This is a genomic window from Microbacterium croceum (assembly GCF_023091245.1).
In the GTDB taxonomy this organism is placed as follows: domain Bacteria; phylum Actinomycetota; class Actinomycetes; order Actinomycetales; family Microbacteriaceae; genus Microbacterium; species Microbacterium croceum.
Map to the genome: position 1 here is coordinate 338,600 of NZ_JAHWXN010000001.1, position 55,204 is coordinate 393,803.

Annotated in this window: 59 protein-coding genes (2 of these 59 cut by a window edge); 22 read left to right on the forward strand and 37 right to left on the reverse strand. The window is 69.1% G+C overall.

Features of this window, described 5'->3' with window-relative positions; all coding sequences use genetic code 11:
* Positions 1-920, reverse strand: partial view of a serine hydrolase domain-containing protein gene (locus KZC51_RS01540; RefSeq protein WP_247628264.1) — the 5' portion only. Its footprint begins 361 nt before the window's first position; 920 of the gene's 1,281 nt are visible here — the first part of the coding sequence; it begins with the start codon at positions 918-920; its stop codon lies off the left edge, out of view.
* A gap of 87 nt (positions 921-1,007) precedes the next feature.
* On the opposite strand from KZC51_RS01540, the gene KZC51_RS01545 reads away from it, so the two are divergent.
* Positions 1,008-1,322, forward strand: a complete 315-nt coding sequence (locus KZC51_RS01545) for a DUF2470 domain-containing protein (protein ID WP_247628265.1) — start codon at positions 1,008-1,010, stop codon at positions 1,320-1,322.
* A 74-nt stretch (positions 1,323-1,396) separates the two neighbouring features.
* A complete protein-coding gene (locus tag KZC51_RS01550; RefSeq protein ID WP_247628266.1) occupies positions 1,397-2,044 on the forward strand; it encodes a biliverdin-producing heme oxygenase in 648 nt (215 codons plus the stop codon).
* Positions 2,045-2,105: 61 nt separating this feature from the next.
* Here KZC51_RS01550 and KZC51_RS01555 read toward each other — a convergent pair whose 3' ends face one another.
* Entirely contained in the window at positions 2,106-3,500 is a 1,395-nt protein-coding gene (locus KZC51_RS01555; RefSeq protein WP_247628267.1) for an ATP-dependent DNA helicase, read from the reverse strand.
* Positions 3,501-3,615: 115 nt separating this feature from the next.
* Here KZC51_RS01555 and KZC51_RS01560 point away from each other — a divergent pair, with 115 nt between their 5' ends.
* A complete protein-coding gene (locus KZC51_RS01560) occupies positions 3,616-4,686 on the forward strand; it encodes a hypothetical protein (RefSeq protein ID WP_247628268.1) in 1,071 nt (356 codons plus the stop codon).
* Between the two features lie 15 nt (positions 4,687-4,701).
* Here KZC51_RS01560 and KZC51_RS01565 read toward each other — a convergent pair whose 3' ends face one another.
* The 18 genes from KZC51_RS01565 to KZC51_RS01650 form a co-directional block, all read right to left on the reverse strand.
* The gene (locus tag KZC51_RS01565; protein WP_247628269.1) at positions 4,702-6,702 is read right to left on the reverse strand and encodes a bifunctional copper resistance protein CopD/cytochrome c oxidase assembly protein; all 2,001 of its coding nucleotides are present in this window, start codon (positions 6,700-6,702) and stop codon (positions 4,702-4,704) included.
* A 115-nt stretch (positions 6,703-6,817) separates the two neighbouring features.
* Positions 6,818-7,105, reverse strand: a complete 288-nt coding sequence (locus KZC51_RS01570) for an HU family DNA-binding protein (RefSeq protein ID WP_017203554.1) — start codon at positions 7,103-7,105, stop codon at positions 6,818-6,820.
* Between the two features lie 238 nt (positions 7,106-7,343).
* Positions 7,344-8,168 (reverse strand): endonuclease domain-containing protein, encoded by an 825-nt coding sequence (locus KZC51_RS01575; RefSeq protein WP_247628270.1) that lies wholly within the window; start codon positions 8,166-8,168, stop codon positions 7,344-7,346.
* 287 nt (positions 8,169-8,455) lie between these two features.
* Positions 8,456-8,761, reverse strand: coding sequence for a 30S ribosomal protein S14 (rpsN, locus tag KZC51_RS01580; protein ID WP_017829734.1), 306 nt, complete (start codon positions 8,759-8,761; stop codon positions 8,456-8,458).
* Between the two features lie 3 nt (positions 8,762-8,764).
* Positions 8,765-8,935: a 50S ribosomal protein L33 gene (gene rpmG, locus KZC51_RS01585; RefSeq protein ID WP_017203558.1), complete on the reverse strand. Its 171-nt coding sequence runs from the start codon at positions 8,933-8,935 to the stop codon at positions 8,765-8,767.
* Positions 8,935-9,171 carry a 50S ribosomal protein L28 gene (gene rpmB, locus KZC51_RS01590; RefSeq protein ID WP_017203559.1) on the reverse strand — a complete coding sequence of 79 codons (237 nt, stop codon included), beginning with the start codon at positions 9,169-9,171 and terminating at the stop codon, positions 8,935-8,937. The genes rpmG and rpmB overlap by 1 nt, the downstream gene beginning before the upstream one ends.
* A gap of 139 nt (positions 9,172-9,310) precedes the next feature.
* Positions 9,311-10,060 (reverse strand): DNA-3-methyladenine glycosylase, encoded by a 750-nt coding sequence (locus tag KZC51_RS01595; protein ID WP_247628271.1) that lies wholly within the window; start codon positions 10,058-10,060, stop codon positions 9,311-9,313.
* A gap of 1 nt (position 10,061) precedes the next feature.
* Entirely contained in the window at positions 10,062-11,927 is a 1,866-nt protein-coding gene (locus KZC51_RS01600) for a hypothetical protein (protein WP_247628272.1), read from the reverse strand.
* The gene (locus KZC51_RS01605) at positions 11,917-12,708 is read right to left on the reverse strand and encodes a TIGR03943 family putative permease subunit (RefSeq protein WP_247628273.1); all 792 of its coding nucleotides are present in this window, start codon (positions 12,706-12,708) and stop codon (positions 11,917-11,919) included. Before KZC51_RS01605 ends, KZC51_RS01600 begins: the two co-directional genes overlap by 11 nt.
* On the reverse strand, positions 12,701-13,717 hold the full coding sequence (locus KZC51_RS01610) for a permease (protein WP_247628274.1): 1,017 nt from the start codon (positions 13,715-13,717) through the stop codon (positions 12,701-12,703). Before KZC51_RS01610 ends, KZC51_RS01605 begins: the two co-directional genes overlap by 8 nt.
* A 32-nt stretch (positions 13,718-13,749) precedes the next feature.
* A complete protein-coding gene (locus tag KZC51_RS01615) occupies positions 13,750-14,166 on the reverse strand; it encodes a Fur family transcriptional regulator (protein ID WP_247628275.1) in 417 nt (138 codons plus the stop codon).
* Positions 14,167-14,327: 161 nt separating this feature from the next.
* Positions 14,328-15,179: a metal ABC transporter permease gene (locus KZC51_RS01620; protein ID WP_247630566.1), complete on the reverse strand. Its 852-nt coding sequence runs from the start codon at positions 15,177-15,179 to the stop codon at positions 14,328-14,330.
* A gap of 23 nt (positions 15,180-15,202) precedes the next feature.
* Positions 15,203-16,009 (reverse strand): metal ABC transporter ATP-binding protein, encoded by an 807-nt coding sequence (locus KZC51_RS01625; protein WP_247628276.1) that lies wholly within the window; start codon positions 16,007-16,009, stop codon positions 15,203-15,205.
* Positions 16,010-16,074: 65 nt separating this feature from the next.
* Positions 16,075-17,061 carry a metal ABC transporter solute-binding protein, Zn/Mn family gene (locus tag KZC51_RS01630; RefSeq protein WP_247628277.1) on the reverse strand — a complete coding sequence of 329 codons (987 nt, stop codon included), beginning with the start codon at positions 17,059-17,061 and terminating at the stop codon, positions 16,075-16,077.
* 123 nt (positions 17,062-17,184) lie between these two features.
* On the reverse strand, positions 17,185-18,864 hold the full coding sequence (locus KZC51_RS01635; RefSeq protein WP_247628278.1) for a glycoside hydrolase family 13 protein: 1,680 nt from the start codon (positions 18,862-18,864) through the stop codon (positions 17,185-17,187).
* A gap of 45 nt (positions 18,865-18,909) precedes the next feature.
* The gene (locus KZC51_RS01640) at positions 18,910-19,788 is read right to left on the reverse strand and encodes a carbohydrate ABC transporter permease (protein WP_247628279.1); all 879 of its coding nucleotides are present in this window, start codon (positions 19,786-19,788) and stop codon (positions 18,910-18,912) included.
* Positions 19,788-20,759 (reverse strand): carbohydrate ABC transporter permease, encoded by a 972-nt coding sequence (locus KZC51_RS01645; RefSeq protein ID WP_247628280.1) that lies wholly within the window; start codon positions 20,757-20,759, stop codon positions 19,788-19,790. The genes KZC51_RS01640 and KZC51_RS01645 overlap by 1 nt, the downstream gene beginning before the upstream one ends.
* On the reverse strand, positions 20,756-22,087 hold the full coding sequence (locus KZC51_RS01650) for an ABC transporter substrate-binding protein (RefSeq protein WP_247628281.1): 1,332 nt from the start codon (positions 22,085-22,087) through the stop codon (positions 20,756-20,758). The genes KZC51_RS01645 and KZC51_RS01650 overlap by 4 nt, the downstream gene beginning before the upstream one ends.
* 100 nt (positions 22,088-22,187) lie before the next feature.
* On the opposite strand from KZC51_RS01650, the gene KZC51_RS01655 reads away from it, so the two are divergent.
* Positions 22,188-23,408, forward strand: a complete 1,221-nt coding sequence (locus tag KZC51_RS01655) for an ROK family protein (protein ID WP_247628282.1) — start codon at positions 22,188-22,190, stop codon at positions 23,406-23,408.
* A 132-nt stretch (positions 23,409-23,540) separates the two neighbouring features.
* On the opposite strand, the gene KZC51_RS01660 is transcribed toward KZC51_RS01655, so the two are convergent.
* From KZC51_RS01660 to KZC51_RS01675, 4 genes are all read right to left on the reverse strand, one after another.
* Complete coding sequence (locus KZC51_RS01660; protein ID WP_247628283.1) at positions 23,541-24,890, reverse strand: dihydrolipoamide acetyltransferase family protein; 1,350 nt, start codon at positions 24,888-24,890, stop codon at positions 23,541-23,543.
* Between the two features lie 125 nt (positions 24,891-25,015).
* Entirely contained in the window at positions 25,016-25,996 is a 981-nt protein-coding gene (locus KZC51_RS01665; protein ID WP_247628284.1) for an alpha-ketoacid dehydrogenase subunit beta, read from the reverse strand.
* A complete protein-coding gene (locus KZC51_RS01670; RefSeq protein WP_247628285.1) occupies positions 25,993-27,120 on the reverse strand; it encodes a thiamine pyrophosphate-dependent dehydrogenase E1 component subunit alpha in 1,128 nt (375 codons plus the stop codon). The genes KZC51_RS01665 and KZC51_RS01670 overlap by 4 nt, the downstream gene beginning before the upstream one ends.
* A 27-nt stretch (positions 27,121-27,147) precedes the next feature.
* Entirely contained in the window at positions 27,148-28,230 is a 1,083-nt protein-coding gene (locus KZC51_RS01675; protein ID WP_247628286.1) for a histidinol-phosphate transaminase, read from the reverse strand.
* A gap of 138 nt (positions 28,231-28,368) precedes the next feature.
* Between KZC51_RS01675 and KZC51_RS01680 the strand changes: the two genes are divergently transcribed.
* Positions 28,369-28,773, forward strand: coding sequence for a phage holin family protein (locus tag KZC51_RS01680; RefSeq protein WP_247628287.1), 405 nt, complete (start codon positions 28,369-28,371; stop codon positions 28,771-28,773).
* Here KZC51_RS01680 and KZC51_RS01685 read toward each other — a convergent pair.
* Together KZC51_RS01685 and KZC51_RS01690 are read right to left on the reverse strand one after the other, a co-directional pair.
* On the reverse strand, positions 28,733-30,088 hold the full coding sequence (locus KZC51_RS01685) for a lipase family protein (protein ID WP_247628288.1): 1,356 nt from the start codon (positions 30,086-30,088) through the stop codon (positions 28,733-28,735). The genes KZC51_RS01680 and KZC51_RS01685 overlap by 41 nt on opposite strands.
* Positions 30,085-30,348: a hypothetical protein gene (locus KZC51_RS01690; protein WP_247628289.1), complete on the reverse strand. Its 264-nt coding sequence runs from the start codon at positions 30,346-30,348 to the stop codon at positions 30,085-30,087. Before KZC51_RS01690 ends, KZC51_RS01685 begins: the two co-directional genes overlap by 4 nt.
* A 137-nt stretch (positions 30,349-30,485) precedes the next feature.
* Here KZC51_RS01690 and KZC51_RS01695 point away from each other — a divergent pair, with 137 nt between their 5' ends.
* Positions 30,486-30,998 (forward strand): low molecular weight protein-tyrosine-phosphatase, encoded by a 513-nt coding sequence (locus tag KZC51_RS01695; protein WP_308194277.1) that lies wholly within the window; start codon positions 30,486-30,488, stop codon positions 30,996-30,998.
* Between the two features lie 23 nt (positions 30,999-31,021).
* Positions 31,022-32,404 (forward strand): adenylosuccinate lyase, encoded by a 1,383-nt coding sequence (purB, locus tag KZC51_RS01700; protein ID WP_247630568.1) that lies wholly within the window; start codon positions 31,022-31,024, stop codon positions 32,402-32,404.
* A gap of 216 nt (positions 32,405-32,620) precedes the next feature.
* Here the strand turns inward: purB and KZC51_RS01705 are convergent, their stop codons facing one another.
* Together KZC51_RS01705 and KZC51_RS01710 are read right to left on the reverse strand one after the other, a co-directional pair.
* Entirely contained in the window at positions 32,621-32,983 is a 363-nt protein-coding gene (locus KZC51_RS01705; RefSeq protein WP_247628290.1) for a hypothetical protein, read from the reverse strand.
* Positions 32,980-33,660 carry an acyl-CoA synthetase gene (locus tag KZC51_RS01710; RefSeq protein ID WP_247628291.1) on the reverse strand — a complete coding sequence of 227 codons (681 nt, stop codon included), beginning with the start codon at positions 33,658-33,660 and terminating at the stop codon, positions 32,980-32,982. Before KZC51_RS01710 ends, KZC51_RS01705 begins: the two co-directional genes overlap by 4 nt.
* A gap of 325 nt (positions 33,661-33,985) precedes the next feature.
* Here KZC51_RS01710 and KZC51_RS01715 point away from each other — a divergent pair, with 325 nt between their 5' ends.
* A complete protein-coding gene (locus KZC51_RS01715; RefSeq protein ID WP_247628292.1) occupies positions 33,986-34,897 on the forward strand; it encodes a hypothetical protein in 912 nt (303 codons plus the stop codon).
* 13 nt (positions 34,898-34,910) lie between these two features.
* On the opposite strand, the gene KZC51_RS01720 is transcribed toward KZC51_RS01715, so the two are convergent.
* Positions 34,911-35,747, reverse strand: coding sequence for a sulfurtransferase (locus tag KZC51_RS01720; RefSeq protein ID WP_247628293.1), 837 nt, complete (start codon positions 35,745-35,747; stop codon positions 34,911-34,913).
* 116 nt (positions 35,748-35,863) lie between these two features.
* Here KZC51_RS01720 and KZC51_RS01725 point away from each other — a divergent pair, with 116 nt between their 5' ends.
* From KZC51_RS01725 to KZC51_RS01740, 4 genes are all read left to right on the forward strand, one after another.
* The gene (locus tag KZC51_RS01725) at positions 35,864-36,751 is read left to right on the forward strand and encodes a DMT family transporter (RefSeq protein ID WP_247628294.1); all 888 of its coding nucleotides are present in this window, start codon (positions 35,864-35,866) and stop codon (positions 36,749-36,751) included.
* A 56-nt stretch (positions 36,752-36,807) separates the two neighbouring features.
* On the forward strand, positions 36,808-37,467 hold the full coding sequence (locus KZC51_RS01730; protein WP_247628295.1) for a GTP cyclohydrolase II: 660 nt from the start codon (positions 36,808-36,810) through the stop codon (positions 37,465-37,467).
* Between the two features lie 17 nt (positions 37,468-37,484).
* On the forward strand, positions 37,485-37,958 hold the full coding sequence (locus KZC51_RS01735) for a MarR family winged helix-turn-helix transcriptional regulator (protein ID WP_247628296.1): 474 nt from the start codon (positions 37,485-37,487) through the stop codon (positions 37,956-37,958).
* An 88-nt stretch (positions 37,959-38,046) separates the two neighbouring features.
* Positions 38,047-38,412, forward strand: a complete 366-nt coding sequence (locus KZC51_RS01740) for a helix-turn-helix domain-containing protein (RefSeq protein WP_247628297.1) — start codon at positions 38,047-38,049, stop codon at positions 38,410-38,412.
* 56 nt (positions 38,413-38,468) lie between these two features.
* On the opposite strand, the gene KZC51_RS01745 is transcribed toward KZC51_RS01740, so the two are convergent.
* Together KZC51_RS01745 and KZC51_RS01750 are read right to left on the reverse strand one after the other, a co-directional pair.
* On the reverse strand, positions 38,469-39,062 hold the full coding sequence (locus KZC51_RS01745; protein WP_247628298.1) for a ClpP family protease: 594 nt from the start codon (positions 39,060-39,062) through the stop codon (positions 38,469-38,471).
* A complete protein-coding gene (locus KZC51_RS01750; RefSeq protein ID WP_247628299.1) occupies positions 39,059-39,673 on the reverse strand; it encodes a ClpP family protease in 615 nt (204 codons plus the stop codon). Before KZC51_RS01750 ends, KZC51_RS01745 begins: the two co-directional genes overlap by 4 nt.
* A 231-nt stretch (positions 39,674-39,904) precedes the next feature.
* Between KZC51_RS01750 and KZC51_RS01755 the strand changes: the two genes are divergently transcribed.
* A complete protein-coding gene (locus tag KZC51_RS01755) occupies positions 39,905-40,369 on the forward strand; it encodes an acyl-CoA thioesterase (RefSeq protein ID WP_247628300.1) in 465 nt (154 codons plus the stop codon).
* Between the two features lie 3 nt (positions 40,370-40,372).
* On the opposite strand, the gene KZC51_RS01760 is transcribed toward KZC51_RS01755, so the two are convergent.
* The gene (locus KZC51_RS01760) at positions 40,373-41,599 is read right to left on the reverse strand and encodes a trans-sulfuration enzyme family protein (RefSeq protein WP_247628301.1); all 1,227 of its coding nucleotides are present in this window, start codon (positions 41,597-41,599) and stop codon (positions 40,373-40,375) included.
* Between the two features lie 106 nt (positions 41,600-41,705).
* On the opposite strand from KZC51_RS01760, the gene KZC51_RS01765 reads away from it, so the two are divergent.
* Both KZC51_RS01765 and KZC51_RS01770 read left to right on the forward strand, forming a co-directional pair.
* The gene (locus KZC51_RS01765) at positions 41,706-42,230 is read left to right on the forward strand and encodes an Lrp/AsnC family transcriptional regulator (RefSeq protein ID WP_247628302.1); all 525 of its coding nucleotides are present in this window, start codon (positions 41,706-41,708) and stop codon (positions 42,228-42,230) included.
* Positions 42,227-43,936, forward strand: a complete 1,710-nt coding sequence (locus KZC51_RS01770) for an AMP-binding protein (RefSeq protein ID WP_247628303.1) — start codon at positions 42,227-42,229, stop codon at positions 43,934-43,936. Before KZC51_RS01765 ends, KZC51_RS01770 begins: the two co-directional genes overlap by 4 nt.
* A 118-nt stretch (positions 43,937-44,054) precedes the next feature.
* Here the strand turns inward: KZC51_RS01770 and KZC51_RS01775 are convergent, their stop codons facing one another.
* The 5 genes from KZC51_RS01775 to KZC51_RS01795 all read right to left on the reverse strand — a co-directional run bounded on the left by KZC51_RS01775 (position 44,055) and on the right by KZC51_RS01795 (position 48,669).
* Positions 44,055-44,456, reverse strand: coding sequence for a hypothetical protein (locus tag KZC51_RS01775; protein ID WP_247628304.1), 402 nt, complete (start codon positions 44,454-44,456; stop codon positions 44,055-44,057).
* Between the two features lie 128 nt (positions 44,457-44,584).
* Positions 44,585-46,081 carry an MATE family efflux transporter gene (locus KZC51_RS01780; protein WP_247628305.1) on the reverse strand — a complete coding sequence of 499 codons (1,497 nt, stop codon included), beginning with the start codon at positions 46,079-46,081 and terminating at the stop codon, positions 44,585-44,587.
* A gap of 157 nt (positions 46,082-46,238) precedes the next feature.
* Positions 46,239-46,670 carry a DUF2871 domain-containing protein gene (locus KZC51_RS01785; RefSeq protein ID WP_247628306.1) on the reverse strand — a complete coding sequence of 144 codons (432 nt, stop codon included), beginning with the start codon at positions 46,668-46,670 and terminating at the stop codon, positions 46,239-46,241.
* A 92-nt stretch (positions 46,671-46,762) separates the two neighbouring features.
* Positions 46,763-47,386 (reverse strand): response regulator, encoded by a 624-nt coding sequence (locus tag KZC51_RS01790; protein WP_247628307.1) that lies wholly within the window; start codon positions 47,384-47,386, stop codon positions 46,763-46,765.
* Complete coding sequence (locus tag KZC51_RS01795) at positions 47,383-48,669, reverse strand: sensor histidine kinase (protein ID WP_247628308.1); 1,287 nt, start codon at positions 48,667-48,669, stop codon at positions 47,383-47,385. Before KZC51_RS01795 ends, KZC51_RS01790 begins: the two co-directional genes overlap by 4 nt.
* 92 nt (positions 48,670-48,761) lie before the next feature.
* Between KZC51_RS01795 and KZC51_RS01800 the strand changes: the two genes are divergently transcribed.
* From KZC51_RS01800 to KZC51_RS01830, 7 genes are all read left to right on the forward strand, one after another.
* Entirely contained in the window at positions 48,762-49,415 is a 654-nt protein-coding gene (locus tag KZC51_RS01800; RefSeq protein WP_247628309.1) for an IMPACT family protein, read from the forward strand.
* A 197-nt stretch (positions 49,416-49,612) separates the two neighbouring features.
* Positions 49,613-50,527, forward strand: a complete 915-nt coding sequence (locus KZC51_RS01805; protein WP_247628310.1) for a J domain-containing protein — start codon at positions 49,613-49,615, stop codon at positions 50,525-50,527.
* Between the two features lie 56 nt (positions 50,528-50,583).
* Positions 50,584-51,552: a squalene cyclase gene (locus KZC51_RS01810; RefSeq protein WP_247628311.1), complete on the forward strand. Its 969-nt coding sequence runs from the start codon at positions 50,584-50,586 to the stop codon at positions 51,550-51,552.
* A 150-nt stretch (positions 51,553-51,702) separates the two neighbouring features.
* Entirely contained in the window at positions 51,703-52,734 is a 1,032-nt protein-coding gene (locus KZC51_RS01815) for a LacI family DNA-binding transcriptional regulator (RefSeq protein WP_247628312.1), read from the forward strand.
* Positions 52,731-54,002 carry a sugar ABC transporter substrate-binding protein gene (locus KZC51_RS01820; RefSeq protein WP_247628313.1) on the forward strand — a complete coding sequence of 424 codons (1,272 nt, stop codon included), beginning with the start codon at positions 52,731-52,733 and terminating at the stop codon, positions 54,000-54,002. Before KZC51_RS01815 ends, KZC51_RS01820 begins: the two co-directional genes overlap by 4 nt.
* A gap of 4 nt (positions 54,003-54,006) precedes the next feature.
* Positions 54,007-54,903 (forward strand): carbohydrate ABC transporter permease, encoded by an 897-nt coding sequence (locus KZC51_RS01825; RefSeq protein WP_247628314.1) that lies wholly within the window; start codon positions 54,007-54,009, stop codon positions 54,901-54,903.
* Positions 54,900-55,204, forward strand: the 5' portion of a protein-coding gene (locus KZC51_RS01830) for a carbohydrate ABC transporter permease (protein ID WP_247628315.1). It continues 538 nt past the right edge of the window; the window shows 305 of its 843 coding nt (coding positions 1-305); the start codon lies at positions 54,900-54,902; its stop codon lies beyond the right edge, outside the window. Before KZC51_RS01825 ends, KZC51_RS01830 begins: the two co-directional genes overlap by 4 nt.

A 55,204-nucleotide genomic window follows, 5' to 3' on the forward strand; every position in this document is an offset into this window, starting at 1 on the left:
TCCTCCTTGGTACGCAGTACCTGCTTCGCCTCCGCCTGGATGTACCGGCCGAGGTCGGTGATGGTCGAGACGGCGCCCGAATCCGTGAAGCCGCTGCTGGCGGACAGCGTGGTGATGTCTACGGGCGCTGCACAGGTGTAGCCACCCTCGACCGCGGGAAGATAGTGCCCGTTCAGCACGGCTCCGGTCGACGGCGGAGCCGCAGCGTCGCCCGGCAGCGATGTGTCGGCCAGCCCCAGGGGCTGCGTGACGTATTCCGCGATCAGCTCTGACGCCGACATCCCCGAGGCGCGCTCCAGCGCGAGGCCCAGGAGCAGGTATCCGGCGTCGGAATCGCGGTAGGTGGTGTGCGGCGCGATCCGCTCCCGCCCCAGGCCGTACCCGGCCAGTTCGAGCGGGGACCAGATCCGGCCCGGCGTGTTCATCCACGCAGACTTCACGGTCGCCTCGGACGAGCCGGCGCCGCTGGTGCCGTTGCAGAGGTCGAGGAGGGTGATGTCCTTCATGTCTGCCACGCCGGAGACGTACTCGGGGACGGGAGCGTCGAGCTCGACGGTGCCCTCATCGGCCAGCGCGTAGAGCACGTCGCAGGTCATCAGGCGCGTCACATCCGCGATCCGGAAGGACATGTCGGTGTCGACGGGAGCGCCGTCCTTCTCGGTCGTGCCGACACCGGTCACCCAGGATCCGGCCCAGGGCACCCAGACGCCGACGACCGCGCCGGTGGCACCGGATGCGACCAGAGCGTTGTCGACGGCCTCTTGCATCGCGGCGACCGTGTCGTCGGGGAGCGCCCCGTCGACCTGAGCGGGCGGCGTGTACGTGAAGGTGTCCTCCGCAGTACAACCGGTGAGGACGAGACCGAGCACGACCGCACTGGCCGCGGCGGCGCGCCACCGGCGCGACGAGAGAAGCTGCATGGAAGGAAACCCCCGAGATGATGTCTCCCGAGTCTAGAACGCGGATGCTGAAAGACCACCCCGCGCGACGCGGCATAGGGTGTGAATGTGCCCCACACCTTCGATGCCGACGTGATCGCCGCCGTGCTGCGTCACATGAACGGCGACCACACCGACGACAACCTCCTCATCGCCCGGGCGTTCTCCCCGGTCGACGGCGACGCGATCACGGCATCGGTGATGACCGGCTTCGATGGTGACGGCGGGGCGTGGGACGTCACCCGCCATGGCGTCACGACCGAGCTGAGAGTGGCGTGGCCCGGCGGCCCCATCACCGACCGCCCCGCGGTGCGCCGCGAAGTCGTCGCGATCTACGACGCCGCGTGCGAGCGCCTGGGCATCGAGCCGCGCCCGCACGACTGATCCCCAGGATACGCATCGGAGATTCATGCGCCTCCGGGTTTCGTGACGACTTAGGTAACCCTTACACTGAGGTCATGTCCGAGATCCTGTCCTTCTCCGCCGCCCTCCGGGAGCGCTCCTCCGGGTCGCACTCGCGCAGCGAGACCGCCGGCTTCATGTCCGACCTTCTCAAGGGAGAGGGCTCTCGCGAGGACTACATCGCCCTCGTCGCGCAGCACTACTTCATCTACGACGCGCTCGAAGGTGCCGGCGAGCGCCTGCGTCACGACCCGGTGGTCTCCGTGTTCCTCAGCGACAAGCTCACGCGCCTTCCCGCGCTCGAGGCCGACCTGGAGTTCCTGCTGGGTGCCGACTGGCGCGAGCAGATCGTCGCCCTGCCGACGACCCAGCGCTACGTGGAGCGCATCCGTCAGGTCGGCGCGACCTGGCCAGGCGGATTCGTCGCGCACCACTACACGCGCTACCTCGGCGACCTGTCCGGCGGTATCTTCATCGGCCGCGTGATGGCGCGTCGCTTCGGCTTCGAGACGAACGGGATCGGTTTCTACCTGTTCGACGACATCGCCGACCCCGCCGCGTTCAAGGACGTCTACCGCGAGCAGCTCGACTCCGCCCCGTGGGACGACGCCGAGCGCGAGCGCGTGATCGACGAGGTCCTGCTCGCCTACCGCTTCAACACCGAGCTGTTCGAGGACCTCGACCGGGCACGCGCCGCCGCCTGAGCTGTCGACCCCTGGGGGCCTTTCGACAGGCTCAGGGACCCGACCGCGTGGGGTCGCTGCGTCAGCTCTTCGGGATCTCCGGAGTAGATGCCGCCAGCCAGGAATCGCGCATGAACCGACGCACATCCTCGTCGACACGGATGTCCCGGGGCCGCAGCGCGCGTGACAGGTACAGCCCTTCCAGCGAGGTCAGCCGGCTCAACGCGACATAGGTCTGACCCGGCGCGAAGGCCCCCGACCCGAGGTCGATGATCGCGCGCTCGTACGTCTTGCCCTGCGACTTGTGGATCGTCACGGCCCACGCCAACCGCAACGGGAACTGCGTGAACTCGGCGACCACGTCACGACTGAGCTTCTTGGTGTTCTGGTCGTACGCGTAGCGGAATCGCTCCCAGACAGCCGGTTCGACGTCGACCTCCTCGCCGTCGATGTCCACGCGCACAGAGCTGCCGAGGATGCGCACCACCGTGCCGATCGTGCCGTTCACCCAGCGCGGGGGCTCGCCCGTCATCGCGGTGTCGTTGCGAAGGAACATCACCTGCGCCCCGACCTTGAGCTTGAGCTCCGCCTCGGCGGGCAGCGAGGCCTCGCCACGGCCGAAGTCGCCGCTCACCTCGGCGCGCGCCGTCTGCTCCTTGCCTGCGAGCGCGGCGAGGTGACGGCTGTTGATGCCGTTGACGATGTCGTTGCGCGTGGCCAGGGTGATCATCGGCACCTCGCCCGGTTCCGGCTCCGGAGGCTTTCGCGCCCCCTGGGCGTTGAGCACTCCGGCGATCTCGGCCGTGACCCGCCCGTAGCGCACGGCATTGAGCATGGCCTTGAAGCCGTCATCCGATTGGCGGTGGATCTGCACCAGCTCTCGCACGTGCAGCTTCGCCCTGGTGTCGACCTCGAAGAGCCCCTGCTGGTCGGACGAGCCCGTCCCCCCGGAGCCGCCCGCCCACACCTTCGCGTCGAAGAACCAGAACGAGCGGTAGTGGTCCTGCACATAGCGCGCTTCGTCGCCGCGCGGAGGCACGGGCGCCAGCTGATACGGGTCGCCGAACATCACGACCTGCACCCCGCCGAACGGTTCTCCCCGCCGGCCCCGCGCCTGGCGGAGCGACCGGTCGATCGCATCCATGAGATCGGCGTTGACCATCGAGATCTCGTCGATGACCAGGGTCTCGATGGCGTTCAGGATGCGGCGGGTGGCGTCGTTCTGATCGATGTCGCCATCACCGATCAGGCCGATCGGCAGACGGAACAGCGAGTGGATCGTCTGTCCTTCGACATTGAGCGCTGCGACCCCGGTGGGTGCGCAGATCGCGATCTGCTTCTTGGTGTTCCACGCGAAGTACTGCAGCAGGGTCGACTTTCCCGTGCCGGCACGTCCGGTGATGAACACGTGCTCGCTGGTGTCCTCGATGAGACGGAACAGCTCGTGCTGCTCGTCGGACAGGGCGGGATGGGACACGGATCTCTCACGGGGAAGCGGATGGATGCAGAGGCTCCCCCATGCTACGGCCAGGTTCCAGCCGGCACCTCGTGGCGCTCGGCATCGTCTCAGGACGCACTCCTAGACTGGCGCCATGAACCAGGTGGAGACGACGGCGCCTCGGCGCGCCCGTCTCGCCGTCGATCTCGCGATGCTGACGGTCGTCGGACTGCTCCTGGTCGCGGCCATCGGCGCCGGCGCCTCCACGCTGTACCAGCAGTTCTATGGCCCGTCCGCGTTCGTCACCCGCTACCTCGACCTGCTCTCCGCGGGGCGGGCGGCCGACGCGCTGCGCATCCCCGGAGTCGCCGTCGACCGGGAGACCCTCGCTCAGGCGGGCGTCGCCCCTGGAGCCTCCGAGGCGATGCTCCGCCATGCCGCGCTGGCACCGCTGACCGACGTGCATATCGATGCCGAGGAACCTGTCGACGGCGGGACCGCCGTGACCGTCAGCTACCAGGCCGGCGGCCACGAGGGCACCACCACCTTCCTCGTCGCCCAGGACGGCTGGGTCGGCGTCACCCCCAACTGGCGATTCACGACCAGTCCGCTCGCCGTTGTCGATCTCACCCTCCGTGGTGCCGACCAGTTCGCCGTCAACGGGTTCGAGGTGGACCGCCGGCAGATCTCGACGGACGGCGCCGAGGCCGGCGCTCTCGATCCGCTCTCCCTCCTCGTGTTCACACCGGGCCTCTACTCGGTGACGGTCGACACCGCGATCGCCGAGGCGACCGGCATCGGCGTGCTCGCCGACACCCCTCTCGCCATCACTCCCCTCGACGTGCAGACGACCCCGACGAAGGAGTTCGTCGAGGTCGTGCAGGAGCGTGTCGAGGAGTTCCTCACACAGTGCACGTCGCAGGAGGTCCTTCAACCCACGGCCTGCCCGTTCGGACTTCAGGTCAGCAACCGCATCGCCTCCCTGCCGAAGTGGTCGATCGCTCAGCAGCCCCGAGTGACCGTGGCTCCGGATGGCGGGCACTGGCAGATTCCCCCTGCGGACGCCGTGGCGCACGTCGAGGTCGAGATCCAGTCGCTGTTCGATGGCTCGATCGAGCCCGTCTCGGAAGACGTCCCCTTCCAGGTCAACGGATCCATCGTGATCCTGCCCAACGGCTCGGCGTCGATCCGCGTCGGCTCACCCGGCGAGCCCGAAGGGGACTGACCTCCGCGCCCGCCGTCAGGCGCGCTCGCCCTGACGACGGTCGCGTTCGGCGAGCGCCGCGAGCTTCGCGTTGTACTCCTCGAGCTCGGCGTCGCCCGTGCGATCGGCATGCCGGTCGCCGCGGCGCTGCACCTTGGTGTCGTCACGGCTCCACTGGATCGCGACGGTGATCGCGAGGATCAGCGTCGGGATCTCGCCGATCGACCAGGCGACGCCGCCGCCGATGTACTGATCGTCGATCGGCTCGGGGCCCCAGGTGCGCCCCATGGAGCCGAACCAGTCGGCGACCATCAGCCCCTCCTGCATCATGATCGCCATGCCGAAGAAGGCGTGCATCGCCATCACCGCGATCAGGGTGATCAGGCGGCCGGCGTAGGGCAGGCGGTAGGGCACGGGGTCCGCGCCGATCAGGCTCAACACGAAGAGGTAGCCCGAGATCAGGAAGTGCGCGACCATCCACTCGTGACCGAGGTGCTCGTACATCGACCAGCGCACGAGGTCGGTGAAGTAGAAGGCCCACAGCGACAGGATGAAGATCCCCGCCGCGACGAACGGATGCGTGACCACGCGGGAGAACGGGGAGTGCACCGCCCACATGATCCACTCGCGGCCACCACGGGTGTCGTCGTCGCGCTTGTGGATGGCACGCAGGGCGAGCGTGACCGGCGCCCCGCTCACGAGCAGCAGCGGGATCGCCATCGACAGCATCATGTGCCCGAGCATGTGCACGCTGAACAGGTACTCCTGATACGCGTTGATCGGGCCTCCGGTGACCCAGACCAGCATCAGCATGCCCAGCACCCAGAAGATGGTGCGATAGATCGGCCAGCGGTCGCCGCGACGATGCAGGCGGATGACGCCGGCGAGGTAGAAGAACAGCCCGAACCCGGCAGCGACCAGCCACAGGATGTCGAGGTCCCATGCCGTGAACCAGCGGTCGATGGTGAACTCCGGCGGCAGCGCGCTGCGGGTCAGCACCTCGGCGGGTGTCTGAGCGAACGCCACCTCACCGGTCGGCGGAGGGGTGCGCGCGAGCGCGGCCGCGGCGCCCGACGCCAGGCCCATGAGCGCGACCTCGCACAGCACCAGCATCCAGAACCAACGGGAGGCGCGTTCCCCTGCCAGCTTCGGGATCAGCCGCGTACGGTACCAGGCGCCCAGCAGGCCCATGCCGCCCAGCAGCACGACCTTCGCGATCAGGATGGTGCCGTACGGCGTCCACAGGGCACTCCAGTCGCCGAGCGCGACGACCGAGCGCGCGACGCCCGAGACGGCGACCACGATGAACGCGACGATCGCGAGCGTGGAGTACCGGGCCACGAGGCGCGGAAGGTCGACGTCCGGGCGACCGCGGAGCACCACGAGCAGCAGCAGTCCGCCGAGCCAGACCGCAGCGCCGATGGTGTGCAGCAGGATCGAGTTGACCGCGACGTTGTGACCGGCGAGATCGCCCGCGTGGCCCTGCGTGGCCAGGGGCAGGAACGAGGCGGCCGCGAGGATCGCGGTGAGCAGAGTCGTGGTCCAGCTGCGCCACGCGAAGGCGAGCACCGTGATGACCGCGCCGAACACGGTCGTGATGAGCCACGACTGGCCCAGCGGCAGCGTGAGCAGGAAGCGGCCGAGCTGCGCACCGAACTCCCGCTCGAGGCTGAGCTTCGGTGCGAATGCGACCATGAAGGCGAGGAAGCCGGCGAGACCCGCGGCGACGGTGAAGACCGCGGCTCCGATGGAGGCGACGTTGAGGGCGCTGTCGAACGACTTGTCACCGCTGCGCAGCGCGAACAGCGCGAGCACCAGGGAGCCGAGCATCGCGGCGCCGGCCATGTTCATGATCAGCTTCGCGATCGGTGTGCCCCAGAGCACGAACGGGCCCGGATCCTGCAGCAGCGGCGTCTTGGCCCCACCGCCGATGAGGAGGGCGATGACCACGGCCACGAGCGCAGCGGCGATCAGGATCGCCACGCCGGCGACGCGATACGCCGAACTCCGGCTGGTCGTAGCGGCGCGGGAACTCACCCCTCCAGCCTAAGCCGCGGATCCACGGCGTCCGACCTGCCCGGCGGTATCCGTCCGGACATGCACGAAGGCCGCCGCCCACACGGGCGACGGCCTTCGACGAGGTGCGGTCGAATTACTTGACGGCAGCCTTCAGCTTGGAGCCAGCGGTGACCTTGACGCGCTTGCCGGCCGGGATCTTGATCTCGGCGCCGGTCTGCGGGTTGCGACCGGTGCGGGCAGCGGTGTCGACCTGCTCGAACGAGATCCAGCCCGGGATCGAGACCTTGCTGCCCTTGGCAACAGCGTCGGAGACCGTGGCGAACAGCGAGTCGAGGACACCGGAGACGGTGGCCTGGCTCTGGCCCGTGGCGCTTGCGATGCTCGCGACGAGCTCGGTCTTGGTGATGGACTTGTCAGCCATGTCATCCTCCAGCGACGAGATCCCGTCGCATCGTTGTAGGTGTCGGAGCGGATGCTCCTGGTCGAGTGACCGCCTTGAATGTACCAACCACCACCCTCATTCCCGCGTCATTTCGCGGGTTTTGGCAATATCCAGGGCGTGTCGCGCCACTTTTGTCACTCTGTTCACAGGTTCGAGGCCCTCAGAGCGGCCGATGAGCGTCGCCGGGGGCGACCAATGTGCGCGCGAGGACACCCGGTCAGGCGAGGTGCTTGCCCTGGGCAACCGCCTCCATGATCACGGCCTGTACCTCATGCCAGCGCTCCATGACCTGCTCATAGCTGAACCGTAGGGGATGGTAGCCGCGAAGAACCAGCTGTGCGTCATGGGCGATGTCACGAGTACGTTGCGCACCGGTGTGCGTCGCACCATCGATCTGGACGACGAGCCGCTCTCCGATCAGCAGGTCGACCCGCCGGTCGAGGATCCACGCCTGCGGCAGCATCCGCAGTCCCATCCAGCGCAGGCGGGAGATGAAGATCGTCTCCCGCCCGGAGTCGGCGAACGGCCGCGCCCTCATCAGGAGTTCGCGAGCCGGTGGCGGCAGATCCACACCGCGCAGCCGCGCCGCGTCGATGAGCCCCTTGTTCATCGCCGACTCCCAGATCACCAGCGCCGACTCGAACGGCTGGCATTGTGCGATCACGGAGAGCGTGTTCACCAGCTCATCGACCGTCGCATCCGGCGGACGCGGCACGATGGGCTTGGCCCAATGGACGACGACCTGCGACGGCACCGAGATTCTCGCGGCATGCGGCGAGGCGGCGACGTGCAGCGGCGACTTCTCCGGCACCCACAGTCCCTGCCTCCTCGCCGCCGTGACGCAGCTGAGGATCACCCCGTGCGCCACTGCTCCGACCACCTCCGGGTCGGCGTCCGGCAGTGCAACCCACCCCTGGCGCACCGTGCGGAGTTCACCCCGCTCCTTCGAGCGACGAAGAGCGTACGCGCTCACTCCGGCCGCTCGAAGGGCGCTCACGCGCGTGACTCCGCCACGATGCTGCAGTTCTCCGACGGGGTCCATCGAACGATGATGGCGCGCCGGCGAGGCTCGACAGCGCCTCGGTACGGTCACTGTGCAGAGCTCCTCTCCTCGCTCCGATGTGCAGAGGAAGTGCCATCCGCCCCCCCCCCCCCCCCCCCCCCCCCCCCGCACGGCATGACGGAGAACGCGCGACATGAAGGAGCGAATCCCCGGATGCGTCCTGCATCCCCAGAGATCTCCTTCGCGCCGTGCGGCCAACCGCCACACCCCAGGCACGCAAAAAGGGCGAGGATCCGAAGATCCTCGCCCCTCTCGTCTGCTGAGACTTACCAGCTGGACTTGGTCACGCCGGGCAGCTCGCCGCGGTGTGCCATGTCACGGAAGCGGACACGCGAGATGCCGAACTTTGTGAGGACACCGCGGGGGCGGCCGTCGATGACGTCGCGCGAACGCACGCGAGCCGGCGACGCGTTGCGCGGCAGCTTCTGCAGGCCGACGCGTGCGGCCTCGCGGGCCTCGTCGGTGGCGTTCGGGTCGACCAGGGTCTTCTTCAGCTCTGCGCGACGCTCTGCGTAACGCTCGACGATGACCTTGCGCTGCTCGTTGCGAGCGATCTTGCTCTTCTTAGCCATTGATCAACGCTCCTCTCGGAATTCGACGTGCTGACGGATGACCGGGTCGTACTTCTTGAGCACGAGGCGGTCGGGGGTGTTGCGGCGGTTCTTCTTGGTCACGTACGTGTATCCCGTACCTGCCGTGGAACGCAGCTTGATGATCGGACGTACGTCCTGAGCCTTCTTGGCCATTAGAGCTTCACACCCTTCGCCTGGAGGTCCTTGACCACGTTCTCGATGCCGCGGACGTCGATCACCTTGATGCCCTTGGCGGACACGTTGAGCGTGATCTTACGACCGAGCGACGGAACGAAATAGGTCTTCTTCTGCACGTTCGGGTCGAAGCGGCGCTTCGTCCGGCGGTGCGAGTGCGAGACGTTGTGACCGAAGCCGGGAACAGCTCCTGTCACCTGGCACACTGCTGCCATGATTACTCCTTCATTACCGTGAGACCGGACGGCCTCACCCAAGATCCCTTGTCTGCGCGCGACCCTCCACCCGCCGATTCCTCGGCCGCAGAAGGGGGGAGCACACGAACTGCGCACAGGAGTGTGCGCAGACAAGGAGTCAGCTTAGCACGGATGCCGGGCCGGGCGCGTCGCCCGCCGAGAGGGACGCCGCCGCCTCCGCCGCACCCCGCCCCCACCGGAACGGCGAGACCGTGCGGTCGCCGGGAATCCAGAAGCGCCAGGGGAAGGCATCCGTCCCGGCGATGCCCGCGACACCCACCCGAGGGCCGGTCGCCACCTCCGCCACGGGGTCGCCCAGCCAGAGCTCGGCGCGCGCTCCGCGCAACTCCTCCCCCGTGACCGCATCGATGCCGTCGTGGAGCGGATGCCGCAGCCCCACCGCCTGCCCCAGACGACCAGGTCCGCGGGCGAGGTCGCGGCGCGCGGTCGGCCCGAGGGGCAGCGTGCCTCCGCGGCGCCGAGCCGCAGCATCCTCGCCGAAGACCACCTCGCCCGCCCGCAGCAGCACGCCGTCACCCTGCCCCTCGGGCCCGCACACCACGTTGACGCAGGAGTGGATGCCGTGGCTGAGGTACACGTACAGATGCCCCGGCTCTCCCCACATCGTGGCGTTGCGGCTCGTGCGCCCCATGCGCGCATGCGAGCCGGGGTCGGCGCGCTCGCCCGTTCCCTGGCCGTGGTACGCCTCGACCTCGGTGATCCGCAGCCGCACCTCGAGCGCTCCGCCGCTCTGCGCGTCGACGACCGTGCGCAGCTCGGCGCCCAACAACCGCGGGGCGACCTCGACCGCGGATCCGCGCAGCTCCGTGCGGGCCGCTCGGCGCAGTGCACCGTCCGACGCGGCCATGTCAGAACCGCGGAGCCGTCTGGCACCACGACAGGTCGAAGCCCGTCAGCGCGACGATCTCCTTGCCGGTGCGCAGGTCGAGCAGATGCGTCTCCATGTTCTGCGGGAGCGGCAGCAGCATCTCGTCGTAGGGGTTGTTCGCCAGATCCGGCGCGATCACGACCGCCGCGTACTGGCCGCTCGGCGACGCGCACGCCTGCAGGATCGAGTCGGTGGCTGCGACCTCGACGAGCGGTTCCGCCGCACCGTCGTCACCGACCCGGATGATCGCCTGACCGGTCGGGATGCCGTTCTCGTTGCGGGCGACGACGTGCCGCAGCGTGCCGCCGGGGAACGGCGTGATGGTGGTCGCCGTGCCGTAGTCGGGATCGGATGCCGCGAGCGGCACCTCCGACCCGTCGGTGAGGTTGAGCTCGACGACGGTGCCATCCAACCGCTCGACGATCGCGGTGTAGGTGCCGCGCGAGACGCCCTGGATGTTGGCCGCCAGCCCGAGGGACTGCACTCCGGCGTCGCTCGAACGGTCCACGAGCGACAGTGCGCCGTCGAAATCGAGGAACAGCACGGCGGCGCTGTCGGGCACGAACTGCCAGGCGAAGACGCTGGCCTCCTTGTCGGCGACCTCGATGACCTGCGGCTTGTCGTCGCCCTTGAGCGACTGCGTGACCAGCACACTCGCGCGGCCCTCGGTGTCGCTGAGTTGTCGGTCGGAGTAACTGTAGCCGACGAGCCCGCCGCGTTCGGAGACCTGGACTGCCCTCACATAACCGACTCCGGGCAGCTCGAGCTCACGCGGATCGGAGCCGTCGCGGTTCATCACCAACAGCTTCGATCCCTCGTCCTCTTCGACCGCGACCACGAGCTGGGTGGAGGTGGCCCGGAAGTCGTTGATCTTGTCGGCGGAGAAGACCACGCTCCCGTCACCGGTGAGGTCGGTGCGGAAGATCTTGTCCTCGCCGTCGACGTCACGGCGCAGCAGGAAGAAGCTCGACGGCGGCGTCGTGACGGTGGTGGTCAGGTCCGTCTTCGGCCCGCCTCCGGCGCCGACGACGTCGGACACCCGGATCGTGTACTCGGTGTCGTCGTCGAGCGGCACGGTGAAGCGGATGCCGATGCTGCGCCCTGAGGCGTCGACCGTGAACGGAGCCGCCGGCTCGACCGTGACCTGCGCGGGATCGATCGCGGCGAGCGACTGGTTGGCGGTGAGGATGACCCGGCTGCCGGACGACTCGATCGCCTGGGCGGCATCGGACTGCACGTTCGTCACGCGCGGCCCCTGCATCAGGCTGACGATCCCGAACCCGGTGCCGACGAGGACCAGCACGCCGAGCACGGCGGCCAGCGTGAGCACGAAGCGGCGCGACGACGACGTGCGCGTCGGCGCGGCAGTGCGGGATTCCCGCACGGAAGCGGATGTGTCGTCGGACCCGGATCCCTCAGCAGCCCCGGTCTCGTCCTCCGCCGCCGGAGTCTGCGATCCCTCCGGCTCCGCCCCTGGAGTCTCCGGCTGGACGCCGACGATCACGGGCTCGGTGGCGAGGGGGATGGCGGGAAGGGCGGTCGACTCGACATCATCGCGCGCGGCAGCCTCGAAGGCGGCCATCTTCCGTGCAGCGGCCTCCTGCTCCGCGATCTCGCGGTCGCCCGCCCGGCGCACAGCCTCTTCGCGCGCCGCCGCGTCACGAGCAGCCGCGTCATCCGCACTGTCATCCGGCCGAGCGGCATCCGGCGCGGCCTGCTCCGTGTGCGCGACCGCGCGACTGATCCGCTCGGCCTCCGCTGCCTCCGCCGCTTCGCGGGCTGCCCGCATCTCGGCGCGCGTCCGCGGGACGGCGGGCACCTCGGGGCGCTCGTCGTCAGTACTCATACGGGTCTCCCGGCTCGTCGATCGCGACGACGTCGCTCGGCTCGATGTGCAGGGCGCCGTCGGCATCCGCGCGCACGGTTCCGGTGATCTCGACCCACTGGCCGGTCTTGTACTCGCCGGGGTCGACCTCGACCGGGAGCGTGGCGGTCTGCGCGTCGATCACGCAGTGCGTGATGACCAGGCGCGTCAGATTCACGCCATCCGACCCCGAGCCGGGCGTCACGAAGCCGGTGAGCGTGACATCGGCGCCGTCGTAGGCCGCGGTGTTGGTCGCGGTGGCGAACACGCTGGCCCAGTCGCCGATGCCGAAGGTCGTGGTGTCGGCGACGCCGAGCGAGACCGTGTCGGCGCCGGCGAACAGCGCGGTCGATTCCCCCGCGCGCGACATCGCCAGCTCCACCGACAGTGATGCAGGGGGCAGCACGAGAGCCGCGGCGACGACGCCCGTGGCGACGACCCCGCCGGCCACCGCGCCGACCGTCGCGAGAGTGCGTCGTCTCGACGCGGCAGGGGCCTTGTCGCTCTCGGCGTCCGCGGCAACCCCGTGGTCATGACCGTGATCGCCCTCCGCCCCGATGGGCAGCGTGCACGACCAGATCGCGCCCGCAAGGGTCACGACGGCGGCGGCGCAGGCGAACCAGATCGACTCGGGGCTGATGTAGAGCGTGAGCCGACCGGTGACCGCGAGACCGAGGGTGACGACCGCGACGACCGAGGCCAGACCGACGCCCAGCCACCGGGTACCGAGCGCACGAGCGCGCGAGGGAGCCTGCTCAGACAAGGACGTTCACCCCGATCCCGATCACGAAGGCCGCGGTGAGCACGATGCCCACGATGCCGGCGAGGGTCCGGGCCGTGAAGGTGGTGCGCAGGAGCGCGAGCATCTTGATGTCGACCAGCGGCCCGACCAGCAGGAAGGCCACCAGCGCCCCCGAAGAGAACGTCGAGGCGAACGACAGCGCGAAGAAGGCGTCCACGTTCGAGCAGATGGCGACCGTCATCGCGAGCACCATCATGGTGACGATCGAGAGCACGGGGTTCGAGCCGATCGCCAGCAGCATGTCGCGCGGGATGAGCACCTGCACGGCTCCGGCGAGCGCGGAGCCGATCACCAGCGCCGGCATCACGGCCCGCAGCTCGACGAGGAACTGCGTCAGGCTGCGCTTCACGGGGGTGCCGTGCTCGTGCGTGACGCGGTCGCATGTCTCGACGAAGCGCTGGGTGAGCAGCGCATCGGGCGCGGGGTGACGGCTGTAGATCCAGCCGATGAGGTTCGCGATGAGGTAGCCGCCGACCAGGCGCGCGACCAGGATGCCGCCGTCCCACCCGAACGCCGCGTGCGTGGTGAGGATCACGATCGGGTTCACGATCGGCGCCGCGATCAGGAACGTGAGCGCCTCGGCCGGGGCGAGTCCGCGCATCATGAGGCCGCGGGCGAACGGCACGTTTCCGCACTCGCACACCGGGATCAGCATGCCCAGCAGCGACAGCACGGCTCGTCGCGCCCAGGCCCGCTTCGGCAGCCAGCGCTGGATCGCATCCGGCGGCAGCCACACCTGCACGACGATCGACAGGATCACGCCCAGGATCACGAACGGCAGCGCCTCGATCAGCACGCTGAGCGCGAGGGTCAGACCGTCCTGCGCGCGCGTGGGGAGCGATGCGGGGAAGAGCGTGGGGAGGAACCGGTCGATCAGGAACAGCGCCGCGATGACGACGGCCCCGAGCGCGACGCCGATCCACGGCGAACGCGGGGAGGAGGGGCGATGAGAATGACCTGCACGCGACACCCCAGGCCGGGTCCCTGAGTCTGCCCGGAGGATCACGCCGACGCAGCCCTCTCGGCGTCACGCTTGTTGGCGCAGGGCGTGCACAGTCCGAAGATGTCGACCACGTGCGCGGCATCCGTGAATCCGTGCAGGGCCGCCGTGCGGTGGGCCCACTGCTCGACGTCCTTCGCCTCGATCTCGACCGTCAGACCGCACGAGCGGCAGATCAGATGATGGTGGTGGCCCTGCGTGGTGCAGGCGCGATACAGCGCCTCACCCTCAGGACTCTGCAGCGAATCGGCGTCACCGGCGGCCGCGAGTCCGGCCAGGGCGCGGTACACCGTCGCCAGTCCGATACCGGTGTTGTCATCGCGCAGCGCGGCGTGCAGACTCTGCGCGCTCACGAAACCGCGCGCGTCGGCGAGTGCTTCGCGCACGCGTTCGCGCTGCCAGGTGTTCCGCTGAGCCATACCGAGAGTCTATGCGGCGGGCATTGCCGAGGGCTGGGAACGGATGGGGCGACGGCGGGCCGCTCCGTGCGACGGATCACGGAGTTCATGACGAATCGCGGAACGGATGCCGCAGAAAGCCCCGTGATCCGTCCGAAGCTCCGCGATCCGTCGGGTCGAGGTCACGCCGGCACGCGCCGCACCCGTGCTCGCGACCGCTGCACGAGCCAGCACACCACGTAGATCGTGAACGACAGGGTCGTGATGTAGGGGCTGACGGGGAGGGTGCCGGCGAGGGCGAGCAGGATGCCGCCGACGGCCGAGACGAACCCGAAGAGCGCGGCCAGCAGCGGCACCGCGACCGGACCGGCGGTGACCCGCATGGCCGCGGCGGCCGGGGTCACCAGCAGCGCCATCACCAGCAGTGCGCCGATGATGTGCACGCTGACCGCGACGATGAGTCCGAGCAGCACCATGAACAGCAGGCTCACCGCGCGGGTCGGCACACCGCGCGCGGCGGCGGACTCCGGATCGAGCGAGTCGAACCGCAACGGGTTCCACATCACCAGCAGCCCGACCAGCACCACGCCGCTGATGCCGATCAGCCAGCCGAGATCCGGGCTCGACACCGAGACGATCTGGCCGGTGAGCAGGCTGAAGCGGTTCGCGCTGCGTCCGTCGTAGAGCGAGAGGAACAGGATGCCGAGGCCGAGGCCGAACGGCATGAGCACGCCCACGATCGAGTTGCGGTCGCGGGCCTTCGCCCCGAGCAGTCCGATCAGGATCGCGGCGACCAGGGCACCGCCGAGCGATCCGATCACCACGCTGCCCCCGAACAGGAGCGCGGCCGCGGCACCGGCGAACGACAGCTCGCTCACGCCGTGCACCGCGAACGCGAGGTCGCGCTGCATCACGAAGACGCCGATCAGTCCGCCGACGATACCGAGCACCGCGCCGGCGACGATCGAGTTCGCGAGCAGGGCGACGAGCTCGCCGTAGTCCTGGAAGGAGAAGACGTCGCTCCAGTCGACCATCGGCGCGATGCCGGCGAGGGCGTTCATGCGGCACCCCCATGGTCGTGGTCGTCGTCATGGAAGTGGTGGGGCTCGGCATCCGGCACGCCCACGACCACCAGGCGGTCGCCGGCGCGCAGCACGAAGACCGGGGTGCCGTACAGCTCGGTGAGCACCCGCGTCTGCAGCACCTCGTCGGGAGTGCCCAGCAGGAAGCGCCCGCCCGCGATGTAGAGGATGCGGTCGACGCGACCGAGGATCGGGTTGATGTCGTGCGTCACGAACAGCACCGCGGCTCCTCGCTCGCGGCGCTGGCGGTCGATGATGTCGGTCACTCCGACCTGGTTGGCGAGGTCGAGGTTCGACAGGGGTTCATCGCACAGCAGCAGCGAGGGCTCATCGGCGAGGGCCTGTCCGACCCGCAGCCGCTGCTGCTCGCCGCCGGACAGCATCCCGACCCGGCGATCGGCATAGTGCGCGGCGCCGACGGCCTCGAGCAGCCGATCGACCTTGGCGCGGTCGCCGCGGTGCGGGATCGGGAAGCCGAAGCGGCTGCCCTGCACGCCGAGAGCCACCAGGTCGCGCGCGCGCATGCTGGTGTCGGGGGCGAGGGAGCGCTGCTGCGGGATGTACCCGATGCGCGCGTTGCCCCGGTGCACAGGCTCGCCGGCGACGCGGATCGTGCCGGACGACAGCGGCTGCAGGCCCAGGATGCTGCGCAGCAGCGTGGTCTTGCCGGAGCCGGACGGCCCGAGCACGGCGATGAACTCGCCGGGCTGCACCGTGAGGTCGAGCCCCGACCAGAGCTCGCGGTCGCCCCGGTGCAGCGACGCGTTCGCGATCTCGAGCACGGGGCTCGCCGTGGATCCTTCGCCGCGACCCTCGCTGGGTCCCTGAGCGTGTCGAAGGGCCCCGCTCACGACTGGATCGCGGCGGCGAGGCTCTGGATCGCGTCACTCATCCACTCAGAGTACGACGATCCGTCCTCGAGCAGCTCCGTGAAGGCGACGACGGGGATGCCGGCATCCTTCGCGGCGGCCTCGACGCGCTCGGTCTCGGAGCCGCCGGTCTGGGCGTTGGTGAGCAGCGCGCCGACCTTTCCGCTGTCGATCACGTTGAGCGCCTCGAGCAGCACGGCGGGGGCGACATCCGTTCCTTCTTCGACCGACTCGGCGAAGCCCTCAGGGGTGACGTCCGTGAGGCCGGCCGCGGCGGCGAGGTAACCGGGAAGGGGCTCGGTGATGAAGACGTTCATGCCCTCGGCATCCGCCTGTAGACCGGCGAGGTCGGCCTCGAAGCCCTCCAGATCGGCGGTGAGCTTCGCGGCGTTGGCTTCGAAGTCGGCCTTGCCGTCTGGGTCGATCTCGGTCAGCTCCGCAGCGATCGCCTCGACGACGTGGATCATCGTGTGCGGATCGAACCAGACATGCTCGTTGAAGCCCTCGATGTGGTTGTGACCCTCGTGGCCTTCGGCACCTTCGGCATGATCATGGTCGTGCTCGGTTTCGTCGCCCTCCGCTTCGTGGCCCTCGTTGCCGGGGAAGTCGTGCGAGTACTCGACCGCGGTCACCAGGTGAGGGTCCTTCGCGTCTTCGAGCAAGGTGTCGATGAAGGCGTCGTAGCCGCCGCCGTTCTCGATCACGAGGTCGGCCTTCTGCACGGTGAGCCGGTCGCGTGCGGTGGCCTCGTACGAGTGCGGATCCTGGCTCGCCGAGGAGATGATCGACGTCACGTCGACCCGGTCTCCGCCGATCGTCGCGGCGATGTCGCCGTAGACGTTGGTGCTCGCGACCACCGTGATCGTGCCGTCATCGCCCTCTCCCGCAGCGGGAGTGGTGGAACATCCGGCCAGCGTCAGGGCGGCGACGGATGCGAGGGCGAGGGCGATCACGGACTTCTTCATGCCCTCACTCTAAACGCTAATGAGAACCATTATCAAATCCGTGCTGTGCTCTTTGTTCGGAGGCAGGAGATGATGCGGAGGTAGGCCGATCCCACCCAGATCGGCCTACGCCCGCTCCATCACCTACGCTCGCGCGAGCCAGACCGTGGCGTCGCCCGGCAGCGCAGAACCTTCGAGTGCGCTGCTGGAGAGCACCGCGTCGGCGGCATCCGCGCCGAGATCGAACGGCTCGGTCCCGAAGTTCGTCACGATCTGCCAGCCCTTCGGCCGCGCGAACCGCAGCACGTCCGCCCGCCCGGTCTCGATCCACTCCAGCTTCTCCTCCGCCTGCAGCAGGTGGCGGAGGCGCAGCGCCTCGCGATACAGCGACAGCGTCGACGAGGGGTCGGCCGCCTCGACGTCGACCGCGGCCGAGGCGAACCAGTCCGGCTGCGGCAGGTGGGCCTCGGCGTCACCGAATCCGAACGAGACGCCCTCCGCGGTCCAGGGCAGCGGCACGCGGCATCCGTCCCGCCCGAATCCGTCGAACTCCGCCTGGCGGAAGAACCCGGGGTCCTGGCGCTGCTCGGCGGTGATCTCGGCCACCTCATGGAGCCCGAGCTCCTCGCCCTGATACAGGTAGGCGCTGCCGGGGAGGCCGAAGAGCAGCAGCGAGGCCGCCCGCGCGCGACGCAGCCCCTGTTCACGGTCGAGCTCATCCGCCGGACCACCGGCGATGACCCACTCCGTCCCCTGCTTGACCGGGCGTCCGTTCAGCGGTGCGAGCCCGTAGCGCGTCGCGTGCCGGGTGACGTCGTGGTTCGACAGCACCCACGTGGTCGACGAGCCGGTGCGCGCCGACTGCTGCAGGTTGTCGTCGATGATGCTCCGGAACTGCGCGGCGTCGAAGTCGGCCACCAGCAGGTCGAAGTTGAACGCCTGCCCGAGACCCTCCGCCGAGGCGTAGCGGGCACGGCGCTCCGGCGTCTCGACCCACGCCTCCGCCACGGCGGTGCGCGGAGGATCGTAGGAGTTGAACACCTCACGCCACTCGGCATAGATCTCGTGCACGTCGTCGCGGTCGAGCAGCGGATGCGTGCCCGAGGTGCGGTCCATCGCGTCAAGCTCTGCGCGCGAAGGCAGCGGCTCGCTGAGGTCCTTGGTGAGCATGTGGGCCACGTCGATGCGGAACCCGTCGACGCCGCGGTCCGACCAGAAGCGCAGGGTCTTCAGGAAGTCCGCGCGCACCTCGGGGTGGTCCCAGTTCAGGTCCGGCTGCTCGACGGCGAAGTTGTGGAAGTACCACTGGCCGTCGTCGACGCGCTCCCAGGCGCTGCCGCCGAAGACCGAGACCCAGTCCGTGGGCGGCTCCGCGCCATCCGGCCCCGTCCCCTCGCGGAAGATGTACCGCTCCCGTGCGGCCGAGCCGCGTCCGGCGGCGAGCGCCTCCTGGAACCACTCGTGCAGGTCCGAGGTGTGGTTCGGCACGATGTCGACCACGACGTTGATGCCCTTCGCGTGCAACGCCGTCACCATCGCATCGAAGTCGTCGAGGGTGCCCAGTCGCGGATCCACGTTGCGGTAGTCGGCCACGTCGTACCCGCCGTCGGCGAGCGCCGAGGGGTAGAACGGGCTGAGCCAGACCGCATCGATCCCGAGCTCGGCGAGATAGTCGACGCGGGAGAGGATGCCGGGGATGTCGCCCAGTCCATCGCCGTTCGCATCGGCGAAGCTGCGGGGGTAGATCTGGTACACGGCGGCCTGACGCCACCATGCCGCCGTCTTCTCGTCTTCGCGGGACTCCGTGAGAAGCGCATCGGTCATGAGGGGTGGTGCTCCTATTCTTGTTGCGGTCTTGTGCGTGTGGGGTCAGCCCTTGACGGCGCCCTGCGTGACACCCTCCATGACGAAGCGCTGCGTGAACAGATACGCCAGGATCGCCGGGGCCATCGCCATGAGGTACGAGGCGAACGACACGTTGTAGTTGTTGCTGAACTGGTTCTGGAACAGGTTCTGCCGCACCGGGAGCGTCTGCAGCGCCGGATCCGAGATGATCAGCGACGGCATCATGAAGTCGTTCCAGGCGTAGAGGAACGCGAAGATGCCGACCGTGGCGCTCATCGGCGCGAGCAGCGGGAAGATCAGCTGCCAGAACGTCTGCCAGGTCGTGGCGCCGTCGATGCGGGCGCTCTCCTCGAGCTCCAGCGGGATCGAGCGCAGGAACGCGGTGAACAGCAGCACGCTGAAGCTGAGCTGGAACATGGTGGCGAGGATGATCACGCCGAAGGGGTTGTCGAGTCCGACGCGTCCGGTGAGCTGGATCTGCGGCAGCGCCACCACCGGGAACGGGATGAACATCGCCGCTAACAGGTAGAAGAAGGAGTAGCGGAACAGCTTGCGGTCCCAGTTGCGCACGATCGCATACGAGGCGAACGCGGCGAGCACGATGGTCGCGATCACGGTGCCGGCGGTGACCAGCAGCGAGATACCCGCGCCGACCGGGAACTTGGTGAGGTTCCAGGCTTCGACGAATCCGTCCAGGCTGAACGGTGCGGGGAGCGAGAAGGCGTTGCCGTCGACGGCCTGCGCCGTGGTCTTGAACGCCATCGAGATCGTCACGTAGAGCGGGAGCAGCACCGTGACGGCGCACAGGATCAGGATGATGGTGCCCGACCAGTTCACGCGCTCCATGCGGATGCGCGGCTTCTTTCCGGAGGCGGTGACGGTGGTGATGGTCTGCGTCGACATCAGAGTGCGTTCCTTCCGCGGGTCAGCGAGAGCTGCAGCAGGGAGATGAGCACGGCGACGATGAAGAAGATCGTCGCATTGGCCATCTGGTAGGCGTAGTCGCCGCCGTTGAAGCCCGCGATGATCGTCATCGCGACGCTGCGGGTGGAGGTGCCAGGACCGCCGTTCGTGAGTCCGACGATGATGTCGTAGGCGTTGAGGAACCCCTTGAACCCGAGGATGACGTTGATCACCACGTAGCCGGCGACCAGCGGGAGCGTGATGCGCGTCAGCTGCTGCGTCTTGCTCGCCCCGTCGATGCTCGCGGCCTCGTAGACCTCCCCTGGCACCGAGAGCAGGCCGGCGATGTAGATCAGCAGCGTGCCGGGCACGGCCTGCCACGCGGTCACGATCACGATCGCGATCCACGCCAGATCCGGGTTCGCGAGCAGGCTCGTCGACAGCCACGGGATCCCGGTGGCGGCACCCGCAGCGGGGATCGAGTTCGAGAACAGGAAGTTGAAGACGTAGGCGATGATGATGCCCGAGATGACCATCGGGATCACGAAGATGGTGCGCAGCCCGGTCTTGAAGCGGATGCGGGACGTCAGCCCGACCGCGAGCAGGAACGCGACCACGTTCACGACGATCACCGTGGCGATCGAGAAGCCGAACGTGAACAGATAGCTCTGCAGGATGGCCGGATCGCTGAACATCGCGATGTAGTTCGTGAGGCCGTTGAAGTTCCACTCGCCGATGCCGATCGAGTCGGTGAAGCTGAAGAAGATGCCCACGACGCCGGGCACCGTGATCGCGAGCGTGAAGAGCACGAGCGTGGGCAGCAGGAACAGGTAGTAGATCGGCTCGACCCGGCGTGTGCGTCGACCGAGCGTGCGCTTCCCGCCCGTGACGATCGCCGTGGTGTCGGTCGTCGGGGCGCTCGGCTTCGTGATGCGGGAGGCTGCCGGGTTCGGCAGTGCGGTGTTCGTCATGGCGCGGACTCCTCTGTCTCGCCGGATGCTGATGCGGTGTCCTGGGTCGACGGGAGGGGTGCGCGGAACGCGATCCTGGCCCAGTCGGCATCCATGGTGCGCAGCGTGGAGGTGGTGGACGCGCCGAGCACCATGGCCTGCGCGTAGTTGAAGATCGGGAGGGTCTTGGGCACCAGCACCGACGGGCCCTGATAGATCTGCCCGTTGTCGTAGTACTCGATCATCCCCTCGATGCGGGGGTCGTCGGGCGCGGGGGCATCCTTCGTCGGGGTGAAGCCGAGCTGGGAGGCGTTGTACTCCTGGATCCGCTCCGGCTGGTACAGGAACTCCAGGAAGTCGCGGGCGGCCTCCTGGTGGCGCGAACCCTCGGGGATCATCGCGGCGAGGTCCATGTTGACGCGCACGCCGAGGTCGGCGGGGTCGTCGGTCATCGGCATCGGGAAGGTGCCGAGCTCGAGGTCGGGTGCGGTCTTGGCGATCTCGCTGAACGCCCACGGACCCTGCAGATACATGGCCGCCTCGCCCTTCGCGAAGGCGAGGTTGCCGTCGCCGTAGCCGCGGCTCGCGGCATCCGCATTCGTGTACTCGTCGGCGAGCAGCATCATCCGGTCCATCGGCTCGGCGAAGTCCTTCTGGAACGAGACCTCGGAGTCGGGGCCGACCTCTGTCCCCTCCTGGGCGAGCGCATCGAAGAAGTCGATCACGTCGACGGAGCCGCCGGCCGTGTAGTCGTACCAGCCCTGACCCACGGTCCAGTCGTCCTTGAACGTGCCGTAGAACGGGTCGATGCCGGCTTCCTTCAGCTGGTCGCAGACCGCGATCAGCTCGTCCCAGGTCTGCGGCACCTCGAGCCCCTGGGCGTCGAAGATCTCCTTGTTGTAGATGACGGATGCCGCCATCACCGAGTACGGCAGCGCACTCGTGCGGCCAGCGCAGGAGCCGTACTGATCCATGAGCGGCTGCAGATCATCGCGGATGGTGGCCGCCGCATCCGTCTCGGAGAGGTCGGTGAGCGCGCAGCGCTGCACGAACCGGGCGATCTCGTAGTTGTAGTTGGCGAGCATGATGTCAGGCGGGTTCCCCCGCACGAAGCTCGCCGAGACGACGTCGACACCCGAGGTGTCGATCACGACCTCCACGTCGTCCTGGGAGGCGTTGTACTCGGCGACCAGATCGGTCATGAACCCGATCGCCTCGCGCTTGCTGAAGGTGAAGCGGATGGTCTCCGCTCCGGAGCCGGCTGCGCAGCTCGTGAGGGCGGCCCCGACCAGCGTGAGCCCCAGAGCCCCGGCGACCAGTCGCACCGCGCGTACTCGATTCACAGACACCGTCGTCCTTTCGATATGTAGATCCGCGTACTAAATCTAGTGAGCGAATTTACTCTGTCGAACGGTACTCTCTCATTGGATGACAGGGAGGTCAAGTGCTGTGACAGAAGTCTCCGCAGACCTGGGCACCGGACGCGCGAGCGTCGGCGCCGTCCTCGACTTCGCCTGGACGGCCGGCGAGTTCACCGCGACCGAGGCGATGGCGAGCACCTCGCTGACCCGTTCCACCGCGATCGACGCGATCGACACCCTGCTCGGCGCCGCGATCCTGCGCGAGCTCCCGAACGCGCGCGCGGTCGGCAGCTACCGCTCCGGACGCCCCTCCCGACGCTTCGTGCTGTCGTCGGATCTCGGGGTGGTCGTCGGCATCGACGCCGGTGACACCCACCTCGCCGTGACCGTCGCCGACCCGCTCGACCGCACGCTCGTCCACCACCGCACCGACCTCGACCCCGACCAGTCGGCGGCTGCACGCCGCGCCACGATCCTCGAGCGGTTGAACGCCGCTCTGGCCGAAGCCGACGTCACGCGGGACGACGTCCTGGCGCTGTGCGTCGGCGTGGCAGCCCCCGTGAACCGCAACGGCATCTCTCCCCCGCACCCCGAGGGCTTCTGGGAGCGCACCAACCCCGGTCTCGCCGACGCCCTGCAGGGATGGGCCCCGGTCGTGCAGATCAAGAACGACGCACAGCTCGCCGCCATCGCGGAGGGCGCGGAGGGCGCCGCGATCGGATGCCGAGACTACGTCGCCCTGCTCGCGAGCGAGCGCTTCGGTGGCGGCGTGGTGGTCGACGGCCACGTGCTGCACGGCGCGCACGGCGGCGTCGGCGAGGGCGTGGTGTTCGACCACATCGTCGGCGTCGGCTCTGCGTTCGGCCTCCGCTACGCCGTGCAGGACCAGGTGCGGCTGGCCGTGGATGCCGGCGAGATCGCCTCCGACAGCGCGGTCGGGCTGCTCGCCGAGAGCGACCGCATCGACCCGCGCCTCGTGCTGACGCTGGCCACGTCCGGCGACCCGGACGCCCTGCTCGTCACGTCCCGCGTCGGCGCGACCGTTGCCCGCATCGTCGGCGTGCTCGGCAGCATGTACGACCCCGCCCGCGTGATCGTATGCGGAGCCGTGGCCGAGAGCATCGAGCCGGTACTGGCCGCCGCGCGGCGCATCCTGCCGGACGAGCTGCACCTGCCCGCTCCGGAGATCCTCGCCTCGAGCCTCGGCGCGGAGGTCGTCTCCCGCGGAGCCGTCGCCACCGCACGCCAGGCCGCCCGCGACCACGCCGTGCCCCTGCTGGCGGAGCGGCGGTTGCGGGCGACCGCATAGCCCGCTCCTCCCGGCATCCCCGCATCCCCGGCATCCGGAGGTAGGCGATCACCCGGGCGTAGGCCGATGCCTCCCCCGACGACCTACGCCGGGGTCATCGCCTACGCTGCGAAGCACCTTCGACCGCGCGTCTCAGTCGACGAGCAGCGCGGGCTCCTCGAGCACGGATGCGACGTCGGCGATGAAGCGGCTCATGCCGTCGCCGTCGATCACGCGGTGGTCGAAAGATCCGGCGACCGTGGTCACCCAGCGCGGACGCACCTCGCCGTCGACGACCCACGGCTTCTGGCTGATCGTGCCCATGGCCACGATGCCCGCCTCACCGGGATTGATGATCGGCGTGCCGGCATCCATCCCGAACACACCGATGTTGGTGATCGTGATGGTGCCGCCCTGCTGATCGGCCGGGCTGGTCTTGCCCTCGCGCGCGGTCAGCGTGAGACGGTTGAGCGCGCGGGCGAGCTCCTTCATGCCGAGGTCCTGCGCGTCCTTGATGTTCGGCACGAGCAGACCGCGGGGCGTGGCCGCCGCGATGCCGAGGTTCACGTAGTGGCGCACGGCGATCTCGGCGCCGGCATCCGTCTCGATCCAGGCGGCGTTGACCATCGGCGTGCGGCGCGCAGCCCAGATCACGGCGCGGGCCATGATCAGCAGCGGGGAGACGCGGATGTCGGCGTAGTCCGGCGAGGCCTTGAGGCGCTTCACGAGCTCCATGGTGCGGCTCGCGTCGATCTCCTTCCACACCGTCACGTGCGGCGCCGAGTACGCGCTCTGCACCATGGCCGAAGACGTGGCCTTGCGCACACCCTTGACCGGGATCGACTCGGTGCGGCTGTCGTCGCCTGCCACGGCGGCCGGGGCGGCGATCCCGCGCGCGAGACCGACCGGGGCGCTCTGCGGCGCCGGCACGGTCTCCTCACGGACGGCACCCCACTCGGGCGTCTCGATGTTGCGGAACACGCTCGCCTGCGACGCGTGCTTCATGACGTCATCCCGAGTGACCTCGCCGTCGGCGCCCGTGGGCGTGACGGTCGTGAGGTCGACACCGAGGTCGCGAGCGAGCTTGCGGATCGGCGGCTTCGCGATCACACCGACCGAGGAGCGCACCGGGCGCGCGGCCGCGCGCTTGCGGCGCGAGGTCGCCCCACCGCCTGTGCCGTAGCCGACGAGCACCGAGCCACCGCCCTCTTCCGGGGCGGGTGCCACAGCCACCGCCGAATCGGTTCCTGAGCCTGACGAAGGGGCGGTGACGAAGGTGATGATCGGGGTGCCGACCTCGACCGTGGTCCCCTCGGCGACCAGCAGCTCACCCACGACGCCGGCGTGCGGCGACGGCAGCTCCACGAGCGACTTCGCGGTCTCGATCTCGCAGATCACGTCGTTGATGGCGACGTTGTCACCGGGCGCGACCTTCCAGGTCACGACCTCGGCCTCGGTCAGACCCTCGCCGACGTCGGGGAGGCTGAAGTTCTGCGTGCTCATGAGCGGTCCTTTCGGAAGGTGCCTCGTTCATAACTCCTCAGAAATGCGGGGCGAACCCCACTCTGACGCAGATTCAGCTTTTCTGCGGCCCGGGTTTGAGGAGTTGTGAACATGGAACGGCGGTGTCAGTAGGCCAGCGAGCGATCGACGGCTTCGAGGATGCGGTCGGCATCCGGCAGATACGCGCCCTCGAGCTTCGCGGGTGGGAACGGAGTGTCGTAGCCGGAGACGCGCAGCACGGGAGCCTCGAGCGCGTAGAACGCGCGCTCCATCACGGTCGCCGCGACCTCGCTGCCGATGCTGGTGAAGCCCGGGGCCTCCTGCGCGTAGACCATGTGCCCGGTCTTGCGCACCGAGTCGAGGATCGGCGCGTAGTCGATAGGCGACAGCGAGCGCACGTCGACGACCTCGCAGCTGGTGCCTTCGGCCTCGGCGAGCGCGGCCGCCTGCAGCAGCACGGTGACCATGGCCCCGTGTCCGACGAGCGTGACGTCGGTGCCGGTGCGCACGACGCGAGAGGCATGCAGCGGCGCCGCGGACGCGTCGAGCTCGACCTCGCCCTTCTGCCAGTAGCGGCTCTTCGGCTCCATGAAGATGACCGGGTCCTTCGACGCGATCGCTTCCTGGATCATCCAGTACGCGTCGTTCGGGGTCGACGGCGACACCACGCGCAGACCCGGGGTGTGCGCGAAGTACGCCTCCGGGCTCTCCTGGTGGTGCTCGACCGCGCCGATGTGTCCGCCGTAGGGGATGCGGATCACGATCGGGAGGCTCAGCGCACCCTCGTGCCGGTTGGTGAGCTTGGCGAGCTGGGTGGTGATCTGGTCGAACGCAGGGAACACGAAGCCGTCGAACTGGATCTCGATGACCGGACGGAAACCTGTCATGGCCAGTCCGATCGCGGTGCCGACGATGCCGGACTCCGCCAGCGGGGTGTCGAGCACACGGCGGTCGCCGAAGTCGCGCTGCAGGTGCTCGGTCACGCGGAAGACCCCGCCGAGCTTGCCGATGTCCTCACCCATGAGGAGCACCTTCGGGTCATCCTCCATGGCCTTGCGCATACCGGCGTTCAGCGCGCGGCTGAACGGCATCGTCTCGAGGGTCATGCCTGGTCTCCTTCGAACGATGCCTCGTACTGCGCGCGCCATGCCTTCTGCTCGTCGATCAGCGGATGCGGTTCGCTGTAGACGTGGTCGAAGATCTTGCCTGCGGGCGGCGGGCCGAGCGCGACGGTGCGGGCACGCAGGTCCTCCGCGGCATCCGCCGCCTCGGTCTCGACGTCCGCGAAGAAGGATGCCGCGGCGCCCTTGCCCTCGAGGAACGCGCGCATGCGGACGATCGGGTCGCGCAGCGCCCAGGACTCCTCCTCGTCGCTGCCGCGGTACTTGGTGGGGTCGTCGCTGGTGGTGTGCGCGCCGAGCCGGTAGGTGACCGCCTCGATCGCCCGCGGACCCTTGCCGCTGCGGGCCTCGTCGAGTGCGACGCGCGACACGGCGTAGCTGGCGAGCACGTCGTTGCCGTCGACGCGGACGCTCGGGATGCCGTAGCCGGCGCTGCGCTGCACGAGCGGCACGCGCGACTGGGTCGCGACCGGCACGGAGATGGCCCACTGGTTGTTCTGCAGGAAGAAGACGGTCGGCGCCTGGTAGCTCGCGGCGAAGACCATCGCCTCGTGCACGTCGCCCTGGCTGGAAGCACCGTCGCCGTAGTAGACGATGACGGCCTCGTCACGGTCGAGGTCGCCGGTGCCGGACCTGCCGTCGAACGCGAGGCCCATGGCGTAGCCGGTGGCGTGCAGAGCCTGCGAGCCGAGAACCAGCGTGTACAACCGGGTGTTGCCGTTCTTGGGATCGCTGGGGTCCCACCCGCCGTGAGAGACGCCGCGCATCAGCTTGATGATGTCGACGGGGTCGACGCCGCGGATGCGCGTCACCACGTGCTCGCGGTACGACGGGAAGATCGTGTCCTGGGCACGGGCGGCACGGCCGGAGCCGACCTGAGCCGCCTCCTGCCCGCGGCTCGGCGGCCACAGGGCGAGCTGCCCCTGACGCTGCAGGTTGGTCGCCTGGGTGTCGATGGCGCGGATGACGACCATGTCCCGGTAGAACTGCTCGAGCTCTGCGTCGCTGATCGCGTCGATCAACGGCAGGTACTGTTCGGCAGCCGGACTGGGCGCGAAGCGGCCATCCGCCTCGAGGACGCGGACGAGTTCAGTCTCTGACGAGGTCACCGTTCCACGCTATCCGAGGAACCGGTCCTAGGGCTGGAGGGTCCGCACAATGGATTCCGAAACCTGTAGGACCTTCTCCACCGACTCATGCTCTCCGACGGATATGCGGATGCCGTCGCCCGAGAACGGACGAACGATCAGGTCCGCCGCGACGAAGGCCGCAGCCGCATCGTCCGTGCCCGCTCCGGTCGGCAGCCAGACGAAGTTCGCCTGGGCATCGGGCACGTCCCAGCCCTGCGCCCGGAGGCCGTCGACCAGGAGTGTGCGCCGCTCGACGATCACCGCGACGCGTTCGAGGAGTTCGGCTTCGGCATCGAGGCTCGCGATCGCGGCGTTCTCGGCGGCGGAGGTGACCGACAGCGGGATGCCGGTGGTGCGAGCAGCGTCGAGCACCTTCTCGTTGCCGATCGCGTAGCCGATGCGGAGGCCGGCCAGCCCGTAAGCCTTGGAGAAGGTTCGCAGTACGACCACGTTCGGGTGGCGCTCGAACACGCGCTCCGCCAGACCGTCGACCGCGTCCGCGGCCGTCACGAACTCGGCATATGCCTCATCGAGAATGATCAGGATGTCGGACGGCACGCGCTCGGCGAAGGCCGCGAACTCGGCGCTCGTGATGATCGGGCCGGTGGGGTTGTTGGGCGTGCAGAGGATGATCGCGCGCGTGCGGTCGGTCACGGCATCCGCCATCGCGTCGAGGTCGTGGCGTGATCCGGTTGTGAGGGGCACCGGCACCCCGGTCGCCCCCGCCACGAGCGGGAGGCTGGGGTATGCCTCGAAGGAGCGCCACGCGTAGATGACCTCGTCGCCGACCGAGGCGGTCGCGAGGATCAGCTGATGCAGGATCGACACGCTGCCCGCGGCGACATGCACCTGGTCGGGCTCGACGCCGTAGCGCGCGCCGAGACGTTCGCGCAGACGGGTGGCGGTGGCATCCGGATAGCGGTTGATCGGCGTCGTGTGCTGCAGCGCCGAGACCACAGAGGGCAGCGGATCGAACGGGTTCTCATTGCTCGACAGCTTGAATGCGTCCGGTCCCGCCTGCTTGCCCTGCCGATACGGCGCGAGGGCGGCGATGGCAGGACGGATGCGGGGCAGGATCGGCTCGGTCACAGTCTCGAGTCTAGAAGCCCGGGCGGGGCCGGTGCCCCGAGGCCCGAGGCCCGAGGCCCGAGGGAGTACCGTCCTTCCCGGTCGAGCCCGGACCAAACCGCTGACATCGCACCGCGATCGTGGAAGACTGGACGGACCATGCGCTTCATCATCCGAGTCGTCGTCAACGCGTTCGCCCTGTGGGTCGTGACGCTGATCCCCGCCCTGCAGGTGCAGATCACCGCGTTCCCACCTGCCGAGACGCTGCAGCTCGTGCTGACGCTGCTCTTGGTCGCCGCGATCTTCGCGCTCGTGAACACGATCATCGGCACCGTGGTGAAGATCGTCGCGTTCCCGCTCTACATCATCACCTTGGGTCTCATCGGTTTCGTGATCAACGGCTTCCTGCTGTGGCTCACGGCCTGGATCACGAGCGGTTTCGGCTGGGGCCTCACGGTCGGCGACTTCTGGTGGGGCGTCGTGGCGGCACTCATCATCTCGGTGATCAACGGCATCTTCGGCTTCATCCTTCGTCCGCAGAGTAAGAAGCCCCGGCGCGACTGAATCGACTCCGCACGCCGCGGAGCTCGGCGCCGGAATCAGGGTCATCGCGCTCTGCGTGATACTCGGTCGCCGTGATCTCCACTGCTCCGTCGAGCTCGGACCAGTAGTCATCGAGCGCCTCAGCCCGAGGATCGTCTGAGGCATCGACCTGCTCTGCGGTCTCGACATACGCCTCGAGCTGGTGCGGTGCCAGCAACAGGTCCTGCGGCCCCCGCGCCGGGTCGCCCTCCCGCTGCGCGATGAAGCTGTCGGGCGACCCCGTTCCTTCCGGCGAGCCTCCTGCCGCCAGCGACGAGACGACGTCGTCGGTGTGGCGCAATTGGACGATGAGCTGATGGTCGTCGAGCGTCGGCTCCACCGGACTGCCCGCGGTCAGCTGCACCCGCACGTCGTACCCGCTCTCCATCGCGAGGTGCGCCGCGATCATCCCGCCCTGCGAGTGCGCCACGACATCGACCCGGTCCCCCGGCTCCGCCCCTGCCGCCCGCAGCGCGTCGAGTGTCGCCTGATAAGACGCCGACTTCTCCCCCGCGTACAGCTGCGTGTTCGACCGCATGTCCCAGGGCTCCGCCCCTCCCATCGCCACGGACTGCGACCCCTTGACGTAGGCGATGTACCGCTTCGACCCGTCGGCCATCACGAGCCGCTCGACCTTCACCTGGGCCCCCGGGGCGGTGGGGAACCTCCGGAAGGCGTCGGCCAGGCTCTCGGGCGCACGGGTCGGAGTCGAGGTGCGCACCGCCGTGACGGTCACCGGGTCGGCGACGCCCTGCAACGTCATCCCTGGCCGCACCTTTCCGAGACCGAGCACGACGCCCGCGCGCGGCCCGCCCCAGAACAGCGGTGCCGCCAGGCCGCCGAGGTCGTACTGGTCGCCCATCCCCTCGAACCGATCGTCCTTCCACTCGGCGACGAGCCAGTCGGCGATCTTCGCGACCCGGTCGTCGGATGCGATCAGATGCTCGATCCGTCGCTGCAGAGCCGCCGCATCCGCGGTGCCGCCCGCCCCCATCGCCTGCGCCTGCGCGCGCAGCTCGACCAGCTCGAAGGCGTCGGCCATGAGCGCCGTACGGGCCGCCGCATCCGCGCACTCCTCTCCCAGCGCTGCGGCGCGACCCCCGGCCGCTGACAGCGCAACCGCATCGACCGTCGCGAGCTCCGGTTCAGCGATGACCGCCGCATGCGCCCTGGTGATCGCTGCATGCGCGTCGGCGAACCGCACTCCCACGGCCGCGAGCCGCGTGCCGACATCCCGCATCGCCTCGGTGTCGACCGCGATCGCACCGCCGTGGCGGATGTCGAGGTCATCGCTCACGATGCGCCCGCCCGCATGATCTCCCAGTCGCGCACATACAGCTCGGCCATCACTTCCTCCGCCCGGCTCTGGAACTCCGTGAGCAGCGCGTGCAAGGCGCGCACGCCCTGTGCATGCCAGTCGGCGTCGACCGCGAGCTGTTGGAGGCTGGCCGCCGCCTCCTCGACCGCTTCCCATGCGGCACGGCTCTCCCGGCCGGCGACGAGCCGGGACCAGAGGCCAGGAGAGGACCAGGATTCCGCAGTGATGAAGGAGTGCATGCGACCAGCATCCGCCTCTAGCGCACCCGGTGAACGACGGGTGCACGGCCACTGTGGAGCCTCCGCCGTCATTCTCTATCGTGCAGGAACAGTTCCCGGAACTGTGCAGGATCGGCCGGTAGAGGCAGAATAGGCAAGTGACATCCCCGGATCCCTTCCGCGTGATCTTCGTCTGCACGGGGAACATCTGCCGCTCGCCCATGGCCGAGGTGGTGTTCCGCGATCTTGCCGAAAGGCAAGGACTCGGCTCGCGCATCGTCTCGCGCAGCGCCGGCACCGGCGACTGGCACCTCGGCGAGCGCGCCGACCACCGGACGATCGACTCCCTCTCACGTCGGGGTTACGACGGCTCCCAGCACCGCGCCAAGCAGTTCACGCTGGCGTCTTTCGCCGATAACGACCTGATCGTCGCGCTCGACCGGACGCATGAGCGCATCCTGCGCGAGTGGGCGATGGACGACGACCAGGAGGGCAAGGTCACGCTCCTGCTCGCCTTCGACCCCGACGCATCGACGCACGACGTCCCCGACCCGTACTACGCCGGCACCGACATGTTCGATTCGGTGCTCGGTATGATTGAGGCGGCGACGCGGGGCCTGTTCCGCCAGCTCGAACCCGCTCTTCGCCTCCCCCGCACGCCCCGCATCTGAGGGGCCCGATCAGGAGGACTCCCCTGACTTTCCAGCCTTCGCTTCCGCCGCAGCCCCTGAGCCCCCTCGACGGTCGCTACCGCGCCGCCGTGACCGGACTCGCCGACTTCCTCTCGGAGGCCGGACTCAACCGGGCCCGGGTCGAGGTGGAGGTCGAGTGGCTGATCGCCCTCACCGACCGGTCGCTGTTCGAGACATCGCCGCTGTCGGACTCCGACAAGGAGCGCCTGCGCGCGCTCTACCGCGACTTCGGCCAGGACGAGATCGACTGGCTCGCCGAGAAGGAAGCCGTCACCCGTCACGACGTCAAGGCCATCGAGTACCTGGTGCGCGATCGCCTCTCGACGCTCGGGCTCGACGCGATCTCCGAGCTCACGCACTTCGCCTGCACCAGCGAAGACATCAACTCCGTCTCGTACGCCCTCACCGTCAAGCGTGCGGTCGAGAGCGTCTGGCTGCCCGCGCTCGACGGCGTGATCGCCAAGCTGCGCGAACTCGCGGTGGAGCACGCTGATGCCGCCATGCTCTCGCGCACCCACGGACAGCCGGCGACGCCGTCGACCATGGGCAAGGAGATCGCCGTGTTCGCGTGGCGCCTCGAGCGTGTGCGCGACCAGATCGCTGCATCCGAGTACCTGGCCAAGTTCTCGGGCGCGACCGGCACCTGGTCTGCGCACCTGTCGGCAGACCCCGACGCCGACTGGCCGACCATCGCGCGCGAGTACGTCGAGGGGCTGGGGCTGGGCTTCAACATCCTCACCACCCAGATCGAGTCGCACGACTGGCAGGTCGAGCTCTACGACCGCGTGCGCCATGCCGGCGGCATCCTGCACAACCTCGCCACCGACATCTGGACCTACATCTCGCTCGGATACTTCGCGCAGATCCCGGTCGCCGGTGCGACCGGCTCGTCGACCATGCCGCACAAGATCAACCCGATCCGGTTCGAGAACGCCGAGGCGAACCTCGAGCTCTCCGGCGCCCTGCTCGGATCGCTGTCGCAGACGCTCGTGACGAGCCGCCTGCAGCGCGATCTGACCGACTCGACCACGCAGCGCAACATCGGCGTCGCGTTCGGGCACTCCCTGCTCGCGCTCGACAACCTGCGCCGGGGCCTCACCGAGATCTCGCTCTCGCGCGATGTGCTGCTCGCGGATCTCGATGTGAACTGGGAGGTGCTCGCCGAAGCCATCCAGACCGTCATCCGTGCCGAGGTCGTCGCCGGTCGCTCCACGATCACCGACCCGTACGCACTGCTCAAGGAGCTCACGCGCGGACACCGCGTGGGTGCGGCCGAGCTCGCCGAGTTCGTGCAGGGTCTGGAGATCGGCGACGCGGCCAAGCAGCGCCTGCTCGCCCTGACTCCCGCGACCTATACCGGTATCGCCGAGCGCCTGGCCCGTTAGGGCGCAGCCCGGCAGAACAGAATCGCACCTCGCGCCGACCGCGCAGGTGCGTTTTCTGTGTAGCTGAGGCCCCGGCACCGACGTCGGCCGTTCCTCACTCAGGAGAATCGCCGGGGTTCGGACCCGCGGTCCGCGCAACCACGGAAAACCCGGGCGCGACAAGCGTCGGTGTTCCTGAGTCGTGAACGCCGGCCGCGACTGACCGCGGCGTCGAAGTCAGTCTGTGCGACCGGTTCCGGCGTCACCGGAAGACGCCGTGCCCGCGTCGCCCTCGGGCTCGGGGTCGTAGAGCACCGGCCGGTCGACGGTCTTGGTCACGTCGGCCGGGTCGACGGCCAGGATCAGCATGGCCAGGATCAGCAGTGTCGCGATGAACGCCCCGCCACCGACCACGAGTCCGAGCACGATCGGGGTCAATCCGTCGTAGGTGCCGTTCGCGATCGCAGTGTTGACGCGTGATGTGAAGGCGCCAGTCGAGACCAGCGTCACGATCATCGCGAACACACCACACGCCAGGGCGATGCCCAGCAGGTGCAGCGGACGCAGGATGTCGCGCCGGGTCGGTTTCTCGTCGGTCATCGGTCTCCTCCGAGCTCAGCCGACGTTGCGGTCGAGTGCTGTGCAGTATCTGGAGCGTCGTCAGCCGTCTCCGCGGCGGAGCTCGCCACGGCATCGGCGCGACGCGGGGTCAGGCCGGCGATGCCGAGGAAGACCGCGACGATCGCCACGTACCCTCCGAACAGGCCCACGCCGAGGATGATGCCGGACAGCACGAAGGTGCCGGCCTTGTCGATCGTGTACTCCTGCTGGAAGCCTGCCGGGATCAGCAGCAGCGCCACGGCGAGCAGGATGCCGAAGGCGCCGACCGTGATCGCATCGCGCGCCAGGGGGTCGGACGTGCGACGAGCGCGGATGCCGGCGAGCACCTCGACGGCCCCGGTGAGCAGCGCCCACGTGACCACGACGATGAAGAAGAGGTCGTCCGTGCGCCACATCGGGATGCCGGTGACCATGCCCGCGATGAGACCGAACGCAGCCTGGAGGATCGAAGACCAGCGGGACCCGGCGGGAAGCACGAGCCAGGCGGCCAGAATCTGCACCAGCGAGGTCACGAACACGAAGCCGCTGAACACGGCCAGCCCGACCGGAGCCGAATGGTCGGACGAGAAGGTGATCATCAGCGCCGCGGCGGCTGCGATCAGCGCGCGCAACAGCTGGATGTGACGCACGGTGAACGCGCGGGCAGGGGCAGACATGACGATGCAGAGTCCTCCGGGATGTTCCCCCCAGTCTACGCGGGGGCACAGGGCGCATCCGCCGGGTCCCGGGGCGGGGCGCAGAGTGCCACGCGGGTCTGTTCGTGAGGCCCGGCCGATCTCTCCCCAGACGGATCGCCGGGCCTCACGAAATACGCAGCGAGGGGGGCGTCGCCGCGTCAGGCTGCTCGTTCGCAAGGTCGGGCACCCTGCCTGCGTCGAGTCAGCCGGCGACCCCACACCTCACCCCGTCCCTTGAGGTGCACGCGTGCGGTCGTAAGCTCATTTTAGAGACGTCGTCTTCACATACCGGAGGGGGTCTGTGATGAGTATCGGAAGCGACTCGAAGGAGACCGGCGCCGATCCCTTCGCCGGCGCGCTCCGAGACGCCATCAGCGCCAAGCAGATCACGCTGTCGAGGCTGCAGGAGAGGTTGCGCGCACGAGGGAACCGGGTGTCGCTCGCGACGCTGAGCTACTGGCGCTCGGGCGCACGCCGTCCGGAGGGGGCGCAGTCGCTGGCGGCCGTGGCCGACCTCGAGAGCCTGCTCGATCTCGACCAGGGCTTCCTGACCAAGTTCCTCGGACCGACGAATCGCACGGGACCTCTCGGCCCGAGCCGGTTCCCGATCGATGAGCAGGCGATCGAACGCGCCGCACGAGACGCCTACGCGGCACTCGGCGCGCCATACCCCGACATGTCCCGAGAAGTCACCACCCACTCGGTGACGGATGTGGATGCCGATGGCAACGTGGCGTTCTGCAGCACGCGCAGCATCGTGCAGTCCACGAGCGGCACGATCACCGCGACGCCGTTCCTCGAGCTCACGCCCGGCGTGAACACCCCTGCGCCCCTCATCTCGGCGGTGTCGGGCGGAAGGATCTCGGCACGGTACTCGCACCCCAGCGGCGAGGTGCACGGCGTGCTGTTCGAGTTCGATGCTCCGGTGACCGCGCCGAAGACGACCGTGGTGGAGTGGTCGATCTCGTATCCGCCCGACTATCCGACGATGCGCGAGACGGGGCACGCCGTAGCGCGCCAGTGCCGCGAGCTGCTGGTGTGGACCCGCTTCCACCCCGACGCCCTGCCCGACTGGTGCGAGGAGCGCATCGAGACCCCGACGGGCACGACGGTCGCCGAGATGACGCTCGATGGCGGCACCTCGGTGCACCAGGTACGACGAGCCTTCGGTCCCGGCGCGATCGAGCTGGCGTGGGGATACGGCCCGCGGGGCTGAACCCGACTGCCGCTCAGCCGGGCTGGTCGCCGGTCGCGATCGGGCGACCGGGCGTGTTCGACCACTGGCTCCACGATCCGGGGAAGACCTTCGCCTCGATGCCGACCTCGTCGAGCACGAGCGCGGTGTGCGCGGCGGTGATGCCCGAGCCGCAGTACGCCGCAACCGAGGAACCGGGGGTCACCCCGACGCTCGCGAAGGTCTTCAGCACCGTGATGCGGTCGAGCACCTTGCCCTCCGGGTCCAGGTGCAGCCCTGTCGGCAGGTTCACCGCACCGGGGATGTGACCCGCCACCGGGTCGAGCGGCTCGGTGTCGCCGCGGTAGCGCTCAGGGGCGCGCACGTCGAGCAGCACACCGGATGCCGGGAACGCGGCGGCTTCGTCGATCGTCAGCGCCTGGCCGCCGATCTCGTCGAGGACGACGTCTCCGACTTCGGGGGTCACATCGTCGGTGGCGACCGGCAGTCCCGCCGCCGTCCACGAGCGGATGCCGCCCGCGAGCACACGCACGTCGACGCCGGCCTGCCGCAGGAGCCACCAGGCCCGCGCCGCCGCGAGCCCCTTCGCGTCGTCGTACGCGACCACGACATCGCCTGCACGGACGCCCCAGCGCCGCGCTGCGGTCTGCAGCGTCTCGGTCGATGGCAGCGGATGCCGCCCCTCGGAGGGCTCGCCGTGAGTCGACAGCTCAGTGTCGAGTGGCACGTACACGGCACCGGGAATGTGACCTTCGAGGTAGTCCGCGTGCCCGTCGGGACGATCCAGACGCCACCGCACGTCGAGCACGCGCACGGATGCGCCTTCGGCCAGCAGTTCGTTCAGCTCATCGACGGTCGTGAAGTTGGTCATGCTGCGAGGCTACCCAGTCGCCGCCGGCATCCGTCCTGCATGACCCTTTCTGACGCCGAGCGTCCTCTCCGGCGAGAGTATGCTCGATCCGGCGCCGTCGAGAAAGGGCCCCTTCCATGCCCTCCACTCTGCGTTGGATGCGTCTGAGGCCCCAGGAGACCGCGCTCATCGCGATCACCGCGATCTGGGGCAGCACCTTCCTGCTCGTGCACTGGGCGATGCAGCATTCCGGGCCCTGGTTCTTCGTCGGCATCCGGTTCCTCGTCGCCGGTGTCATCAGCGTCGTGATCTTCCGACGGGTGCTGCGCGGCATCCGCTGGCCTGACATCGGAGCCGGCGTCGCGATCGGAGTGATGATCTATCTCGGCTACGGCCTGCAGACCGTCGGCTTGCAGACGATCGACAGCAGCACCTCGGCCTTCATCACCGCGATGTACGTGCCGATGGTGCCGTTCGCGCAGTGGGCGGTGTTCCGCAAACGCCCGCCCGCCATGGCCTTCGTCGGCGCCGGGCTCGCGTTCGTCGGGCTGATGCTCATCGCCGGACCCGACGCCCTGACGCTGACGTTGGGCGCCGGTGAGATCGCGACCATGCTCAGCACCCTGCCGATCGCCGCGGAGATCATCCTGATCAGCGTGTTCGCCGGCAAGATCGACCTCGGACGCATCACGATCGTCCAGCTGCTCACGGCGGGAGTCCTGGGTCTGCTCACGATGCCGGTGGCCGGGGAGAGCGTGCCGGAGTTCTCGTGGATCTGGGTCGGCTGCGCGGTGGGGCTGGGGGCGGCGAGCTGCATCATCCAGCTCACGATGAACTGGGCGCAGAAGTCGGTCTCGCCCACGCGGGCCACCATCATCTATGCGGGAGAGCCTGTCTGGGCGGGGGTCATCGGACGTATCGCTGGAGAGCGCCTGCCCGCCACGGCGCTGATCGGCGGAGGGCTCGTCGTGCTCGGCATCCTTGCCAGCGAGCTGAAGCTCGTGCGTCGGCGCGCGCGGGAGTAGCCTCCGAATCTCGGCGCGTCCGGGAATACTCCGGCGGATGCCGCGTTGCACCCCACATGATTGAAACTTCAACCGTCGCTCCGGTCGCCACGGAGCGCACCCGCGTCCGCGTGCCGCTGCGTTTCGGCGATGGCTTCTCCACCACGGCCGACGTCGTGACCTTCGACGGACTGGTCGACGGACGTGAGCACCTGCTGCTCGGACTCGGGGACTGGCGCGCCGCGCTCGATCGCGCGGCCGACGGCGGCGACGCACCCCTCGTGCGCCCCCACAGCGAGTGCCTGACCGGCGACGTCTTCGGCTCAGAGCGCTGCGACTGCGGCCCCCAGCTGCGCGAAGCCGTGGAGCGGATCGCGGCAGAAGGCGGCTTCCTGCTCTACCTGCGCCAGGAGGGACGCGGCATCGGCCTGTACGCCAAGCTCGACGCGTACGCACTGCAGGATGCGGGCCTCGACACCTACGAGGCGAACGTCGCCCTCGGGCACGGCGAGGACGAGCGCGACTACACGGTCGCCGCGCAGATGCTGCGCGCGGTGGGCACCGACGCGATCCGCCTGCTGAGCAACAACCCCGACAAGGCCGTGCAGCTCGAGGCACTCGGCATCCGAGTCACCGAGCGGGTGCGCACCGAGGTGCACCTGTCCGAGTCGAACTCCCGCTACCTGCAGGCCAAGCGGGACCACACGGCACACACGCTCGACCTGTCAGCAGCGTGACACTTCTGGAGGAGACCATGACCGCGGAGCCGCGGCACCCGCGTCGCCTCGACGACGCCGAGATGGCGACCTGGCTCCCCGTCATCCGCTTCGTCCAGCTGCTGCCGCAGGTGCTCGACCGCACGCTCAAGGACGAGGTAGGCCTGAACCACGCCCGCTACGCGATCATGGTGACCCTCGCCGGGCAGAACGACGGCGCCGTGACCATGACCGAGCTCGCCCGCATCGCCGGGCTGAGCCGGTCGCGCCTGAGCCATGCGCTGGACTCGCTCGAGGAGCGCGGCTGGGTCAGCCGCACCTCGTGCCGCACCGACAAGCGCACGCTCTCGGCCACGTTGACGCCGGAGGGCAGGGAAATGCTGCGCACCGCCGCCCCCGTGCACGTGGATCAGGTGCGCGAGCTGGTGCTCGATCCGCTGAGCCCCGAGGAGCGCGACCAGCTCGGTGCGATCCTCGGCAAGCTGCTGCCCGGCGTGACCGCAGCGCTGTAGGCGCCTGACCGTTCTGCTCCGGCGCCTGACCGTTCTGCTCTGAGCAGAAACCCTCGAACCCGCCGGATGCCGCGGATTATCGTGAGGCATGGCCGACATCGTCCCGTTCCCGCGCGCACCGCGCCCCGCTCGCCCCCGCCTCAGCGACCCAGAGCCGCTCTGGCGCCACCTGCTCGGCGACCAGCTGCGCCGTCGACGACATGACCGCGACGAGACGCTCACCGAGACCGCCGAGAAGGCCGGCGTCTCACCGCAGTACCTCTCCGAGGTCGAGCGCGGACGCAAGGAGCCGTCGAGCGAGATGATCGCCGCGATCGCCGGGGCGCTCGACACCAGCCTGATCGAGCTGACCAGCGCCGTGGCAGACGAGCTGCGATCGACCGCGGTCCCGGCATCCGCTGCGGTGTCGGTGTCGGTGTCGGTGTCGCGCCAGGCGTTCGCGCTCGCGGCCTGAGCCGCGGCATCCGCTCTCGGCCTCTCACGCGGTGCCGGCGCGCGACCGGCAGGGAGTCAGTCCCCGCGCGCGCCGAGCACCGTGTCGATCAACCCGTACTCCCGCGCCGCCGAGGCGGTGAACACCCGGTCGCGGTCGGTGTCGGCCCGCAGCTCGGCCACCGTGCGTCCGCTGTGCCTGGCGAGGATCTCCTCCATGTCGCTGCGCACCCGCACCACCTCGTCGGCCGCGAGGATCAGGTCGGGGATCGCGCCGCGCGACTGACCGGCCGGCTGGTGCAGCACGATCCGCGCATGGGCGAGCGCCGCCCGCTGCCCCGGCGCACCCGCCGCGACCAGCAGTGCCGCGGGCCCGATCGCCTGTCCGACGCAGGTCGTCGCGACGGCCGGACGGATGTGCTGCAGGGTGTCGTAGATCGCCAGCGCTGCACCGGGGTCGCCGCCCTCGCTGTTGATGGAGAACTGGATGCCGGCCTCGGGACTGTCGGCATCCAGGTGCAGCAGCTGCGCGATCAGCGCGTTCGCGACCCCCGCGTCGATGCCGGTGCCCAGGTAGATCACGCGCTCGGCGAGCAGGTGCGAGTAGACGTCCATGATGCGTTCCCCGCGCGGATGCTGCGCGATCACGTTCGGGATCGTGTAGCCGCTCATGCGCCGACCCCCAGTCCGACGCGGGCTCGCCTGCGGGGCATGACCTCGTCGATCGAGGAGACGATGCCGTCGATGAACCCGTAGTCCAGCGCCTGGCCGGCTGTATACCAGCGGTCGTGCAGCGAGTCCTCGAAGATCCGCTCGACGGGCTGCCCGGTGTCGGCGGCGATGAGTCCCAGCACGGTGTCGCGCATGTGGCGGAGGTCGTCGGCCTGGGTCTCTATCTCGCCGGCGGACCCACCGATGCCCGCCGATCCCTGGTGCATCAGGATGCGCGCGTGGGGCAGCGCCCGCCGCTTGCCGTGCGTGCCAGCCGACAGCAGGAACTGTCCCGCGCTGCACGCGAGACCGAGCGCGAGGGTGGCGACGTCGTTGGGGATCAGCCGCATGATGTCGCGGATGGCCAGCATCGACGGCACGGAGCCGCCGGGCGAGTGGATCCAGAGCGCGATGTCGGTGGCGGGGTCCTCGGCCGACAGCGTGAGCAGCTGCGTCATGAGCAGCGTGCCGTTGTCGTCGTCGAGGGCACCGTCGAGCACGAGCACCCGCTCGTGGAACAGCGCGCGGCGGGCCTCGGGCCCGAACTGCGGGATGGGGTTGTCTTCGCTCATGCCCTCAGCATCCGCCGTCATCCGTCGCGGCGCACCCGATTCTGCCCTGGGCTGTTCTGCCCCCAGCAGACGGATGCCGACCTCCTGCCCACCTCGCCCAGCCTCACCCCTCCTCGTCCTCCTCGCCCCCGCGACGTGCAGGGGCCCCGCGCACCCCGCGCGCGGCCCCGCGCACCTCCGTGAAAACTCGCCGTAACACCGCGGACTCATGCCACTCCTATGCTCGGGCACATGGCGAAGCAGAAGGCACCGGCGTGGTCGGAGGACGGACTCAACTTCCGCACCCGCAAGTGGGTGCGGCCCGAGGACCTCAACGCGAACGGGTCGCTGTTCGGCGGCAGCCTGCTGAAATGGATCGACGAGGAAGCCGCGATCTACGCGATCGTGCAGCTGGGCAACTACCGCGCGGTGACCAAGCACATCTCCGAGATCAACTTCGAGGCGTCCGCGGTGCAGGGTGACCTGATCGAGATCGGCCTGCAGGCCACGCACTTCGGGAACACCTCGCTCACGATGCGGGCGGTGGCGCGCAACATGATCACGCGCAAGCGCATCCTCACGATCGAGAAGATCGTGTTCGTGAGCCTCGACGAGGATGGCGTGCCGACCCCGCACGGCTACAGCGACATCACCTACAACCGCGACCGCATGCCCACCGAGCGTCTGGCGACGGGCACCATCCGCCTCCCCGGCTGACTCTCAGGCCCGCACGACCTCCTCCGACGACGGCAGCGGCGAGGTGCCGACCACGGCGGGCAGCGCCGCGAACGCCTGCGCGAGGTCGGCGATCAGGTCGTCGACGTTCTCGAGCCCGATCGACAGGCGCAGCACATCGGCGGCCGGTCGCGCCTCCGGCGGCACGGGCCGGTGAGTCAGCGCCGCCGGATGCTGGATCAGCGAATCCACACCTCCCAGCGACACCGCGTGCGTGAACAGCGTCGTCGCCGTCGTGACGGCGGATGCCGCGGCGAACCCACCCTGCATCCGCATCGCGATCATCGCGCCGGTGCCCCGCATCTGCCGCGCGAGGAGACCGTGCGGGTCGCCGTCGAGCCCCGGATAGAACACCTCGGCGACCTCGGGCCTGTCGATCAGCCACTGCACGACTCGGCGCGCGTTCTCCTGCTGCTGGCGCATCCGCACGGGCAGCGTGGTGAGCCCGCGGTGCAGCAGGTAGGCGCCGAGCGGATGCAGCAGCCCCCCGGTCACCGCCCGTACCCGGCGCAGGGCCTCGGCGGTCTCTTCGCTGCAGGCGACCACACCCGCGATCACATCGCCGTGTCCCCCCAGATACTTGGTGGCGCTGTGCAGCGACATCGCCGCGCCCAGGTCGATCGGGTTCTGCAGCACCGGGGTCGCGAAGGTGTTGTCGACGACCACGGGCACCGCGCCGGCCTGCCGCACCACGTCGGCGATGTCGGCGAGCTCGAGCGTGGGGTTGGCCGGCGTCTCCAGCACGACAAGTCCGGTGTCGGGACGGATGCTCGCCGCGACCTCATCCGGGTAGCAGTAGGTCGTCTCGACGCCGAGCAAGCCGGACCCGAGCAGGTGATCGGTACCGCCGTAGAGCGGGCGGACGGCGACCACGTGCCGCAGCCCGGTCGCCCCGGTGTGCGCGAGGATCACCGCGGTCATCGCCGCCATGCCCGACGCGAACGCCACCGACGCCTCGGCGTGCTCGAGCTCGGCGAGCGCCTCCTCGAACCGGGCGACGGTCGGGTTCCACAGCCGTGCGTAGACCATGCTGCCGTCGGCCGGTGGTCGCCCACCGGTCGCCATCGCCTCATACGAGTCGCCTCCGCGCTCGATGTCCGGCAGCGGATTCGTGGTCGACAGGTCGATCGGCAGCGCGTGGACCCCCAGACCCTCGAGGTCGGAGCGGCCGCTGTGCACGGCGACGGTGTCAGGATGCAGCGGTGCAGTCATGCCTCCACGTTGCCGGAATCTCGGTTTCAGTGCAGAGAATCGACAGTATTCGCCAGTGAAGAGCCGCATCTCGCTATTCTGAGCAATATTCGACATCCGAGGAGGGATGACATTGGCGAAAGCGCAAGGCACGCCGCTCGACGAGATCGACCTCGAACTCCTGGCCGTCCTCACCCACGACGCGGACATCACGAACAAGGCACTCGCCCACCGCCTGAACCTCGCGGAATCGACCTGCGCGCACCGCGTGCGGTCGCTGCGCGAGCGCGGAGTCATCCGCGACACCCGCATCCGTCTCGATGAGGCCGCCGTCGGCTTCCCGCTGCAGGCGATCATCAAGGTGCGTCTCGCGAACCACACCGGGCAGAAGGTCACCGCGCTCTTCGACGCGCTCGCGAACATTCCGCGCGTGCTGCAGGTGTTCCACGTCGCCGGGGTCGACGACTTCCTCGTGCACGTGGCGGTGCAGGATGCCACGGCGCTGCGTGACATCGTGCTCGAGCACATCACCGTGCACTCGGTCGTGCGCGGCACCGAGACGCAGCTGGTGTTCGAGCTGCGCGACGGCGTCGGCCTGCTCCCCCGCTACGTGCGGGAGGATGGACTGCACGCCAGCAAGGGAGCATCATGAGCCGCAGTGCCACCGCCGCCACGCACACCGTCCGCGAGATGCGCGACTTCCTGTTCGCGCACGCGACCGACTACGCCGCCGCGCGTGCCGGATTCGCATGGCCGCAGGTCGATGAGTTCAACTTCGCGCTCGAGTGGTTCGACGTCGTCGCTGCCGAGAACCCCGACCGCCCCGCCGTGCAGATCGTGTCGGCCGACCTGAGCCTGCGCGCCTGGACCTATGGCGAGCTCTCCGCCCGCTCCGACCAGGTCGCCTCGTGGCTGACAGGCCTCGGCATCCGCCGCGGCGACCACGTGATCGTGATGCTCGGCAACACGATCGAGCTGTGGGAGGTCATGCTCGCGATCACCAAGATCGGCGCGGTGTCGATCCCGACCTCGACCCTGCTCTCGGCATCCGACCTCGCGTATCGCATCGAGCACGGGCGCGCCCGCGCCGTGGTGACGCTGGGGTCGCTGAGTGACCGGCTGACGGGCATCGACGACGCCATCCTGCGCATCGGCGTCGGCGAGGGCACCCCCTCCGACTGGGTGCGGTTCGCGGATGCGGCGAGCGCCCCGACGACGTTCGAGCCCGACGGGCCGACTCCCGCCACCGACACCGCGCTGCTCTACTTCACCTCCGGCACGACCAACCGTCCGAAGCTCGTGCAGCACACGCACGTCTCCTACCCGGTCGGCCATCTGTCGACCATGTGGTGGCTCGGCGTGCGCCCCGACGACGTGCACCTCAACATCTCATCGCCCGGATGGGCGAAGCACGCCTGGTCGAGCTTCTACTCGCCGTTCCTCGCCGAGGCGACCGTGTTCGTCTACAACTACGAGCGCTTCGACGCGAACACGCTCATGCAGGTCATGGACACCCACCACGTCTCGACGTTCTGCGCCCCGCCGACCGTGTGGCGGATGCTGATCCAGGCCGACCTCAGCCGCCTCACTCACCCGCCGCGCGAGCTCGTGGGCGCGGGAGAGCCGCTCAACCCCGAGGTCATCGACCGCGTGCGCGACGCCTGGGACGGCACGATCCGCGACGGCTTCGGCCAGACCGAGATGACCGCATGCATCGGCAACTCCCCCGGTCAGGCGGTGAAGGTCGGCTCGATGGGCCGCCCGCTGCCCGGCTACCCTGTGGTGCTGCTCGACCCGGTGACCGGTGCGGTGGTCGACAGGGAAGGCGAGATCGCGCTCGACCTGGCCGATGCGCCCCTCGGCCTGATGGCGGGGTACTACGACGATCCGGAGAAGACCGCGGAATCCCGCGTCGGCGGCTATCACCACACCGGTGACATCGCTTCTCGCGACGCGGACGGCTACCTGACCTACATCGGTCGTGCCGACGACGTGTTCAAGGCCTCGGACTACAAGATCTCGCCGTTCGAGCTCGAGTCCGTGCTGCTCGAGCACGAGCTCGTGATCGAGGCGGCCGTGATCCCGAGCCCCGACCCCACGCGACTCTCGGTACCGAAGGCGTACGTGTGCCTGCATCCCGATGCCACCGCCGACGAAGCCGAGGCCGCCCGCTTGATCTTCGCCTTCGCGCATGACCGACTGTCGTCGCACCTGTGGGTGCGCATCATCGAGTTCGTGCCCGAGCTGCCCAAGACCATCTCGGGCAAGATCCGCCGGGTCGAACTGCGCGCCCGCGAGGCTGCTCGGGTGGACTCCGGCGACGACGCCGGTCAGCACCGCGACCGCGACTACCGCTGAGCCCCCCTCTTCTCCTCTCAAGAACGGCGAGGCCGGGCAGCCGGACTCCCGCGAGCACGCCAGAGCTCCTCACAGGTACCCGCGCCTGTGAGGAGTTCTGAACGGGCGACGACCGCGCTCAGCGCGTCGAGACGATCGGAATCGCCGACGTCACCGGCGACGACTTCACCGTCGACACGACCGGGGCCCCCACGGCCACCGGAGCCGTGACCGGTCGACGCGACGGGCGTCCGCCGTCGGCGACGTTCACGATCGCGCGCGCCACGCCCCCGAGCACCAGCATCGCGGCGAGCGCCGCCACCGAAGCGATCAGCGGCAGCCACTGGTTCGCGAACGATGCGGTCAGACTCAGCAGCGCGAACGGGATCCACAGCCCCACTGCGCCACCGATGAGCCCCCCGGCCCCTCGCATGATCGCTATCCCCGCAACGATCGCGCACAGCGCCGCCAACGCGGCACCGACGACGCCGATCGGCACCAACACAGCGGCCAGTTCATTAGCCACTCTCAATGTCGTCATGATGACCCCCCGGTCTGCGGAACATCCGCTACTTCACACTATGAAAGTGTCCGCGATAAGCCATCCGTCTCCAGTGCGACACGCATCATCCTGCAGGAGGATCTTTCTCGCGCGGCCCGCGGACGGCGTCAGCGGCGGGCGCTGCGCTTCGGCCGGGTGAACCGCAGACGCCGCAGACGCGAGGAGCGGATCACCGGCACCGACTGCGTGATCACGGCGTCCACGACCATCGAGCCGTCGGTCGGCCCCACGATCGCGATCGCCGAGGTCTCGGTCGCATCGATCGGATCCACAGGCAGGCGCCCGAGCGCCCGGTGCGCGCGCACGTACGCGGGCACCAGGAGCACGATCGCCCCGACCCACGCCAAGGGGTTGCTGAGAGCGACGCCCGTGAAACCGATGGCCGCCCCGAGCACCACAGCCGCGCCCACGCGCATCACGAGCTCGATCACGCCGGTCACCGTGGGCACCAGCGTGTGGCCGAGTCCCTGCAGAGCGCCGCGGAGCACGAACAGCATGCCGAGCGCCCAGTAGCCGCATCCGTTCACGATCAGCATGAGGTGCGCGAGCTCGACGACATCGTCGGAGCCGTCGCCGATGAACAACCGCACCATGGGGGCGCCGAACGCGATGAGCAGACCACCCAGCACGAGGCCGGCGACGATCGCCATCCACGTCGCCTCGACCACGCCTCGACGGATGCGGTCGGGGCGGCGTCCGCCGTGATTCTGCGCTGCGTACATCGAGACCGCGAGGCCGAGGGAGGACAGCAGCGCGACGGCGAGGCTGTCGACGCGGGATCCTGTCGTGTACGCGGCTACCGCGTCGGCGCCCAGGGTGTTCAGCGCCACCTGCACGGTGAGCGTGCCGATCGCGATGATCGAGGCCTGGAAGCCCATGGGCAGTCCGAGACGCAGGTGTTCGGCGAGATCGGCGCGGGTGATGCGCCAGTCGGCCCGGCGCAGGTGCAGCATCGGGAGGCGGCGGCGCACGAACTCCAGGCACAGCACGACCGACACGGCCTGGGCGATCACGGTCGCGAGTGCGGCGCCGCCGACGCCCCACTCCAGGGGACCGACCATGAGCACCACGAGTCCGACGTTCAGCGCGCACGACACCGTGAGGAACACCAGCGGGGTGCGTGAATCACCGATCGCGCGGATGATCGCCGAGAGGTAGTTGAAGAACATCGTGGCGCCGGCGCCGAGGAAGCTGATCTGCGTGAACACGGTGGCCTCGGCCATGAGCTCGGGAGGCGTCTGGAGCACCGCCAGCAGAGGTTCGGCGATCAGCGGCGCACCGATCATGAGCACGACGCTGGTGATGGCGCTGAGGACCACGCCCGTGGCGACGGAGCGGCGCACGGCATCGTCATCACGAGCCCCGAAGGCCTGAGCGATCGGGATCGCGAAACCGCTGGTCAATCCCCAGGCGAAGCCGAGCAGCAGGAACAGCAGCGCCCCGGTGGCGCCGACGGCGGCCAGGGAGTCCACACCGAGATGCCGGCCCACGACGATGGCGTCGGCGAACTGGTACAGCTGCTGCACGACGTTGCCGAGCAGGAGCGGGACGGAGAAGGCAAGGATGACACGCCACGGACGGCCCGTGGTGAGGGAGGTGGCCATGAAGGTGAGCTCGCAGGACTGGAGTGCGGATCGGGGGGAGGCACCAGCTTATCGAATCGATTCGGCCCCTGTCATCCACTGGTTTTCACGCAGGGCACCCCGGCCGCGGAAGAGGCACCGTCCCTGCGGGGAAGGTGCCTCTCTGCCACCGGAGCGATCAGGCGACAGCGGGGGCCGTGGCCGGCGCGGTCAGGCGCGTGCGCAAGGCGAGGAAGAGCAGGATCATCCCGGCGGTGAGGAGCATGTGGCCGAGCCCGGCGATGCCGGCGATCATCTTCGACGACTCCAGCCCCAGCACCGTGAGGCACCCATGCCAGACCATCATCGCGGAGGTCAGGACGAGACCGGCGATGTACGTCCAGAAGAACCAGCCGAACAGGCGGCTCTGCGACAGCGCGAACTGCTTCTCGAGCAGCAGCACGATCAGCAGCACGACGAAGCCGAGCGTGAGCAGGTGCGTGTGCACCAGCCCCAGCTGCGTCGATGCCCCCTCGGGGAAGTCGTTGAGCTTGGTGAACTCGCGGTAGAAGAGCCCGGAGGCGACCCCGGCCACCATGGAGGCGAACGCGGCGTAGAACAATCTGCGCATCAGATTCCTTTCGATCTGATTCCAGCCTCGGCGTCGACGCCGGATCGGGGATCCATCGAACGGTGGAGATGCGGATGCAGACGCCGGTGCCGTCAGATCAGGCCGGACTCGCGGGCGATCGCGAGCGCCCGCGCCCGACTGTCGGCACCCAGCTTCTCGAACACGTGCACCAGATGCGTCTTGACCGTGGCCTCGGTGACGAAGAGGGTCTTCGCGATCTCGCGGTTCGACGAACCGGTGTCGAGCAGACGCAGCACATCGAGCTCGCGCTCGGTGAGCCGCACCCGCGGCGCCCTCATGACCTGCACGACCCGTTCGCTCAGTTCCGGCGTCAGCACGAGCCCTCCCGCCGCAGCCTGCCGGACGGCGCGGACGATGTCTTCGGGGGCGATGTCCTTCAGCAGGTATCCCGCCGCTCCGGCCTCGATCGCCCCGAGTATCTCCGCATCCCGATCGAACGTCGTGAGGATGATGACGGCAGGGGCCGGGTCCTGCGCCCGCAGTGCTGCGGTCGTCTGCACACCGTTCATCCCCTCACCCAGGCGCAGGTCGCACAGGACGACGTCGGGGTGCAGGTGCCGGGCCAGCGCGACGGCCTCCTCCCCCGAGGCTGCCTCACCGACCACGTCGATGTCGTCGCGTCGGTCGAACAGCGAGCGCACGCCCGCGCGGACGATCGGATGGTCGTCGTCGAGCAGCACGGTCAGGGCGGTCATCCGCTGACCCCGTCCGCAGCGGCCCGCACGGCCGGGATGCCGCCCAGCGGGAGATGAGCCGAAAGAGCGGTCCCGTCGCCCGGAGCGCTCTCGACATCGAGCCCTCCGCCGAGCTCGCGCAGCCGCGCCCGCATCGAGCGCAGTCCGTAGCCCCCGCCGTCCGATCCGACACCACCGCGGGCGGCCCACCGGGTGGCGTCGAAGCCCCTCCCGTCGTCGACGATGTCGAGACGCACGGTCTCCCCGGCATCGGCCAGTGTGACGACCACCCGCGATGCGCCCGCGTGGGACCGCACGTTCGCCAGCGCCGACTGGGCCGTGCGCAACAGCGCGACCTCGGCGTCGAGCCCCAGCGACGGCAGCTGTTCGTCCGCATGCAGGGTCGTCTCGATCCCCGTCTCATCGGCGAGCCGTTCGAGCATCCTCTCGAGAGCATCCCCGAGAGCGGTCGCCTCGAGCTCGGCGGGCATGAGCGCGTTCACGATGCGCCGGGCGTCGGCCATCCCCTCGGCGGCGAGCGCCCCGATCTGCTCGAGCGTCTTTCGCGGAGGAGAATCCCCGCTCAGCTCGACGCCCGAACGCGCCAGCATCCCGATGGAGGACAGGCTCTGCGCCACGGTGTCATGGATGTCACGGGAGACGCGCGTGCGCTCGGCGCTCGCCCCGGATTCGCGCTGCGTGCGCGCGAGCTCATCCTGCAGCGCCGCCATCTCCTCCTGGGTCGCGACGAGCGACGCGATCAGGCGTCGACGTTCCCGCCCGTCGCGGACCAGCTCGAGATACCCGCGCGAGATGCCGAGCGCGAAGACTCCGCCGACGAGGGGGCCGATCACGTTCGCATAGCTCGTGGTGCCGGTGTGCGCCAGCGGCGCGATGATGACCACAGCGAGGATCACGGCGCTGAGCGGCACCGCCCCGCGCATCTGCATCACGAAGCCGGCGAGCAGCCACAGCGAGAAGGCGAGCCAGATGAACTCCGGGGAGAGGGCGACCGCGCCGAGCCAGATCGCGGTCAGCCCGAGCAACCACCCGGTGGCGAGGCGTCGATCGTCGGTGCGTTCGCTCAGCAGCAGTCCCCCGCCGTACCACCCGGCGAAGACCAGCGAGACAGCGACGACGATCGGAAGAGGGATGCCATCGGATGCCGCGCGCACCGCGCCGATCACCACGAGCACGGCGGTGATGACAGCCTGTCCGATGCGGATCGATCCCACCAGGCTCGCCCAGGTCCGGGCCGGCCGGGCCACGGCGGCGGCAGCGCGGGGCGGTTCGAACGACGACATCCTCACATTCTTGCGCCGACGGCTGACGTGCGCCTCCATCGTTCGACCGATCCGGGGCGGACTGCTGACGGTGCGCGGATATCCTGAGGCGGATGACCTCCGCCCGCACGTACCCCGCGACGATCGCGACGCCGGTCGAGCACGAGATCAGCATCCGCAAGTCGCGCTTCCTCACGCGCATCGAACCGGTCGGTTCGGTCGAGGAGGCGGAGGCCGTGATCGCCGGCATCCGCAAGCGCGCCTGGGATGCGAACCACAACTGCACCGCGATGGTCACCGGACTCCTCGGCGATCAGGCCCGGTCCTCGGATGACGGCGAGCCATCGGGCACGGCAGGTGTGCCGATGCTCGAGGTGCTGCGCCGACGCGAGCTGACGGATGTCGTCACGGTGGTCACGCGGTACTTCGGCGGGGTGAAGCTCGGCGCGGGTGGCCTCGTGCGGGCGTACTCCTCGGCGGTGTCCGAGACGCTCGACCTCGCCGCGCTCGTGCGTCGGGCGGCTCTCACGCAGGTGCGCATCGACGTGGCGCACGCGGATGCCGGCCGCTACGACAACCTGCTGCGCGACTGGGCTGCGCACCACGGGGCGACGCTGGGCGAGCCGCAGTACGCGACCCTCGCCACCCTGGAGCTCTGGGTGCCGGAGTCTGAGATCGCGCGGTTGACGGATGAGCTCGCCGCGGCATCCGCCGGCGCCGTCATGCCCGTGATCGGCGCCGAGCGCATCGTCGACGTGCCGGACTGAGCGCCGCCGTCGCCGCGGCAGTTGCGGTCGCCGTTCACAACTCAGGAAGAACTGTCGCCCCCGCGACCGAGAACCCCGGAATGACGCGGGTCCGCAGTGCCGATGCTGCGGTTCTTCCGGAGTTATGAACGCCCGCCTCCGGCGAACCCACACGCCAGGGCGGATATCCTGGATGCCGCGAACCTGGAAGGAGAGCGATGTTCGACAGTCCGCTCTCCGCCTCGGCGTACGAGATCCTCGGCGTGGAAGCCACGGTCGACGACGCCGAGCTGCGGCGTGCATATCGGCTCCGCCTCCGGCAGACGCACCCCGACACGGGTGGCGACGCCGCCGTGTTCATCCAGGTGCAGCGCGCCTGGGAGCTGGTCGGCACCCCCGACGACCGCGCCGCCTACGACCGGCGCACCGGTGTGGCCACCGACACCACGTGGAGCGGATGGCGTCCGCCCGCAGCCCGCGCCGACACCCGACCCCGCGCCCGCTCCTACGGCCACCCCGGTGGCTGGCGGCGCGAGCGCTACCTCGTGCTCATCCGCGAGTGGGCCGGCCGTGGTGTCGAGGTCCCTGATCCGTACGACCCCGCGCTGGTGCGCTCGGCGCCGCGCGAACTGCGCCGCATGCTCGCGGATGCTCTGGCCGAGGAGTCCACCGCCCGCACGGTCTCGGACCTCGGCATGGGGTTCACGGTGTGGCACGACGTCGATGCGGGCAAGGACGCCGACGACAAGCTCGACCACGTGGTGCTGAGCCCTTCGGGCCTGTACGGCATCATGTCCGAGGACTTCGGCGGGGTCGTGGGCTTCCGCCGCGGCGAGATCACCGGACCGAGCCTCGGCACGCGCGCCCCGGTCACCGGCACGCTCTCGCGCATGCGCACCGTCGCTCGTGCCGCCCGCGTGCGCTTCGGCGGTGCGATCATCGTGCTCCCAGATGACGACCTGTCCCAGGCGGTCACCCCGCTCGGCACCAGCCGCGGCGTTCCCGTCGTCGTGGTGCGTCGCAGCGCGCTCGCGATGGTGCTGCGGCAGGGCGTTCCCGGCGCGCGGGCCATCGGCGGCAACGAGCTCTTCGATGTGCGCACCCGGCTGCAGCAGACCGTCCGCTTCGTCTGAGGCGCTCTCACCTGAGGCCGTTCCGCCCGTCCCCCGCCAGGAGTAGCGTTCCGCGCATGGCGATCTCCACCGACGTGCGCGACTGGCTGCTCGACTCCGATCCGAGCCTGCGCTGGCAGGTCGAACGCGACCTGCTCGATGCCCCACCCGAGGTGTGGCAGGCGACGAGGGACCGCGTGGCGACCGAGGGGTTCGGCGCCGCGGTGCTCGCACATCAGGACCCCGACGGGCAGTGGGCGGGAGGAGCGTACTTCCCCGCCGGCTTCTTCGGCAGCGCCGAGGCGGATGCGCCCGGCCAGCCCTGGGTCGCCACGACCTGGGCGCTGAAGGACCTGCGTGACGCGGGGCTGGACGCACGCATCCTCGAGGGCACCGCCGAGAAGCTGGCCGTGAACAGCCGCTGGGAGTACGACGATCTTCCCTACTGGGGCGGCGAGGTCGACGTGTGCATCAACGCCTTCACCCTCGCCACCGGAGCCTGGCTCGGCGTGGAGATGAGCGCACTGGCCCGGTGGTTCGTGGAGCATCGACTCGCGGACGGCGGCTGGAACTGCGAAGCCGAGGAGGGGAGGTCGACCAGATCGTCGTTCCACTCCACCCTCAACGCGGTGCGCGAGCTCCTGTACTACGAACAGCTCACCGGCGATCACTCCGTTCGCGATGCTCGACACGGCGGCGAGGAGTACCTGTTGCGGCGCCGACTGCTCCACCGGCTGTCGACCGGCGAGCCGGTGGGCGACTTCGTGCACGAGTTCACCTATCCGCACCGGCACCGCTACAGCGCGATCACGGCACTCGACCATTTCCGTGCTGTCTCGCTGTATGAAGAAGTCCCTCCGGACCCCCGGCTCGACGACGCGGTGGCGCTGGCGCGGGCCGCGCGTCTCCCTGACGGGACCTGGCGCCAGGGAGCGCCGCTGCTCGGCCGCACCTGGGTCTCGGTCGATGTCCCCGAGGGCGCTCCTTCGCCGTGGCTGACGTTGTTCGGGACCCGCGTGCTCGACTGGTGGGACGCCGCGCGCTGAGGGTTCCGCCCGCTCGTTCCGCATCCGCCCGGTGACCAATCCCCTGCACCGGGGGAACCTCGGCAACCCCATTGACTTCTGCTATCAAACCGGTTTACGCTCGCTGCCGTACCCACCTCGCTGCGTGGGTCATTCCCACGAGGAGGTGGCATGAGCCGCACGACGATCGCCGACGTCGCCCGAGAGGCAGGCGTGACCAAGGCCACGGTCTCGCATGCCCTGAGCGGCAACCGCCCCATCTCGGAAGAGACCAGGGCGAAGGTGCTCGCTGCGGCCGAGAAGCTGAACTGGGTGCCGAGCCAGAGCGCCAGAGCCCTCGCCACCCGCCGCGCCAACGCCGTCGCCGTCGTGCTCGCCCGAGACCCCGAGGTCATCGCAAACGACTCGTTCTTCCCCGCCTTCATCGCCGGAGTCGAGTCGGTGCTGACCGAGACCGAGACCGCGCTGATCCTGCAGGTCGTGCCCGACCGCGAGGCCGAGGAGCGGGCCTACCGTGCCCTCACCCACGGCCGCGCCGATGGCGCCCTGCTGCTCGACCTGCGCGACGACGACTGGCGCGTGCCGTTCCTCGACGACCTCGGTCTTCCGACGGTGCTGGTCGGCGCGTACGAACAGCCCTCCGCGTTCTCCTGCGTCCGCACCGACGACGCCGCGCCGGTCCGCGAGATCATCACCCACCTGCGTGACGCGGGGCACGAACGCATCGCGCACGTCTCCGGCCCGCTCGACTACGTGCACTCCCGTGCCCGCGCCGACGCCTACATCGACACGATGGGCGACGACACCCTGCTGCGCGAGGGCGACTTCACGGCTGCCAGCGGTCGCGCCCTCACCGAGGAGCTGCTCGCCCTCCCCCAGCGTCCGACCGCCATCGTGTACTCGAACGACACCATGGCGATCGCCGGCCTCTCGTTCGCCCGTTCGCAGGGTCTCGTCATCCCCGACGACCTCGCGATCTCCGGATTCGACGACGATCACCTGTCGGCGCATCTGTCCCCGGCGCTCACCAGCGTCTCATCCGACCCCGCGGCCCGAGGCCGCGCTGCCGCCCGCCTGCTGCGGGCAGACATCCTCGGAGCGCACCCGCGCACCGAGATCGTCGACTGCAACGTCGTGCACTTCCGCGAGAGCACGGCTGCATCGTCGGCCGCTCCACCCACTGTGTCGAGGAGGACACCATGAAGAAGATCCGCGCAGTCGCGCTCATCGGCGCCGTCGCACTCGTCGCCACCGGATGCTCCGCCGGAGGAGGAGGAGGAGACGACTCGGGCTCCGCCGAAGGCACCGGACCCATCAACGTCTGGCTCTCGAACAACGAGCAGGAGGTCGCCTGGGGCACCGCCGTCGTCGAGGCCTGGAACGCCGACCACCCCGACGAGAAGGTCACCGCGCAGGAGATCCCGGCCGGCTCCTCGTCCGAGGAGGCCATCACCGCGGCCATCACCGCCGGCACCGCTCCCTGCCTGGTCTACAACGTCGCCCCCGCAGCCGTCTCCGGCTGGGTCAAGCAGGGCGGGCTCGTCGACCTGAGCAAGATCGACGGCGGCAGCGACTACATCACCGCCCGCAGCGGCGACGTCGAGAGCTACTCGACCGACGGCAGCTTCTACCAGCTTCCGTGGAAGTCGAACCCCGTCATGGTCATGTACAACAAGGCGCTGTTCGAGGCGGCGGGCATCGACCCCGAAGACCCGCAGATGAACACCTACGACGCCTTCCTCGAGGGTTCCCGCGCGATCGTCGACTCCGGCGTGCAGAGCGCCATCTGGCCGGCTCCCACCAGCGAGTTCTACCAGCCGTGGTTCGACTTCTACCCGCTCTACCTCGCCGAGACCGACGGCACGATGCTCGTCGAGGACGGCAAGTCCACGTTCGACTCGGATGCCGGCCGCGAGGTCGCCGAGTTCTGGAAGACCTTCTACGACGAGAAGCTCGCGCCGAACGAAGCCTCGACCGACGACGCGATGTCGGCCGGGACCACCGCGATGCAGCTCGCCGGCCCCTGGGCGATCCCGTCGTACGCCGACACCGTCGACGTCGGCTTCATGCCGGTGCCCACGAGCGACGGCCGCGAGAACCCGATCACCTTCGCGGACTCCAAGAGCGTCTCGATGTTCACGTCGTGCAAGAACCAGGCAACGGCATGGGAGTTCCTGCAGTTCTCGACCAGCGTCGAGAGCGACGGCGAACTGCTCGAGCAGACCGGACAGATGCCGATGCGCACCGACCTGACCGAGACCTACGGGGACTACTTCGACGCGAACCCGGACTACGTGGCGTTCGCCAAGCAGGCCGAGGCGACCGCCGATGTGCCCAGCATCCCGAACTCCGTCGAGGCCTGGCAGGCCTTCCGCGACGAGTACTCCGCCGCGGTGATCTTCGGCAAGAACTCGATCGACGACTTCCTCGCGAACGCGGCGGAGAAGATCGACAAGCTCGTCGCCGAGTGACATCGTGACCGACAACCGACGGTTGCGTACCCGATGGCTGGGTGCGCAACCGATCGGCGGCCTCTTCACGCTGCCGTACTTCGTCTTCGTGATCGCAATCTTCGCCTACCCGCTCGGGTTCGCGGTCTACATCGCCTTCCACGACTACTTCTTCACAGCGCCGGGCGTCGAGGTCGACCGCCCGTTCGTGGGCTTCGACAACTTCGTGACGGTGCTCACGGATCCGCGGGTGCTGGACGCGTTCCGCAACACCCTCGTGTTCCTCGTGATCAACGTGCCGCTCACCGCAGTGCTGGCGCTGGTGCTGGCAGCTGCGCTGAACACGGGCATCCGCTGGGTCGCCGCGTATCGCGTGGCGTTCTACGTGCCGTACCTGACTGCGAGTGTCTCGCTGGTGGGCGTGTGGATGCTGTTGTTCTCGGGGAACGGCCTGATCAACACCGTGCTCGGTCCGCTCGCGCCCGACCCCTCGTGGCTCGTGAACAGCGGACTGGCGATGCCGATGATCGCGCTCTACGTGACCTGGAAACAGCTGGGCTTCTACATCCTGCTGTACCTGGCCGCGCTGCAGAACGTGCCCAAGGAGCTCTACGAATCGGCCGAGACCGATGGTGCGGGCCCGTTCACGCGCTTCCTGCACGTGACCATTCCCGGGGTGCGCAGCGCGACCACGCTCGTGCTGATCCTCTCGATCATCACCGGCGCCAACCTCTTCACCGAGCCGTACCTGCTCACCAACGGCGGAGGCCCGGACGGCGCCTCCTCCACCCCGGTGCTGCTCATCTACCAGCTGGGCATCCAGCAGCAGAACCCCGACACGGCGGCGGCGATCGGCATGATCCTCGTGATCCTGGTCGGGATGCTGTCGCTGGCCGCCAACCGCGCAACCAGGGAGCGATGATGAGACGCCGACGTTCACTGCCCCGCATCCTGAGCATCATCCTGCTCACGGTCGCGGCGATCGGGTTCGCCTTCCCGTTCTACTTCATGCTGGTCGGAGCGTTCCAGGAGAACCCGACGAACTCGCCGAGCGAACTGCTGCCCACCGGCGGCTGGACGGTCGACAACTTCATCGCGATCGACTCGCGCATCGACCTGATGGGCTCGCTGCTCAACTCGCTGATCTTCACCGCAGGCGTGCTGCTGGGAACCGTCGTGTTCGGGCTGCTGGCCGGCTATGCGATCGCCCGCCTCGACTTCCG

Coding starts and splice junctions, on each gene's coding strand:
- KZC51_RS01570 (WP_017203554.1), bottom strand. CDS start 7,105: ATGGCTGACAAGTCCATCACCAAGACCGAGCTCGTCGCGAGCATCGCA.
- KZC51_RS01615 (WP_247628275.1), bottom strand. CDS start 14,166: ATGGCTCAGCGGAACACCTGGCAGCGCGAACGCGTGCGCGAAGCACTC.
- KZC51_RS01740 (WP_247628297.1), top strand. CDS start 38,047: ATGGCCGACATCGTCCCGTTCCCGCGCGCACCGCGCCCCGCTCGCCCC.
- KZC51_RS01560 (WP_247628268.1), top strand. CDS start 3,616: ATGAACCAGGTGGAGACGACGGCGCCTCGGCGCGCCCGTCTCGCCGTC.
- KZC51_RS01780 (WP_247628305.1), bottom strand. CDS start 46,081: ATGGCCACCTCCCTCACCACGGGCCGTCCGTGGCGTGTCATCCTTGCC.
- KZC51_RS01755 (WP_247628300.1), top strand. CDS start 39,905: ATGGCGAAGCAGAAGGCACCGGCGTGGTCGGAGGACGGACTCAACTTC.
- KZC51_RS01620 (WP_247630566.1), bottom strand. CDS start 15,179: ATGGTCGACTGGAGCGACGTCTTCTCCTTCCAGGACTACGGCGAGCTC.
- KZC51_RS01720 (WP_247628293.1), bottom strand. CDS start 35,747: ATGACCAACTTCACGACCGTCGATGAGCTGAACGAACTGCTGGCCGAA.
- KZC51_RS01790 (WP_247628307.1), bottom strand. CDS start 47,386: ATGACCGCCCTGACCGTGCTGCTCGACGACGACCATCCGATCGTCCGC.
- KZC51_RS01750 (WP_247628299.1), bottom strand. CDS start 39,673: ATGAGCGAAGACAACCCCATCCCGCAGTTCGGGCCCGAGGCCCGCCGC.
- KZC51_RS01595 (WP_247628271.1), bottom strand. CDS start 10,060: ATGGCCGCGTCGGACGGTGCACTGCGCCGAGCGGCCCGCACGGAGCTG.
- KZC51_RS01810 (WP_247628311.1), top strand. CDS start 50,584: ATGGCGATCTCCACCGACGTGCGCGACTGGCTGCTCGACTCCGATCCG.
- rpsN (WP_017829734.1), bottom strand. CDS start 8,761: ATGGCTAAGAAGAGCAAGATCGCTCGCAACGAGCAGCGCAAGGTCATC.
- KZC51_RS01730 (WP_247628295.1), top strand. CDS start 36,808: ATGATTGAAACTTCAACCGTCGCTCCGGTCGCCACGGAGCGCACCCGC.
- KZC51_RS01815 (WP_247628312.1), top strand. CDS start 51,703: ATGAGCCGCACGACGATCGCCGACGTCGCCCGAGAGGCAGGCGTGACC.
- KZC51_RS01760 (WP_247628301.1), bottom strand. CDS start 41,599: ATGACTGCACCGCTGCATCCTGACACCGTCGCCGTGCACAGCGGCCGC.
- KZC51_RS01660 (WP_247628283.1), bottom strand. CDS start 24,890: ATGAGCACGCAGAACTTCAGCCTCCCCGACGTCGGCGAGGGTCTGACC.
- KZC51_RS01630 (WP_247628277.1), bottom strand. CDS start 17,061: ATGAAGAAGTCCGTGATCGCCCTCGCCCTCGCATCCGTCGCCGCCCTG.
- KZC51_RS01600 (WP_247628272.1), bottom strand. CDS start 11,927: ATGAGTACTGACGACGAGCGCCCCGAGGTGCCCGCCGTCCCGCGGACG.
- KZC51_RS01690 (WP_247628289.1), bottom strand. CDS start 30,348: ATGCACTCCTTCATCACTGCGGAATCCTGGTCCTCTCCTGGCCTCTGG.
- KZC51_RS01635 (WP_247628278.1), bottom strand. CDS start 18,864: ATGACCGATGCGCTTCTCACGGAGTCCCGCGAAGACGAGAAGACGGCG.
- KZC51_RS01800 (WP_247628309.1), top strand. CDS start 48,762: ATGACCTCCGCCCGCACGTACCCCGCGACGATCGCGACGCCGGTCGAG.
- KZC51_RS01805 (WP_247628310.1), top strand. CDS start 49,613: ATGTTCGACAGTCCGCTCTCCGCCTCGGCGTACGAGATCCTCGGCGTG.
- KZC51_RS01550 (WP_247628266.1), top strand. CDS start 1,397: ATGTCCGAGATCCTGTCCTTCTCCGCCGCCCTCCGGGAGCGCTCCTCC.
- KZC51_RS01710 (WP_247628291.1), bottom strand. CDS start 33,660: ATGTCTGCCCCTGCCCGCGCGTTCACCGTGCGTCACATCCAGCTGTTG.
- KZC51_RS01795 (WP_247628308.1), bottom strand. CDS start 48,669: ATGTCGTCGTTCGAACCGCCCCGCGCTGCCGCCGCCGTGGCCCGGCCG.
- KZC51_RS01645 (WP_247628280.1), bottom strand. CDS start 20,759: ATGACGAACACCGCACTGCCGAACCCGGCAGCCTCCCGCATCACGAAG.
- KZC51_RS01785 (WP_247628306.1), bottom strand. CDS start 46,670: ATGCGCAGATTGTTCTACGCCGCGTTCGCCTCCATGGTGGCCGGGGTC.
- KZC51_RS01820 (WP_247628313.1), top strand. CDS start 52,731: ATGAAGAAGATCCGCGCAGTCGCGCTCATCGGCGCCGTCGCACTCGTC.
- KZC51_RS01680 (WP_247628287.1), top strand. CDS start 28,369: ATGCGCTTCATCATCCGAGTCGTCGTCAACGCGTTCGCCCTGTGGGTC.
- rpmB (WP_017203559.1), bottom strand. CDS start 9,171: ATGGCAGCAGTGTGCCAGGTGACAGGAGCTGTTCCCGGCTTCGGTCAC.
- KZC51_RS01775 (WP_247628304.1), bottom strand. CDS start 44,456: ATGACGACATTGAGAGTGGCTAATGAACTGGCCGCTGTGTTGGTGCCG.
- KZC51_RS01770 (WP_247628303.1), top strand. CDS start 42,227: ATGAGCCGCAGTGCCACCGCCGCCACGCACACCGTCCGCGAGATGCGC.
- KZC51_RS01745 (WP_247628298.1), bottom strand. CDS start 39,062: ATGAGCGGCTACACGATCCCGAACGTGATCGCGCAGCATCCGCGCGGG.
- KZC51_RS01735 (WP_247628296.1), top strand. CDS start 37,485: ATGACCGCGGAGCCGCGGCACCCGCGTCGCCTCGACGACGCCGAGATG.
- KZC51_RS01705 (WP_247628290.1), bottom strand. CDS start 32,983: ATGACCGACGAGAAACCGACCCGGCGCGACATCCTGCGTCCGCTGCAC.
- rpmG (WP_017203558.1), bottom strand. CDS start 8,935: ATGGCCAAGAAGGCTCAGGACGTACGTCCGATCATCAAGCTGCGTTCC.
- KZC51_RS01725 (WP_247628294.1), top strand. CDS start 35,864: ATGCCCTCCACTCTGCGTTGGATGCGTCTGAGGCCCCAGGAGACCGCG.
- KZC51_RS01640 (WP_247628279.1), bottom strand. CDS start 19,788: ATGTCGACGCAGACCATCACCACCGTCACCGCCTCCGGAAAGAAGCCG.
- KZC51_RS01665 (WP_247628284.1), bottom strand. CDS start 25,996: ATGACCCTCGAGACGATGCCGTTCAGCCGCGCGCTGAACGCCGGTATG.
- KZC51_RS01575 (WP_247628270.1), bottom strand. CDS start 8,168: ATGGACCCCGTCGGAGAACTGCAGCATCGTGGCGGAGTCACGCGCGTG.
- KZC51_RS01765 (WP_247628302.1), top strand. CDS start 41,706: ATGACATTGGCGAAAGCGCAAGGCACGCCGCTCGACGAGATCGACCTC.
- KZC51_RS01715 (WP_247628292.1), top strand. CDS start 33,986: ATGAGTATCGGAAGCGACTCGAAGGAGACCGGCGCCGATCCCTTCGCC.